The organism is Flavobacterium selenitireducens (assembly GCF_014748335.1).
In the GTDB taxonomy this organism is placed as follows: domain Bacteria; phylum Bacteroidota; class Bacteroidia; order Flavobacteriales; family Flavobacteriaceae; genus Flavobacterium; species Flavobacterium selenitireducens.
In genome coordinates this window covers 57,672-115,342 of sequence record NZ_JAAVIY010000009.1, presented here as the reverse complement: position 1 = coordinate 115,342, position 57,671 = coordinate 57,672, and the positions used below count along the sequence as shown (strand labels likewise).

At 49.0% G+C, this 57,671-nt stretch carries 43 protein-coding genes (2 of these 43 cut by a window edge); 31 read left to right on the top strand and 12 right to left on the bottom strand.

Translation table 11 applies throughout. The features are described from left to right. The 3 genes in view from HC229_RS13350 to HC229_RS13340 are tightly spaced (at most 43 nt apart) and all read left to right on the top strand, a layout consistent with a single transcriptional unit that may run on beyond the window. Positions 1–1,740: the 3' portion of an HsdR family type I site-specific deoxyribonuclease gene (locus HC229_RS13350; RefSeq protein ID WP_191020995.1), read on the top strand. The gene continues 1,314 nt to the left of window position 1, outside the view; 1,740 of the gene's 3,054 nt are visible here — the last part of the coding sequence; the start codon falls outside the window, past its left edge; the stop codon is at positions 1,738–1,740. Between the two features lie 43 nt (positions 1,741–1,783). Continuing rightward, positions 1,784–2,437 (top strand): M48 family metallopeptidase, encoded by a 654-nt coding sequence (locus tag HC229_RS13345; RefSeq protein WP_332871657.1) that lies wholly within the window; start codon positions 1,784–1,786, stop codon positions 2,435–2,437. Further along, positions 2,434–4,026, top strand: coding sequence for a hypothetical protein (locus HC229_RS13340; protein ID WP_191020994.1), 1,593 nt, complete (start codon positions 2,434–2,436; stop codon positions 4,024–4,026). The genes HC229_RS13345 and HC229_RS13340 overlap by 4 nt, the downstream gene beginning before the upstream one ends. A gap of 79 nt (positions 4,027–4,105) precedes the next feature. Here the strand turns inward: HC229_RS13340 and HC229_RS13335 are convergent, their stop codons facing one another. Together HC229_RS13335 and HC229_RS13330 are read right to left on the bottom strand one after the other, a co-directional pair. After that, positions 4,106–4,747, bottom strand: a complete 642-nt coding sequence (locus HC229_RS13335; protein WP_191020993.1) for a hypothetical protein — start codon at positions 4,745–4,747, stop codon at positions 4,106–4,108. Between the two features lie 714 nt (positions 4,748–5,461). After that, entirely contained in the window at positions 5,462–9,043 is a 3,582-nt protein-coding gene (locus HC229_RS13330; RefSeq protein ID WP_191020992.1) for an FG-GAP-like repeat-containing protein, read from the bottom strand. A 338-nt stretch (positions 9,044–9,381) separates the two neighbouring features. Between HC229_RS13330 and carA the strand changes: the two genes are divergently transcribed. Next, on the top strand, positions 9,382–10,488 hold the full coding sequence (carA, locus tag HC229_RS13325; RefSeq protein WP_191020991.1) for a glutamine-hydrolyzing carbamoyl-phosphate synthase small subunit: 1,107 nt from the start codon (positions 9,382–9,384) through the stop codon (positions 10,486–10,488). Here carA and HC229_RS13320 read toward each other — a convergent pair. After that, positions 10,485–11,372 (bottom strand): hypothetical protein, encoded by an 888-nt coding sequence (locus HC229_RS13320; protein ID WP_191020990.1) that lies wholly within the window; start codon positions 11,370–11,372, stop codon positions 10,485–10,487. The genes carA and HC229_RS13320 overlap by 4 nt on opposite strands. Continuing rightward, on the bottom strand, positions 11,372–12,805 hold the full coding sequence (locus HC229_RS13315) for an MBOAT family O-acyltransferase (protein WP_191020989.1): 1,434 nt from the start codon (positions 12,803–12,805) through the stop codon (positions 11,372–11,374). Before HC229_RS13315 ends, HC229_RS13320 begins: the two co-directional genes overlap by 1 nt. A gap of 522 nt (positions 12,806–13,327) precedes the next feature. Between HC229_RS13315 and eno the strand changes: the two genes are divergently transcribed. Then, positions 13,328–14,620 (top strand): phosphopyruvate hydratase, encoded by a 1,293-nt coding sequence (eno, locus tag HC229_RS13310; RefSeq protein ID WP_191020988.1) that lies wholly within the window; start codon positions 13,328–13,330, stop codon positions 14,618–14,620. A 178-nt stretch (positions 14,621–14,798) separates the two neighbouring features. On the opposite strand, the gene HC229_RS13305 is transcribed toward eno, so the two are convergent. Further along, positions 14,799–15,932, bottom strand: coding sequence for a Gfo/Idh/MocA family protein (locus HC229_RS13305; protein WP_191020987.1), 1,134 nt, complete (start codon positions 15,930–15,932; stop codon positions 14,799–14,801). Positions 15,933–16,140: 208 nt separating this feature from the next. On the opposite strand from HC229_RS13305, the gene HC229_RS13300 reads away from it, so the two are divergent. From HC229_RS13300 to HC229_RS13280, 5 genes are all read left to right on the top strand, one after another. Then, complete coding sequence (locus tag HC229_RS13300; protein WP_191020986.1) at positions 16,141–18,099, top strand: tetratricopeptide repeat protein; 1,959 nt, start codon at positions 16,141–16,143, stop codon at positions 18,097–18,099. A 201-nt stretch (positions 18,100–18,300) separates the two neighbouring features. Next, a complete protein-coding gene (locus HC229_RS13295) occupies positions 18,301–19,062 on the top strand; it encodes a LytR/AlgR family response regulator transcription factor (protein WP_191020985.1) in 762 nt (253 codons plus the stop codon). Positions 19,063–19,121: 59 nt separating this feature from the next. Continuing rightward, positions 19,122–22,436 (top strand): DUF7619 domain-containing protein, encoded by a 3,315-nt coding sequence (locus tag HC229_RS13290; RefSeq protein WP_191020984.1) that lies wholly within the window; start codon positions 19,122–19,124, stop codon positions 22,434–22,436. A gap of 138 nt (positions 22,437–22,574) precedes the next feature. Beyond that, positions 22,575–24,893: a DUF7619 domain-containing protein gene (locus HC229_RS13285; RefSeq protein WP_191020983.1), complete on the top strand. Its 2,319-nt coding sequence runs from the start codon at positions 22,575–22,577 to the stop codon at positions 24,891–24,893. Positions 24,894–25,073: 180 nt separating this feature from the next. Further along, positions 25,074–26,357, top strand: coding sequence for a citrate synthase (locus HC229_RS13280; protein ID WP_191020982.1), 1,284 nt, complete (start codon positions 25,074–25,076; stop codon positions 26,355–26,357). Between the two features lie 72 nt (positions 26,358–26,429). On the opposite strand, the gene HC229_RS13275 is transcribed toward HC229_RS13280, so the two are convergent. Next, positions 26,430–26,612, bottom strand: coding sequence for a hypothetical protein (locus HC229_RS13275; RefSeq protein WP_191020981.1), 183 nt, complete (start codon positions 26,610–26,612; stop codon positions 26,430–26,432). Positions 26,613–26,697: 85 nt separating this feature from the next. Here HC229_RS13275 and HC229_RS13270 point away from each other — a divergent pair, with 85 nt between their 5' ends. Further along, entirely contained in the window at positions 26,698–27,615 is a 918-nt protein-coding gene (locus HC229_RS13270) for a dimethylarginine dimethylaminohydrolase family protein (RefSeq protein ID WP_191020980.1), read from the top strand. Positions 27,616–27,809: 194 nt separating this feature from the next. Further along, on the top strand, positions 27,810–28,751 hold the full coding sequence (ctlX, locus tag HC229_RS13265) for a citrulline utilization hydrolase CtlX (RefSeq protein ID WP_191020979.1): 942 nt from the start codon (positions 27,810–27,812) through the stop codon (positions 28,749–28,751). Between the two features lie 373 nt (positions 28,752–29,124). On the opposite strand, the gene HC229_RS13260 is transcribed toward ctlX, so the two are convergent. Then, entirely contained in the window at positions 29,125–30,024 is a 900-nt protein-coding gene (locus HC229_RS13260; RefSeq protein ID WP_191020978.1) for a DUF6607 family protein, read from the bottom strand. A 147-nt stretch (positions 30,025–30,171) separates the two neighbouring features. On the opposite strand from HC229_RS13260, the gene HC229_RS13255 reads away from it, so the two are divergent. From HC229_RS13255 to HC229_RS13245, 3 genes are all read left to right on the top strand, one after another. Continuing rightward, on the top strand, positions 30,172–32,298 hold the full coding sequence (locus tag HC229_RS13255; RefSeq protein ID WP_191020977.1) for a TonB-dependent receptor plug domain-containing protein: 2,127 nt from the start codon (positions 30,172–30,174) through the stop codon (positions 32,296–32,298). Continuing rightward, entirely contained in the window at positions 32,298–33,698 is a 1,401-nt protein-coding gene (locus HC229_RS13250; RefSeq protein WP_191020976.1) for an HmuY family protein, read from the top strand. Before HC229_RS13255 ends, HC229_RS13250 begins: the two co-directional genes overlap by 1 nt. A 130-nt stretch (positions 33,699–33,828) precedes the next feature. Then, positions 33,829–35,064 (top strand): T9SS type A sorting domain-containing protein, encoded by a 1,236-nt coding sequence (locus HC229_RS13245; protein WP_191020975.1) that lies wholly within the window; start codon positions 33,829–33,831, stop codon positions 35,062–35,064. Positions 35,065–35,145: 81 nt separating this feature from the next. Here HC229_RS13245 and HC229_RS13240 read toward each other — a convergent pair whose 3' ends face one another. Further along, positions 35,146–35,769, bottom strand: a complete 624-nt coding sequence (locus HC229_RS13240; RefSeq protein WP_191021053.1) for a MarC family NAAT transporter — start codon at positions 35,767–35,769, stop codon at positions 35,146–35,148. Positions 35,770–35,923: 154 nt separating this feature from the next. Between HC229_RS13240 and HC229_RS13235 the strand changes: the two genes are divergently transcribed. After that, positions 35,924–36,289 carry a CoA-binding protein gene (locus HC229_RS13235; RefSeq protein WP_191020974.1) on the top strand — a complete coding sequence of 122 codons (366 nt, stop codon included), beginning with the start codon at positions 35,924–35,926 and terminating at the stop codon, positions 36,287–36,289. 198 nt (positions 36,290–36,487) lie between these two features. Here the strand turns inward: HC229_RS13235 and HC229_RS13230 are convergent, their stop codons facing one another. From HC229_RS13230 to HC229_RS13220, 3 genes are all read right to left on the bottom strand, one after another. Continuing rightward, positions 36,488–37,513, bottom strand: coding sequence for a redoxin domain-containing protein (locus HC229_RS13230; protein WP_191020973.1), 1,026 nt, complete (start codon positions 37,511–37,513; stop codon positions 36,488–36,490). Then, positions 37,513–39,015, bottom strand: coding sequence for a sodium:solute symporter (locus HC229_RS13225; RefSeq protein ID WP_191020972.1), 1,503 nt, complete (start codon positions 39,013–39,015; stop codon positions 37,513–37,515). The genes HC229_RS13230 and HC229_RS13225 overlap by 1 nt, the downstream gene beginning before the upstream one ends. Before the next feature lie 477 nt (positions 39,016–39,492). Continuing rightward, entirely contained in the window at positions 39,493–39,735 is a 243-nt protein-coding gene (locus HC229_RS13220) for a hypothetical protein (protein WP_191020971.1), read from the bottom strand. 364 nt (positions 39,736–40,099) lie between these two features. On the opposite strand from HC229_RS13220, the gene recR reads away from it, so the two are divergent. The 13 genes from recR to HC229_RS13155 all read left to right on the top strand — a co-directional run bounded on the left by recR (position 40,100) and on the right by HC229_RS13155 (position 55,937). Next, positions 40,100–40,720, top strand: coding sequence for a recombination mediator RecR (gene recR, locus HC229_RS13215; RefSeq protein ID WP_191020970.1), 621 nt, complete (start codon positions 40,100–40,102; stop codon positions 40,718–40,720). Between the two features lie 73 nt (positions 40,721–40,793). Beyond that, positions 40,794–41,579, top strand: coding sequence for a polysaccharide biosynthesis/export family protein (locus HC229_RS13210; RefSeq protein ID WP_191020969.1), 786 nt, complete (start codon positions 40,794–40,796; stop codon positions 41,577–41,579). A 6-nt stretch (positions 41,580–41,585) separates the two neighbouring features. Next, positions 41,586–44,060, top strand: a complete 2,475-nt coding sequence (locus tag HC229_RS13205; protein ID WP_191020968.1) for a polysaccharide biosynthesis tyrosine autokinase — start codon at positions 41,586–41,588, stop codon at positions 44,058–44,060. A 2-nt stretch (positions 44,061–44,062) separates the two neighbouring features. Then, on the top strand, positions 44,063–45,058 hold the full coding sequence (locus tag HC229_RS13200) for an SDR family oxidoreductase (RefSeq protein WP_191020967.1): 996 nt from the start codon (positions 44,063–44,065) through the stop codon (positions 45,056–45,058). 74 nt (positions 45,059–45,132) lie between these two features. After that, positions 45,133–46,518, top strand: a complete 1,386-nt coding sequence (locus HC229_RS13195) for a UDP-glucose 6-dehydrogenase (RefSeq protein ID WP_191020966.1) — start codon at positions 45,133–45,135, stop codon at positions 46,516–46,518. Positions 46,519–46,520: 2 nt separating this feature from the next. Continuing rightward, the gene (locus tag HC229_RS13190) at positions 46,521–47,798 is read left to right on the top strand and encodes a nucleotide sugar dehydrogenase (protein ID WP_191020965.1); all 1,278 of its coding nucleotides are present in this window, start codon (positions 46,521–46,523) and stop codon (positions 47,796–47,798) included. Positions 47,799–48,119: 321 nt separating this feature from the next. Further along, entirely contained in the window at positions 48,120–49,199 is a 1,080-nt protein-coding gene (gene rfbB, locus HC229_RS13185; RefSeq protein ID WP_191020964.1) for a dTDP-glucose 4,6-dehydratase, read from the top strand. Positions 49,200–49,203: 4 nt separating this feature from the next. Continuing rightward, a complete protein-coding gene (locus HC229_RS13180; RefSeq protein WP_191020963.1) occupies positions 49,204–50,712 on the top strand; it encodes a lipopolysaccharide biosynthesis protein in 1,509 nt (502 codons plus the stop codon). Beyond that, positions 50,705–51,988: a hypothetical protein gene (locus tag HC229_RS13175; RefSeq protein ID WP_191020962.1), complete on the top strand. Its 1,284-nt coding sequence runs from the start codon at positions 50,705–50,707 to the stop codon at positions 51,986–51,988. Before HC229_RS13180 ends, HC229_RS13175 begins: the two co-directional genes overlap by 8 nt. Next, positions 51,985–52,959, top strand: coding sequence for a polysaccharide pyruvyl transferase family protein (locus tag HC229_RS13170; protein ID WP_191020961.1), 975 nt, complete (start codon positions 51,985–51,987; stop codon positions 52,957–52,959). The genes HC229_RS13175 and HC229_RS13170 overlap by 4 nt, the downstream gene beginning before the upstream one ends. 1 nt (position 52,960) lies before the next feature. Further along, positions 52,961–54,082: a non-hydrolyzing UDP-N-acetylglucosamine 2-epimerase gene (gene wecB / locus HC229_RS13165; protein WP_191020960.1), complete on the top strand. Its 1,122-nt coding sequence runs from the start codon at positions 52,961–52,963 to the stop codon at positions 54,080–54,082. Then, the gene (locus HC229_RS13160; protein WP_191020959.1) at positions 54,079–54,804 is read left to right on the top strand and encodes a glycosyltransferase family 32 protein; all 726 of its coding nucleotides are present in this window, start codon (positions 54,079–54,081) and stop codon (positions 54,802–54,804) included. The genes wecB and HC229_RS13160 overlap by 4 nt, the downstream gene beginning before the upstream one ends. Next, positions 54,801–55,937: a glycosyltransferase family 4 protein gene (locus tag HC229_RS13155; protein ID WP_191020958.1), complete on the top strand. Its 1,137-nt coding sequence runs from the start codon at positions 54,801–54,803 to the stop codon at positions 55,935–55,937. The genes HC229_RS13160 and HC229_RS13155 overlap by 4 nt, the downstream gene beginning before the upstream one ends. A gap of 6 nt (positions 55,938–55,943) precedes the next feature. On the opposite strand, the gene HC229_RS13150 is transcribed toward HC229_RS13155, so the two are convergent. Then, entirely contained in the window at positions 55,944–56,120 is a 177-nt protein-coding gene (locus tag HC229_RS13150) for a hypothetical protein (protein ID WP_191020957.1), read from the bottom strand. On the opposite strand from HC229_RS13150, the gene HC229_RS13145 reads away from it, so the two are divergent. Beyond that, positions 56,107–57,201: an EpsG family protein gene (locus HC229_RS13145; RefSeq protein ID WP_191020956.1), complete on the top strand. Its 1,095-nt coding sequence runs from the start codon at positions 56,107–56,109 to the stop codon at positions 57,199–57,201. The genes HC229_RS13150 and HC229_RS13145 overlap by 14 nt on opposite strands. 4 nt (positions 57,202–57,205) lie before the next feature. Next, on the top strand, positions 57,206–57,671 hold the 5' portion of the coding sequence (locus HC229_RS13140) for a glycosyltransferase family 2 protein (protein WP_191020955.1). Its footprint extends 425 nt past the window's final position; only the first 466 of its 891 coding nucleotides appear in the window; the start codon lies at positions 57,206–57,208; the stop codon falls past the right edge of the window.

Sequence of the window (57,671 nt, the reverse complement as noted above, 5' to 3'; positions counted from 1 at the left end):
GCGGTTGAGGATGGTGTCGTAAAAGATTTGATGTACGAGGGAAGAAGCATCGAACAAAATTTGACTTCACAAGCTAAGGTCGATCAATGGTTCGATGCTAAGACAAAAGGGCTTAACGATTTTCAGCGAAATGAACTGAAAAAGAAATGGGGCACAATGCAGAATGTGTTGAGTTCTAAAGGCCGGATGGAAAAAATAGTCGCCGATATCATAGTCGATTTTAGTACAAAGCCACGTTTGGCAAGCCAATCGGGAAACGCGATTCTGGTTGCCGGGAGTATTTATGAGGCGGTAAAATATTATTCTCTGTTTCTGAATACGGAACTTAAAGGGAAATGCGCTGTAGTCACATCGTACAATCCGAATGCTGGCGACATCACGCTGGAAGATACAGGAGCGTCCACCGAAACCGATAAAGAGTTTATTTATAAAGTTTACACTGAACTTCTGAACGATGTAAATCCCAAGGGCAACAAATCGAAAACCGAAACGTACGAAAGTGAAGTAAAAGAACTTTTTCGCAAACAACCGGCGAGAATGAAGTTGCTGATTGTTGTCTCGAAGCTCTTAACCGGATTCGATGCGCCGCCATGCAGCTATATTTACATCGATAAAAAAATGCAGGATCATACTTTGTTCCAGGCAATTTGTCGCGTTAATCGTTTAGATACGGATGATAAGGACTACGGATATATAGTCGATTACATGGAGCTATTTGGCAATGTCACCGATGCTATTGACGTCTATACTTCTGAATTGGCTAGTGAGGGATTTACACAGGAACAAGTTTCGATACAATTGAAGGATCGTTTGAAAGTTGCTGCTGACCGTGTGGAGGTAGCTTTAGAAACGGTTGAAGCATTGTGCGAAAATGTTCCAGCGCCAAAGGCAGACCTGAACTTCATTCAATATTTTTGTGGAAACACTGAAAGCGAAGAAGACCTGAAGGCGAACGAATACAAGCGAATGGCTCTTTATAAGGCAATTGTTGAGTATATTAGGGCATTCGCAAATATGACGACCGACTTTGAGTTGTCAGGCTACGATGAAAAAACTATCAAACGTTTTAAGGAGCGTTTGGATTTTTATCTGAACGTGCGCGAAGTTATCCGAATTGCAAGCAACGAAGTCATCGATATGAAAGTTTATGAGGCCGATATGCGTTTTCTGCTTGACACTTATATCCGGGCTGAAGAATCGGTGTTGATTTCCCCGTTTGAAGATATATCATTATTGGATTTGATGGAAACCGATATGACCGGCGCGATCAGCAGCTTGCCTGAGTCCATTAGAGGTAATCAAGAGGCAGTCGCCGAAGTAATCGAGAATAATGTCCGGAGTAAAATCGTCGAGGAACATTTGCTCGATCCGAAATATTTCGACGAAATGTCTAAACTGCTAACGGAACTCATTGAGGCCAGAAAGCGCGCTTCAATCCTATATCAGGAATATCTTAAAAAAATGGCCGCTCTGATAAAAATGGTGAATCGAGGGAAAAAAGACGATGTTCCGAAGTCACTTGACACCAAAGGTAAGGTAGCTTTGTACCATACATTGGATAACAATGAGCAATTGACACTTGACTGCGATAACGCAGTCCGAGAATCCAGACAGGAAGGGTTTAGAGACAATTTGATGAAACAGCGAAAAGTGAAAAACGCTATAAAACGAGTTGTGGAAGATGATACGTTGGCGGAAAGGGTGTATCAAATAGTGGATCAACACAAAGACGAGTACTAAGTTGCAGATAGAAAACATAAAAATAGGCAGCGTTGATGTCGAGGTGAGATTTAAACCTATAAAAAATCTTCACTTAAGCGTGCATCCTCCATTTGGAAAAGTTACGGTCTCTTCGCCTGAGTTTTTCGACCTGGAAAAAGTGCGCGTCTATTTGATTACCAGGTTATCCTGGATTAAAAGAGAGCAGACGAAGATCGCGAATCAGGAACGCGAAGGTGAAAAGGTATTTATAACCCACGAAAGTCACCTTTTCTTAGGGAAGCGATATCTATTGAGATGTATTGTCTCGCCCAAAAGCAAGGTTATTCTGAAGCACAATCACATTGAACTATTCTCAAAAGTTGATTCCTTGACAATCGAGAAACAAAAAACTTTGTACCGCTGGTATCGCAATGAACTAAGAATAAGAGTTGGTGCATTAATAGAGCAATATGCATCCATTATGCATGTTGGGATACCTGAATTCGGAATAAGAGCCATGAAGACAAAGTGGGGGAGTTGTGTCACACAAAATCAAACGCTGTGGTTTAACATTGAATTGGCGAAGAAGCCAATCGAATGCATCGAATATATAGTTGTACACGAAATGGTGCATTTACTGGAACGTAATCACAACAAGAATTTCGTAATTCTTATGGATCGCTATTTGCCGAATTGGCGTCTCCAAAAAAAGGTATTAAACGAACTTCCAATATGAGAAGAAATACAAATAGTTGTAGTCTATCGCCTTCGAATAAATTGTCTTTAGTTAGATTTTTCAAAGACATGTGTCGACTCAATTTTTTTTTCTCTCTAATCATTCTTTCGGCATACCATGCGACCCACGCCCAAATCCCCATCACCACCGACACCATTACCCTAAACATTCGTGGGAAGATTGGCTCAGCAATCAGTCATAACAAAGAATACTATGTAATCTTCAACGCCGACAATTCTTACTTCTCATCACCGTCTAAAAATTTTTATATTATAAATTCAAGCGATTTGCTTGTTCGAAACGTTCACGTCCCCGATGAGTTGAAATCGAGTTACCTTGATATCTTCGTCCGCGAGAAACAGATATTTGCAACAGAACATTCAGAAGGCGTGACTTTCGTGCTCCAAGGAAACGAATGGAAAAAGACGAAGCCAGCAGATGATATCGTATACGAAGACGAACATTATTCAATAATATCGATGAGTTATGGTGAATGGGGAGGCGAGACATGGTTTGTCGATAAAAAAAGCGGTGTACAGTATGAAGTAGGTGTGGAGAATCCAATAATTAATATTATTGACGGTGTTTATGTCTTAACCACAGGTGCAGCGATCTACCAAATATCTGACGTGACGAAACTCAAAAAAGCTCGCAAAAGGTATCAAAGCAAAAAGAAGGGTTTAAGAAAGTCCCCTTATGATCCAAGCAAATCACTTGAAGGTGTGAAAATGATCTTTCAAAATCCAAGGGATGAGTATGATTTCAAACTGAATCTGGCGACTTCTTTCGTTTTCGAGAATCAGTTGTATCATATTTATAGTAAAAACGACACTACATTCATTGGCGTACTGGAAAATAGCGTTCTGAAGCCAATATCCAAATTTGGTTCTGTCATTTCTCCATATCGATGGCACGCACACAACAAGTATCGAACCTCTCCAAATAATTCTCAATCCATGCAGTTTTCTATATCTGAGTCGGACATTTCGGGCATTATTGAATTAAGCGACAAAGGAGTTAGCCTTACCTATTTTAAGAATATGTATAACGATATTGTTTTGGGAACTGACAACGCAAAGGACGCTTTTAAGTCGTCTTTTAATTATTATTACGCAAATGTCGGCTCGTTAAATATTAAAAATGCGGATTCTTTAGAACAGCATTTTCCTGCGATCGACCTGACCCAAAGACATAAAATGGGTACTAGCCATACGAAGAAAAATGTAGAGACGCCCAGGATTTACCGCAAAATAGAGGATTCAACTTTTGTCGTTCACACGCTATTATATTACCTCAAAGAGACCGGTTCAGTCGAAGTCATCAGCTTTGATTGGAAGCCGAATAAAACAAAAAGCCTAATTGGTGATGTCGCTACACAGATGGAATTTGAAGGTGCACAGGAAGAATTGAATAAGCCGATATTCAAGGCCCGGGTCAAAGAGATTAAACACTATCTGACCGGAATTTTAGGGAAACCAAATCGAGACGTTGTCGGCACCAATTACACCCAAACCAATTGGGTCAAAGGAGGCAAAAACGTTGAGCTTCACAGCAATGATCTATCAATTGAATTAAGTATTTACAGATAGGCCACTGTAACGAGGAAAAGATCTCAATTGTGTCAAAAATAACAACGCAGAGACTATCTTTAAAGATCAAATGGGAGACCTAGACCTCTCCCCCAAACTCCCCCCTCACAACATCATCCCTTCCCAACCAATATTCACTAGTCAAAACCGTATAGACATCCCCTTCGTTGCGCATTTCCCAAATGATACTCTCGGCATCGGGAAAATCGACATCAGCGCTGAGCTGTTCGTCGAACATCCGCACGATCAGATTGGCAGGGGATAGCCCATGTTGCAGCAAACGAAGGACATCAGCTTTTGAGAAGTCGCGACCGTCTTCGTTACCGAAAATTGTGAAATGGAGCAGGGTAGCCTTGGTGCTCGGGAACAATCCGTTGAACGCCTTGTGCAGCAGTTGGTTGATGTTGTACAAGTCGTAGTGCAGGGAAATGTTAGGGTATTCTTCCGATATTTTGTCGAGCAGCATATCGTGGGACAATTGATCCATCTGGCCCTCGGCAAGATGGTCGGAAAGCTTGTGCTGCAACACGACGCTTGCGGCATCGGACGGCTCGAAGTCGGTAATGGCCATCTGGAGCATCTCCAACAGGTTGTCATCCTTTATGCCTTGGGCGTCCGGAAAGTCGAAAAGCGCAAGCAGTTGGCGGTAGTCGTCGTTGGTCCAATAGTTCGGAATTTTGTCAAGCGCCTCGAAGGCATTGATTTGTACGGTATACTTCATTTTTAGGTATGTGTTGGGATAATCCGGAAATGCATCCGAAAGCGATAACGCAAAACGCGCAAGATGCCAAAGATAATCCACGCAGAAGCGACACTCTTATACGCTGACGGGAATCGGTTGCATGGTGTGGACATTCTAATCGTTACACGTGATGTGCGACACAAACTTCAATTGCCATCCACTACCAAATTTTCCAGCTGACGACCCTTTTATCCGCAGCGCAGCGGAGAAATCGAGGCCCATGCGAGATGATGTCTTTTCACGTAATTTTCCGGGTCCGAAGATTCAGCGGAGCTAATAAATAAAAACAAATTCCGGTTAGTCGCGGCGTCATAAGATTGGCGTGAAGAACCCGGCTCAGAATTGCCGCATGGCGAAAAGCTGTTTGAGCCCAAAGAAGGCGGCTAAAACGACCAAAAGTTCTGGGCGAGTTCTTTTCGCCACGGCAAATTCGTGCCGGGTTTAGCCAATCTTGTGCGTCGCTCCCGCATTTTTGCTTCTTTTTCTGCGAGGAAAAAGAAGGCCCCGCTGGCAGGCGACCCGCGGTAGCGGCGCCCGACAGCGCAGCTGTCGCAAAAAGCAATTTCAAGGTAGTTGAGAATAAGAGAAGGCTCGCCGGCAGACGACCCGCAGTAGCGGCACCTGATAGCGCAACAGTCACAAAGCAACGCCAGCGCAGGTCGCAAAAGAAACAAAAACCACAACTACATCATATCACTGCTTAATAAATCTCTTCACAAGCTCTCCTTTCTCAGTAGTAATCGTCATCAAATACACGCCCGATTCAAGGCCCGAAACATCGAAAGCGCTTTTTCCCTTCGCCTCGAAAACGCCAACTCCCAAAAGGTTGTGTATGCGTACCTTCAAGATTTCGTCAGCCGAATGGATCGCCAATTGGTCTTTAGCCGGATTCGGATGGATGACGACAGGCCTTGCGCTTACCGGATCAACGCCCAAAGAGGAATAGGTAGTTGAGGCCGTATTGGTCGTTATCGGCGGGTTGAAATCGAAGAAAATATCGGCTGTGGCATGGACGGTGTCGCCATCTATGATCGTATCGGCTGTCGGTTTGATCCTGAACAGGACGTATCCGTTTGAGCCCGGCTCGTCGGCATCGCTGTGCGGCAGGTAAATGTCATTGAAGATGAATTCGACGAGGTTCTCATTGGTGATGGTTGTCCTTGCAGTATGGCTCGTGCCTTCCAATTGGAGCGTCGTCCAATCCAGTTTGGGATCGAGTTCGTGCTGCACGCGCACGTTGATTGCACTTGCCGTTCCTGAATTCTGGAAACGGATTGCGTAATGGAGGTACTTATCGGCATCAGCCAGCGGGAGCGCATCGCCTTCGAGACAGGTGATGTCGTTAGGGTCATAAGATCCCACGAAAATCTGGTTCAGCGTCAAGGTGTTGTCACCCAAAGCCGCATCACCGGCGACCGGACTTATCGATACGACAGAAGTCGCGACATCTCCGTTATTGGTGGTGGGCGGCGCGAAAGCCATGAATTCCAGGTCGATGGTGCGCGTTTCGAACAGACTCAAATCGGCGTAATCGAACACCAGCGTATTTGGCGTTTGTGCCGATACTGCCTGGCTCGCGCTCACAAAGCTCAGTTTATTTCCAGTATAAGTGAACGAGACAGTTCCCGAGGAAGCGGCCGTGCCGTTATTGCGGTAAACGATGCGATAGCGGGAACGGAAACCCGGACGCGGCTCGTCAAGCGGATAGACGCTTACCGTCACGTCATTCACGACGCCTACCGGCGTAACGCAGAAATTCGCTGTATACTGGTTGTTCATCCCGTTGAAATTGAAGGTGTGCGAAGCCGGCGCCGCCGTGAAATACTCCGGCAGGTTCGATGTGATGAACGTCACGTAACTGCCCGGGTTCGCCTCCATTTGGAACCCGCCGTTCGCGTTGGTGAACGTCGCAAAACTGTTTCCTGTATTTTGGGCAATCACCAGCATATTGCTTGCTTTGGGATCGTCCGCGGTACAGCCGTTTGAGTCGGTATCGATCGTAACGGTACCGGAAATCGTATTGCCCAGCTCGCCAAGGTTTTTGAAAACCGATACTTTTCCAAGCGTACTGGAATTCCAACGCCCGAATATAGATACGACATCTCGTCTGCCGTCGTTGTCGATATCAGCTGTGGTTACGGCTTCGGCGATCGAAGTATCGAAACGCTCGTGGATCATCTGCCTGGCGGCGAACGTACCGTCTCCATTGTTCTGATACCAGGCCAGTTGACCCGAAGTATTTTCATGTCCCGCCGCGGTAAGGACGTCGATATCGCCGTCGTTGTCGATATCGGCCGCGGTGATATCCTGTCCGTGGATGGTGAGCGTCGAGACGTCGTGTTCGATCGTGAACGCGCCTTGACCTGTATTTTCGTACCAGACGACGGCCTCAAAAGCGCCGCCGCCGTTTGAGGCGACACCCACCACATCCAGGTCGCCGTCTCCGTCTATGTCCGCCGGATAAACCGACATGAGCCAGTCGAAAACAATCACGTTCTGATCTGCAAACGTGCCTTGCCCATCTGTATTCTTGTAGTAGTTGGTGTACGAGTTGTAGGACGATACGATGAAGTCCATGTCGCCGTCCCCATCCATGTCGGCGATTTGGAGCGAAGTCATCGAGCCATTGTCGTCGTTGGTGTCGAAAATGACCTGTTCAGCGGCGAAATTTCCCGATCCGAGGTTCCTGTACCACGAAAGTTTGTCGGAATTATAAACTCCGGTAAGCAAATCCATGTCGCCGTCTCCGTCGAAATCGCCTGAGCGGATGATAGTGGCCAGATTGGCATTGTGGATAAGCTGATAGGTGAAATTCCCGTCCCCGTCGTTGTTCCACCAAAATAAGTTTGTACCCTGGCGCGATGCGATATCGAGGTCCCCGTCCCCATCTATGTCGACAGGATAGGCGATAGGGGTCTGGTTGCCCACCGTTACGCTTTCGGTGATGATGTGTTCTTTGCCGAAAAAACCGATGCCGTTCACGTTCTCAAGCCAGGTCAGTTTGGCGTCGTGTTGGGAGTTCACCAATAAATCGAGATCCCCGTCTCCGTCAAAATCGCCGGGATACACATTGTTCGGGCTGTCGACGGAGCGACCAATGCCCACCTGCCTGCCGAACGTCCCGTTGCCGTCGATATTTTTGTACCACGCTATTTTATCGTCGTCATACGAGGCTGAAACCAGGTCCTGTTTTCCGTCTCCGTCGATGTCGGCGGTGATGACACTGCGGACGCCGTACGCCTTGGTCGTTATGACCTGGGCCGTACCAAAATTACTTCCGGAGCCGTCCGCGTTGCTCAACCATCCGATTTCGTCTCCGCCGGTGTATACAACGTCGGGATTGTTGTCGTTATTGATGTCGGTCACAAGGACGCAATAGGTGGAGGTTGCACTTGAGGTGACGACGAATTCATCCGCAAAACTCCCCGCTCCGTCCAGATTTTCATACCAAGCCACCTGGTTGTCGTTTTTATGGGCGGCGATGATGTCCTTGTCGCCGTCATTGTCAAGATCGGCCGTCGTGATCGAACTTATGGCGCCGGCAGTGGTTGAAATCGTCACGGGAGATGCGTAAACGTTATTGCCCGTATTCTCGAACCATGCTATTTTATTGATGTTGCCGTAGCCCAGTATAATATCGAGGTCGTTGTCGTTGTCGAGGTCGTCCGCATGCAGCAGCGTGCCGTAAATCAGGTCGGATGCTGTGTTGTTGAGGATTTGCTGCGCACCGAACGCGCCAGCCCCCGTATTTGCAAACCAGGAAATCCATCCTTGGAACGCACCGCCCCCGTTGTTGTAATAACACAAAATATCAAGCAGGCCGTCGTCGTTCATGTCGACAGGCATAGCCGATATAGGCGAAGACGAAGATGTGCCAAGGGTAAAGGACTGCATCAGCGCGAAATTGCCCTGTCCGTCCGTATTTCGGTATACGTTGAGTCTGTTTCCCGCTGATACCAGTATGTCGACGTCGCCGTCGTTGTCGAAATCGACGGTCTCCAACGTGCCTCCGATAGTGGCCGTCAATTGCACTTCTATCGTTTTCTTCTGGCCGAAGTTTCCCTGCCCGTCTTCATTTTCATACCAGTTCAGGCCGCTGCCGTGCGTCACGACATCCGTATCGCCGTCTCCGTCAAAGTCGGCTGCACGCACCAAGTGTGGTCGCTGTGTGGTATAGGCAAACCCTGTTGCGATGTTTTCGTAGAACCCGATTTGTCCGGATACATTCGCTGAAACAACCAATAGAAAAAGAGCGGATAGTAATTTTTTCGGCATAGGTTAAGGTGTTTGGTGATCGATATTTTTTTTTTGATGTGTCCCCAAAAGTATTGAAATTATCCTATTAATCAGTTAGGCATCAACATATTCTGGCGACGGTGACTTTGTACAGCACGACGATGCTAATGGAACCTGGAAAGTGATGGCCATGCACGAACCGGCGTGTCTCTGGTTCCCTGTCTTTTGAAGGTTCCGCACATACGGAATATCTTCTTGGCGAATGATAATCTATCATCCTGAACTCTTGCGCCCTCGCGAAAAAAACCTAAATTTGCACCGCAAAGTTCGAGGAAACACAACTTTAAGCCTTAAACTTTAAACCACTTAACTACAAAATGAAATACAACACACGACAAAAAGCGATTTTGCTGCTCGCCGACGGCACCGTTTTTCACGGTAAATCGATCGGTATCGAAGGCACGACTTTCGGGGAAGTATGCTTCAACACAGGAATGACGGGTTATCAGGAAATCTTTACCGATCCGTCGTATTACGGGCAGATCATGGTCGCCGCCAACGCCCATATCGGCAATTATGGCGTCAACGACGAAGACATCGAAGCCGACAAGATCATGATTTCCGGATTGGTGGTCAAGAATTTCAGCTTCAACCATTCACGCGCGAACTCGACTTCAAGTCTTGAGGAATATTTCCAAAAACACAACCTGGTTTGCATTTCTGACGTCGACACGAGAGCGCTCGTAAGTTACATACGCGACAATGGTGCGATGAACGCCGCGATTTCCACAGACGGCAAATCGATTGAAGAACTCAAGGCGCTGCTTGCCGAAATCCCGCCAATGGAAGGTCTCGAGCTCGCTTCTGTCGTATCTACGAAAGAGCCCTATTTTGTAGGGGAAGAAAATGCTACGTACAAAATCGCCGCGCTTGACCTCGGCATCAAGAAGAACATTTTGCGCAACCTCGCCAAACGCGACTGCTATATCAAGGTGTTCCCTTACGACACGTCTTACGAAGAAATGAAAGCGTGGAACCCTCACGGGTTTTTCCTTTCGAACGGGCCGGGCGATCCGGAACCGCTTTTGGTCGCACAGGAAACGGCAAAGGAAATCCTAAAGGCGAATGATCCGGTATTCGGGATTTGCCTCGGCCACCAGATCCTGGGTCTTGCCAACGGCATCCCGACCTACAAAATGTTCAACGGCCACCGCGGCATCAACCATCCGGTGATGAACGAATTGTCCGGAAGCGGGGAAATCACGTCACAAAACCACGGATTTGCGGTAAACAAGGAAGAATTGCTCAAGAACCCAAATTTTGAGATCACGCATTTACACATCAACGACGGAACCGTAGCCGGAATGCGCATGAAGAACAAAAACGCGTTTTCGGTCCAATACCATCCCGAGGCGAGTCCGGGGCCACACGATTCGACCTATCTGTTCGACCAGTTTATCGAAAATATAAAAAGCGCCAATTAAGGCGCTTTCTTTTTTAGTTCCCTTTCGATGAACTGCTTTGTGAAGTCGCGTGCACCGATATCGTTGAGGTGAAGGTAATTGTTGAATTTGTTCGTGTCCGGTATCGTCTTCGAATAATCTACGAGCGATGGTACTTTTGACTTGAGCATCTGTACATAACCCAGGTTTTTCGTGCGTGGGTCGTAAGGCGAGATGAAATAACCCAATTCCATGTTGTGTTTGCGGGCAAAGATGTCGAGGCTGTCCACAAGCGGGTTGTGATCCCGGATTTTCGTCGGAAGATGGTCAAGCGGGTTGGCCGCCTTTCCGATAAGGGCGTGATAACCGGCGTTTTTGGCGATCGACGTCCTCATGCGCAACGCGTTCATCGTCAGTTCGCGGAAGCCGATCATGTGGTCGTAAGCGGCGTATCGGTAAAACGGGACGTGCGTCAGGGCCCAATGGTCGGATTTGTATTTGAAATTATCCGATATCACCTCGTTGTCGTGTATGAACGGCAACAGTTCGTGTTCCATGACGTTGGAATGCCCGTCGAGGTCGTAACAGTAATCCATCTGTATGAAAACGCCCTGGGTTTTTATGTTGTAGCTCTCGATAAGCTTCAGGATCGTATACATGTCCGACAGTTTCGCGGCCTGGAAACCCAGGTTGATCGACGATTTTCCCGTTTCCTTTTTGATCAGTTCGGGTATGATATGGTTGTCCACGCGAGACGACCCGATGAAGGCGTAGTCGATATTCTGGTTGGCCATGCTCCTGAAATACTGGAATTTCGTGCGAGGCGTCGCATTTGCGTAAATACTGGTGTAGACAGTATCCAAAACCGCCATGAGCACGATCGTGCCGGCGATAAAACCGAATATGTTGAGTAGGAATCTTTTCATCAGAATTGGAAATAAATGAAACTCTCAGGATTGGAAAAGGCACCAAGGACCAGGATGCCGCCTATGATGGCCATGGCCTTTACCCATTTGAATTTGCCGAAGACCGGGTGTTCGTGCGAGCGCGAAAGCCATTCCACGACGACGAACAAGCCGATGAGCGGCAACAGTTCCGGGATATAGCGACCCAATTCCTTGTGTTGCCAGCTGCCTTCGAGCGTAAAGGTGAACATGCGCGCGATATAGTCAAAAGCCGCCCCAATCGATTCCGAACGGAAGATGATCAACGCAAACGAGTGGATCCCGAACGTAAAGCAAATTCCGAGAAAATCGCGCAACGACGGGAACAGTTTGCCCTCGGCGACGATATTGAGGTCGGTGCGGTTCGATTTCCTGATCAGCAGCGGAAGCATGTAAACGGCGTGGAGTCCGCCCCAGATCACGAATGTCCAGTCGGCCCCATGCCAAAATCCGCTTACGAGGAAAATAATGAACGTGTTCCGGATCTTCATCCACATACCGCCTTTGCTTCCGCCGAGCGGGATGTAGAGGTAATCGCGGAACCAGCTCGAAAGCGAAATGTGCCACCTTCTCCAGAATTCCGCTATGTCACGCGAGAAATACGGATAGTTGAAATTGCGCAACAAATCGATCCCGAACAATTTGGACGTTCCCAATGCGATATCGGAATATCCCGAAAAATCCCCGTAGACCTGGAATGCGAAGAAAACGCCACCCAATGCAAGCGTCACCGAATTCATTTCGCCCGGATTGTCGAAAATAAAATTGACATATTGGGCGCAGCTGTCGGCGACCACGACTTTCTTGAACAAGCCCCACAGGATCTGGTAAAATCCGTCCATCGCTTTGGCGTAATCGAACTTGCGCTCTCGTTTTATCTGCGGAAGCAAATGCGTCGCCCGTTCGATAGGACCGGCCACAAGCAGCGGGAAGTAACTTACGAAAAGCGAGTAGGTCACAAAATTGCGCTCGGGCTCGATACGTCCTTTATAAATATCGATCACATAGGAAACGCCGTGAAACGTATAAAACGAAATTCCCACGGGAAGTATGACGTTCAGCGTGGCGAAACTCGCCTTGAAGCCGACGGCCCCGAGCATGTCTGCGAACGATTCCGCAAAGAAATTATAGTATTTGAAAACGCCAAGCAACCCGAGGTTGACGATGATACTGAGCCAGAACCAGAACTTCTTTTTGAATCCGTCCGATCCCGTGACCATCAATCCTGTAAAATAGTCGAGCCCGGTAGAAAAGATCAACAGGAACAAGAACCGCCAGTCCCAACACGAATAGAAGAAATAGCTTGCCGCGAGCAGCAAGATATTCTGTACTTGCAGCCGTTTTCCGGAAATCAACCAATAAAGAGCGAAGACAATAGGTAGAAATAACGCGAACTCCCAGGAGTTGAAAAGCATGTCAGTTTGTTTTGAGAGCCCAAATATAGGATTTTAACAGAACAAAATGGGCAGCTTGGGCGGTTGGCGCCACAAACAACATTTATTTAATGGGCACCCGCGATTTTTTTAACGGATTTGGCTACGCGATCTACCGTTTTTTGAGCTCATTCGCGATGAACTGTTGCGTAAACTTGCGCTCACAATAGAGCGTGAAAACTATAGGCAGAAATAGCGCGTACTGCCAGGAGTTGAAAAGCATGAAGGTAAGGTTGAGGAGGCAAATACAGAATTTTATGTCAAACGGCATCCGGATGGGGCAATGCGCGCTCCCTGCTTTTCGAACGTCTTCGCTTTTACGGAATTACAACGTTTGCGTTGATAACATACTCAATTCTACTGGCTTTTTTAGCGTAGTTCTAATATATTTGCATAAATCGAACGCCGAAATTTGAAATTCCGAAATTCGAAATCCAAACCAAAGATTGAACACCGGGGCGCAGCCTAACGGAGCGAAGCTAAATCAACAAATCAACATACAATATGAGTATTATCGTTAAAATTCACGCAAGACAAATTCTTGATTCAAGAGGAAACCCTACAATTGAAGTCGATGTCGTTACCGAAACAGGCGTTTTGGGCCGTGCCGCGGTTCCATCCGGAGCCTCGACTGGAGAACACGAAGCCGTCGAATTGCGCGATGGCGGAAAAGCCTATATGGGCAAAGGCGTCCTGACTGCCGTGAAAAACGTAAATACTCGCATAGCCGAAGAGCTTCTTGGTGTTTCGGTTTTCGAACAGAACTTCATCGACAAGAAAATGATCGAGCTCGACGGAACCGCAAACAAAGGCGAGCTTGGGGCGAACGCTATCCTTGGTGTTTCCCTGGCCGTTGCCAAAGCTGCCGCTAACGAACTGGGCATGCCGCTCTACCGCTACGTTGGCGGCGTTTCCGGAAATACGCTTCCGGTCCCGATGATGAACATCATCAACGGAGGGTCGCATTCAGATGCTCCTATCGCGTTCCAGGAATTCATGATCATGCCCGTGAAAGCCAAATCGTTCACGCATGCGATGCAAATGGGAACCGAGATTTTCCACAACCTCAAAAAAGTATTGCACGACCGCAACCTTTCTACCGCAGTTGGTGACGAAGGTGGTTTTGCACCGAATTTGGCCGGTGGAACCGAAGATGCTTTGGATTCGATCAAAACGGCGGTTGAAAAAGCGGGCTATACTTTCGGTGACGATGTGATGGTCGCTTTGGATTGCGCCGCTTCGGAATTCTACGTCAACGGTAGTTACGACTATAAAAAATTCGAAGGCGAAAGCGGAAAGATCCGTTCATCTAAAGAACAAGCGGAATACCTGGCGGAACTCGCCTCCAAATATCCGATCATCTCGATCGAGGACGGCATGTACGAAGACGATTGGGACGGATGGAAATACCTCACGGACCTTATCGGCGACAAAGTACAGCTCGTGGGAGACGATTTGTTCGTGACCAACGTCGAGCGTCTTGCTACCGGAATCGACAAAGGCATCGCGAATTCGATTTTGATCAAGGTAAACCAGATCGGGACGTTGTCAGAGACGATCGCAGCGGTGAACATGGCGCACAACGCGGGTTATACTTCCGTGATGTCACACCGTTCCGGGGAAACAGAAGACAACACGATCGCGGACCTCGCCGTCGCATTGAACTGCGGACAAATCAAAACCGGTTCCGCCTCTCGCTCCGACCGTATGGCCAAATACAACCAGTTGCTGCGCATCGAGGAAGAGTTGGGCGATACGGCTTATTTTCCTGGAAAAAAGGCGTTTAAGATAAGATAATTTCCGGATGCGATCCTGCCATTTTAAGGTGTTTCCTTAAGCCGGGCACACAGCTTAAATCCTTAGCTATTCTGTGGTTCAAGAAATAAGATCGCGTAAAACCGTCAATTCCTTTTGTTTAAAAACACCAAACCCGGCTTCCAAGTCGGGTTTGTTGTTATACATATGATTGAAACCGCTAGTCGAATTCACCGGTCGCCAACAGGGCGGTTTGAAGTGCGACGACCGCGTCTTCGATGGTAATGGCCAATTTGTGATCGTCGTTTTCGATTTTTCGGATCAGGTCCGACATGATAGATTGGACGCACTGTCCGTAAACTTCGCCTTTGGTCTTCGGAATTTCGAAAGTGGCCGAAATCATCTCCTCTACATCATACGCCACGCCGCCGAAGCGAACGTCTTTGCCCGAAATTTCAGATCCGCCCCAACCTTCTGGTCTCGAGGCATCGTCCGCGGAAGCGAGCGATTCGGAACGAATGATTTTCCAACCCGGAAGTTGTTTGAGCCGGTCCTTGACGGACGCATTGACCAACGCCTTGACGGTTCCCTTTAGCGGTATCCAGCCTTCGATTTCAACCCTGGCGAGGTCGTAAGCCAGCGCGATCGTGGTTTGCTCGAAAAGGCCAGGGCCGGAAAAAGCGTGGTAGTAATGGGCGATCAATCCGTCGTCATATTTTACCATGGCGGCCACGCGGTCGCGTTGTTTGTCATTCCGGCTATCCGATTGGCCGCAAACTTCCGTGAACGATTGCCCGCTCAACGCGTTGACGATGTCGAAGAAATGCACGCCGTGTTCGACGAGAATCCCGCCTGCGAGTGCTTCGTCCCAAAACCAATGATCGATTGGCAGGGAAGCGTCCTGCGCATAATTGTTGACGACCGCGTGCCTGAGCTTCCCGAGCGTGCCGTCTTTCCCCAATTGTTTGAGAAGCTGTATGATGGGATTGTACCGTATCATGTGGTCGACGGTGATCACCATACCGGTTTGGCGCTGCACCTCCAGTATTTGACGCGCGGTCGCCTCCGTCACGGCAACAGGCTTTTCGAGCAAAACATGTTTGCCGGCTTTCATAGCGGCAATCGCCATTTCGGCGTGTAGGGCGGGCGGCGTGACGATGCTGACGATGTCGACGTCGGGATCTTCGATGAGGTCTTTCCAATTGTCGTAAACCTTGAAATCTGCCGATTCTTTGGTGTGATGGCCGTGATCTGCAATCGCGACGATTTCCACGTTTTCGAGTTTTGACCACCAGTGATGTAAAAATTTGCCAAATCCTCCGTAACCGATAATGCCTATCTTGTACTTTTTCATTTCAATTTGCTATTTTGTTGCGATTTGTATTTTAAGTGTCGTACCTGAACGCCGGAATGGGACAGGCGGTCGTGTTTACTTAAATATACTGATTTTTTAGGGACGCTCGCGCGATAAGGCTCAGATTCTAAGCCATAATCGAAAAATTCTAATCGCTTTGCGTTTGGCTTTGCAGATGTTTTACTTTTGCCTCAGTATCATCGGATAAATGAAACAAAACCTACTAGTCGTATTGCTGTTTTGCTGCCTGCTCGCGTCTGCCCAAACGCCGGATAGCCTGCTCGCGCAATTGCCCCAGGCAAAAAACGACATCGAAAAGACCGATCTGCTCAACGAAATCGCCGACGGTTACAAGTCGTCTGATCCCTCGCGCATGGAACAATATGCCGAAAAGGCGCTCGATCTGTCGCGAAAAATCAAGTATCGTGTTGCCGAGGGTCACGCGCTGCTGCATTTGGGCAATGCCGGGATACTGTCGGGCGATTACGCTGCGGCACTTCAGCACTTTACCGCGGCCCAAAGTGTTTTCGAATCCGAGTACGGCTCAAGCCCGAAAGACGAAAAGATCAAGGCGGGTTTGGCGAAGGCTTACGGAAGCATCGGCATCGTATTTTCTGAACAAAGCAATTACGCCCGCGCACTCCAATACCATTTGAAAGCCGTCCCAATTTATGAAACGCTGGACGAGCCACTGCGACTGGCGCGCGTCTACAACAACATCGGCGTGGTCTACAAGTCCCTGAAGAACGATTTCAAGGCGCTCGAATATTTCGTGAAGGCGCAAAAGATACAGGAAAAATCAGCCGATCCTACGATCGGGATCACGGTGACCAACATCGGCAACATCTACCTGGCCCAAAAAAATTATCCGAAAGCATTCGAATATTACCAAAAAGCGAAAAGCATGTTCAACGGTTTCCCGAACCCTAGGGGAATGGGCGAATTGTTGAACAACCTTGGGTTTTACTATATGAGGACGGGCAATTTCGGCAAAGCGAAACAGAGTTGGGATGGTGCCGTCGCGACGTTTTCCGGCATAGGCGACAAATTCGGGACGGCCGATACGTATGCGCACCTTTCGCGTTATTTTTTATCGGTGAACCGCCCTGACGACGCCCTTGATTATGCAAATCGTTCCTTGTCACTGGGCAAAGAGCTCGGGATTCCGGAACACATCGTCCAGGCTGAAAAAATGCTGAGCGACATCTACGTCAAAAAAGACCAGCCGCATCTCGCTTTGCTGCACTTCCAGAAATACAGTGAGGCCAAAGACAGCTTGAACCTGCACGAAAATATCCGCAAAAGCGTACAGGCCGAAATGAATTTCGAGTTCGACAAACGGGAGGCGTTGCAGAAAAAAGAGCGGGAGAAACGCGAGATGTTGTTCAGCGAACAATCGAAAAGGCATGTGATGCAGACCTTTTTCATCGTGTTGTTCTCGCTGTTGCTGTTCGGGATAATTTTCCTGATCTACAATCGCTTGCAGCTCAAGAAGACCTTAACTTTACAAAAAGAATTGGCGGAATACGAACAGAAGGCGCTGCACTTGCAGATGAACCCTCATTTCGTGTTCAATTGCCTCGGATCGATTTCGAGCTTCATCGTGCAGAACGGGACCGATTCGGCTATAAAGTATTTGTCCAAGTTCTCGAAATTGATGCGGTTGACGCTCGAATATTCCAAAGAATCGCTGATCCCTATCGACAAAGAGATCGAAAGCCTGCAAAACTACCTCGAGCTTGAACAATTGCGCTTCAACCAGGTGTTCGACTTTGGCATAGAAAAAAGCCCTGATATCGAGGACGACACGGCAATTCCGCCGCTTTTGTTGCAACCTTTTGTAGAAAACGCCATCATACATGGGTTGATGCCAAAGAAAGAGCAGGGCAGGATCGACGTGAAATTCGCGATTTCGGGCGACAATCTCGTCTGTACGATTACAGACGACGGCATCGGGATCGACAAATCGCGGCAGATGAAAGAACAATCGGTATCGGTACACAAATCAATGGCGCTCGACATTACCAAGAAACGCCTTGAAATGATAAAGGCGATGACCTCGCGCAAGGCAAACGTGGATATAACCGAACGCGCCGACGACGCAGGGAATGTAATCGGGACACAGGTTGTGATTACGTTGCCGGTTCAATACGTGGGAGGTAATTGACAAGAAATAATTAATAATGAATAATCGATTGGTGGGTTTGTAAAAAAAGCGAACGAACCAACGATCATAACATAAAAAGCGAGTCTGACCACATAAGGGAAGCAGTTAAAAAATGACTGACTGAGCCAATGGAAGGAACAAAAATTTCAATATAACAATCCAAACCAATAACAACCCAACAATCAAACAACTCAATACCACATGATTTCCACTCTCCTGATCGACGACGACGCCAACCTGCGCAACGGGCTGAAAAGCCTGCTCGAGCGCTATGCCCCTGATTTCAATATCCTGGGAGAAGCCGACAGCGTCGAGACCGGGATCAAGTCAATGGATGCACTAAAGCCCCAGGTGGTGTTCCTCGACATCCAGCTCGCCGACGGCACGGGTTTCGACATCCTCGAAAGCCTCGCTAAAAAGCACGGCCAGGCGACGTCCCACATCGTGTTCATCACCGCCCACGAACAATACGCGATCAAGGCGTTCCGTTTCAGCGCGCTCGATTTCCTGCTGAAGCCGGTCGATCCTGAAGATCTTGAAAAAGTCATTGGGAAAATCAGGAGCGTCGTATCGAAAAACGAAGGATTTGCCCACATCGACCTGCTGCTCGAAAACATACGCAGGAAGGTCGACAATTTTAAACGTATCGCGCTTTCGACCTCCGAAGGCATCCATCTGTTTGAGATAAGCGATATCGTGAGATGCGAAAGCGAAGACAATTACACCAAATTTTACATAAAGAACAACAAGCCCATCCTGATTTCGAAAACGCTTAAAGAATACGAGGAAATGTTGGGAGAACATGGATTTGAACGCATCCACCAATCCCATTTGATCAATCTTTCGTACCTGAAATCGTACATCAAGAAGGACGGAGGTTACGTCATTATGAGCGATGGCAGCCATTTGCCGATTTCACAGCGCAAAAAGGAAAGGCTGCAGGAACTCATCCGGACGATTTAAAAGCATCACAGCATGGAAGCGGCCTTCACCACGGGCCTGGCTAACCTAAATTACCGACAATGAAAAAACTATACTTTCTGTTATTGTTTTGTGGCGGATTGGCCTATGCCCAGCCCGACATCAACCAAAATCCAACGCCTCTTTCCGTTTGCGATTCCGATGGGGACGGATTGGGCACCTTCAACCTCGCATCGGCCGTGCCCGAAGTTTTGGGAAGCCTCGACGCATCACAACACACCGTAACGGTCCACTTTTCCGATAGCGATGCCCAGCAAGGACTTTATCCGATAAGCGACCTTTCGACCTTCAATACTACGGTTCCCAATGCCCAGGTGCTTTACTTCAGGGTAGAGGAAAACGCTGATCCCGATTCGTTCGCGATCGCGGCGCTCCAGCTGTTCGTGCACATGGTTCCCACTGCAACGGTGTCGGCTTTGCAACCGAATGTCTGCGTAGGGGAAAGCCTTTCCATCCAGTTTTCGGCTGCAGGCGGGACGGCGCCTTATACGTTTACCTATCAAATCAACGGAGGGCTTTCCCAAACGCTGGTTTCCAATACGGCCAGCGCTTCGTTGAACCTTTCATCTGAAGAACCGGTCACTTACAATATCGAGTTGCTGGGCGTGGCTTCGGCCAACTCGTGTAGCAGCGAGGCAGGAGCGAGTATCACGGCATCTGTCGTCTCGCCCGCATTCGCATTTCCGGTTTCGCCTATCGTGATCGGGGAAGCGCCCAACGACGGCGTGGCTATTTTCAACCTCACGTCTAAAGAAGTGGGAATCCTGAACGGCCAGACCAATGTCACGGTAAGCTATTTTCTTTCCGAGTCCGAAGCGCAAAACAACAACAACCCGCTTGCAGCGCCAACGACTTATGAAAATGTCGCTAACCCGCAAACGATATGGGCCCGGGTAAGCGCAGGTTCATCAAGTTGCTTCGGCATTACGAGTTTCGATTTGGTCGTGACCGATCCCGGAATCGTGTACATTCCCGATCCGAATTTCAAGACAGGCCTTATCGGATTGGGCTACGACCTCAATTCGGACGCAGAGATACAAATATCGGAAGCTGCCGCCGTCACCACAATGACCGTCGACAATCTCAGTATTTCCGACCTCACGGGCATCAAGAGTTTTTCCAACCTCCAGAATCTCTACGTCATGGACAATCTGCTGACGAACGTGGATTTATCCGGAATGGCTAACCTGAGAATGGCCTATCTTGGCGGAAACGACATCACAGCGATAAACCTGCTGGGCGTCGACGACCTTCGCGACCTGGTGCTCGACCAGAACCAGCTCGAGATACTGGTGATACAGGACAAGCCGAACCTCGATCGGTTTTCGGCCGTTTTCAACAATATTTCAGGCTTGTTCCTCGACAACCTCCCGATGCTGCGCGAAGTAAAAGTCATCGGCAATGACCTCGTCCATCTCGATTTCAACGCATTTCCGATGTTGCAGATCGTCGAATGTTCGGTCAACCAGCTTTCGAGCCTTGAGGTGTCCGGCGTAGCCACGCTGAAAACGCTCGACTGTTCGAGCAACAACCTTTCGACTATAGACGTGGCGGGTTTGTCCAACCTCGAAAACCTCAATTTTAACGACAATCCGATCCAATCCCATTATTGGACAGGGCTTCTATCGTTGAAGAACCTGCAATTTCGCAACACCGGTATTTCCGAAATGGATCTTCCGGCTTCGCCTTCGCTTCAAACACTCAACTGCCAGAGCAATGGCATGACGGTGCTCGATGTCTCGATATACCCTTCGCTTACTAGCCTGAATTGCCGCCAGAATCAATTGCAAACGCTCGATGTGAACGCCAATTTCAGCCTTCAGTTGCTGGCTATTTCAGGGAACGGAATGCAGACGCTTTTCGCTAAAAACGGTGTGAACGAACAATTCCAGGCCGTCGACTTTACGACCAACAACTTCAGCTACATTTGCGTTGACGAGACTCAGGTCGCTTCCGTACAAGCGCTTGCGGGAAGCGGCGTCGAGGTAAATTCGCTGTGCACGATCGTTCCCGGGGGCGTCTACAACACCATCCAGGGCAATGTGACGTTCGATATGGAGGGCGACGGTTGCGATGCCTCGGATGCGGCGCGCCCGTTCCTTAAGATGCGAATGGTTTCCGGGGCGGAAGATGTGGATGTCTTCACGAACGACCAGGCATTTTATGACTTCTACGTGACCAATGGCGATTACAGCTTGTATCCGGTACTCGAAAACAATTACTTCAACATCGTGCCTTCATCGGCAGTGGTGAGTTTCGGAACGGTCGACGGATCGGTTTCCACACACGATTTTTGCGTGTCCGCGGCAAGTCCAAGCGCCGACGCCGAAGTTGCGATCATCCCCGTGATTCCGGCCCGTCCCGGCGAAAACGCGACATATACGATCGTCCTCAGGAACAAAGGCAACCAGCCGTTGAGCCAGAGTGCAGGCCTCCAGTTCCAGTACGACGGGACGCTTATGGAACTTGTTTCGGCGTCCATGGCCCCGGCCTATACCGGTGCGGGCCTTATCGTTTGGGATTATGCCGATCTGCGCCCGTTTGAGAGCAGAAGCATAACGGTCACGTTCAACATCAATTCCCAATTCGAGTCTCCGGCAGTAAACCCGGATGACGAGCTTGTGTTTTCGGCTGCCGTCGAAGCCTTGGGCGACGTTGTTCCGTCCGACAATATGTTTTCATTCTCCCAAAACGTGGTGTCGGCCTTCGACCCGAATTACAAAACGTGTCTTCAGGGCGAGAGCGCTCCGGTGAGCATGATAGGCGAATATTTGTACTACGCGATCAATTTCGAAAATACGGGATCGGCTACTGCCCAGGACATCATCATTCGCGACGTGCTCGACCCTGCGATGTTCGACCGTTCGACGTTGCAGATTTTGTCGAGCTCCCATCCGGTAACGGCGAGAAGTTCTAGTCAAGGGATCGTGCTCGTATTCGAAACCATCAACATGGATTCCGGCGGCCACGGCAACATCCTACTCAAAGTGCGTACGCGAGGCAATCTACAGGAAGGTTCCACTGTAGCCAACAAAGCCAATATTTACCTCAATTACACCTCGTCAATAGAGACCGGAACCGCCTATACGACATTTGAAGCTCTGTCGGTAGGGCAACCGTCGGAGGGCGTTTCGGTCAATCTATACCCGAACCCGGTAAGCGATGCTTTTGTCGTGCGAGCCGATGCGGATATCATTTCGCTACAGCTTCTCGACGTACAGGGCAGGTTGCTCCAGGTGAAAATGGTCGATGCGAAAGAAAGTTTGTTCGACGTCTCCAACCGCCAGACCGGTGTTTATTTCGTGAAAGTCACCACCACAAAAGGCGTCCGGGTCGAAAAAATAATCAAAAGGTAGTTAGGGAAAACTGCGACATCCTTGTTTTAGGATTTGTGGTATTTGAAAGAGAATAGTTAAGTTAATTTTTGCTGAGCCTGTACAATCTGTGCAGGCTTTTTTAATCTGTAACAGTTATATTTACAGTAAATTGGGACTATGAAACAGAATTACTGGTTGTTGTTTATATGCTTGACGGTTATGGGAACCAAGGCGCAGGTCGTTACATTCGCCGATCCGGTTTTCAAGCAAAACATTCTGTTCGCTTTCGATGCGAACCACGATGGAGAAATCCAAGATCCCGAGGAATTGGGTTGCGATTGTCAGATGTTCGTAGACGATCCCAACATTACGGATCTCACCGGAATTGAGCGTCTTCATGTCTCAAGCTGGGAAATAAGAAACACCGCGATTACATCCGTTGCTATTTCCAACAACGGCTTTTTGGCTTATTTGCAACTTTGGGATAATCCGTTGCTGCAATCGGTAAACGTGTCGGGCAATGACAGCTTTACTTCTTTGACCGTTGATGATTCGCCTCTGCTTAACGCATTGGATCTCACGGGAACCGATATTTATGTCGCACAATTGTTCAATACCGGTTTGGTAAACCTGGATTTTTCGGCTTTTTCAGGGTTTGGGTATTTCCGATGCCAAAACAATCAACAGTTGCAATCGGTAACGGTCAACTCAGGCCCGTTCGTGGCGTTCGAATGTGAAAACAATCCGAACTTGACGACGCTAAACACCATGAACAGCGCCTTCCTTAGCGTTGAAGTCAGCCATAACGCGCTGCAAAGCCTGACACTGAATGAGTTTGACGATGTGGATGCAAGTTTCAACGCGTTGACTGAAATTGATTTTCAAACGACGGATCCATCGGCTTGGATAAGTTTGGCAAGCAACAATCTGACGGATGTCGATTTGTCGCGATGTGTCGGATTGTCGACGGTATATTTAAGCAATAACCAACTGCAGACTGTCAACATCAAGAATGGTAATTCCGATTCGTCGCTTGTGCTTCACGGGAATCCCGATATAGAATTTATTTGCGCAGATGCAGGCGAGGAATCGATGTTGCACGAATCCATTCAGAGCGCAGGGCTTTCAAATGTCGTTGTCAACGGATATTGCTCGTTCACGCCGGGCGGAAATTTCAACACCATCGAAGGCAGTTTTTCGCATGACGCCGATGCCAATGGTTGCGACGCTTCCGATCTTAAATTCGCTCACAGCAAGATTGTGGTCACTCAGGGTTCGACGACAGAATCGGTTTTTACAGATTCAAACGGTCACTACAACTTCTACACAAACACCGGAGATTTCACGTTGACGCCGTTTGTGGAAAATCCGTCGTATTTTAATGTAAATCCGGCTTCGGCAACCGTTAATTTTGCGGGCGAGGACGGTTCGGTGGAGGTTCGCGACTTCTGCGTGACGGCAAACGGCATCCATCCCGACGCCGAAATCATTCTCAACGGAAGCATGCCCGAGCCCGGCTTCGACACGAATTACGCCGTAACACTGCGCAACAAAGGCAACCAGGTATTGTCGGGAACGGCAACGGTCAACTTCGACGATTCGCGTTTGGATTACGTTTCGTCGAATCCTGACGCCAATGCAGATGCTGGTTCAGTAAGCTGGAATTACACAAATCTGCAACCTTTCGAAACGCGTCAATATTTGTTTGTTCTCAACGTAAATTCGCCTATGGAAACGCCTGCGGTCAACATTGGCGATATTTTGCCTTTCACGGCTTCCGCAATCGTGGCCTCCGACGAAACGCAATCGGATAACACATTTGCGTTTTCCCAAGAGGTTTTCGGGTCGTATGATCCGAACGACATTACGTGTTTGGAAGGTGGGATCGTGTCTCCGACAAAAATCGGGGAATACTTGCATTACCTGATCCGATTTGAAAACACCGGAAACGCCAATGCGCACAACATCGTAGTCAAAAACGCAATCGATGCGACGAAATTCGACGTTTCCTCCCTGCAAATCCAGCAAAGTTCCGGCGAGATGGTTACGCGCATCACAGGGAATGAAGCAGAATTCCTCTTTGAAGGTATCGAACTCGGAGCTGGCCAACATGGTTATTTGCTGTACAAGATCAAAACGCTTTCCACGCTGGTCGAAAACTCGTCTGTGATGGCGTTCGCCGATATATTCTTCGACTACAACTTCCCGGTAACCACGAACGAAGCCGAAACTGTTTTCCAGCAATTGTCGGTAGGAGAAGTTTCGGATGTTTCGATTTCGGTTTTCCCGAATCCGACGACAGATATCGTTACGGTAAGAGCAGCGTCGGAGTTGAAATCGGTTGAAGTGTTCGACGCCCGGGGCCGACTTCTCCTCGCGAGGAAAGTTAATTCCGGCGAAGTCGCGATCGATTTGTCCGATAAAAACAGCGGAATGTATTTTATCAGGACGACTTCCGAAAAAGGATCATCGGTAGTTAAATTGGCAAGGAAGTAACGGGACGAAGCAAGTCCGGAGTGCCAGTCCGGTTTTTTGGCGCTTTAGTACGTCACGACTTCCGCAGATGGGCACTTCGGTACATTTTAGCAATTATTAACGAAATCGTTACCGTATCTGTTTTTTTGTTGTTTTCAAATTGCCTATTTTTGGAACTCTTATTAAACTTCCAAACATATCATGTCTAAAACTGCAATATTAGAACTCGACGGCAAAAAGTATGAGTTCCCTGTAATAGTGGGGAGCGAGAACGAAATTGCCATCGATATCAACAAACTGCGCGATGTTTCCGGGGCGATCACGCTCGATCCGGGTTATAAGAATTCAGGTGTCTGCAAAAGCGAGATCACATTCCTTGATGGAGAAGAAGGAATTTTGCGCTACCGCGGATACGCCATCGAGGATCTTGCCGAGAAAGCGAGTTTTCTTGAAACATCTTACCTGTTGATTTTCGGGGAATTGCCGAGCGCCAAAACGTTGGAGCAATTCGAGAACGACATCCGCAAATACACCCTCATCAACGAGGAGATGAAAAATATCATCGACGGTTTCCCGAAAACGGCTCACCCGATGGGCGTGCTTTCGGCACTGACGAGCGCCCTTACGGCATTCAACCCTAAGTCGCTCAACGTAGACAACGACAAAGACATTTACGAAGGCGTTTGCAAAACTATCGGTAAGTTCCTCGTCATCGCAACCTGGACGTACCGCAAGTCGATGGGTTATCCGCTCAACTATTACGACAACACGAAAGGTTACGTAGAAAACTTCATGAATTTGATGTTCTCTTTGCCTACGGGGCCGTACACCGCCAATCCGAAAGTAGTGGATGCGCTCGACAAATTGTTCATCCTGCATGCCGATCACGAGCAAAACTGTTCGACCTCTACGGTTCGAATGGTCGGTTCGTCCCACGCCGGACTTTTCGCTTCCATCTCAGCCGGAGTCTCCGCGCTTTGGGGCCCGCTGCACGGTGGTGCCAACCAGGCGGTTCTCGAAATGCTCGAGGAAATCCACAAAAACGGTGGCGACACCGACAAATATCTGGCGAAAGCCAAAGACAAGGAAGATCCGTTCCGTTTGATGGGCTTCGGGCACCGCGTCTACAAAAACTTTGATCCGCGCGCGCGCATCATCAAGAAAGCCGCCGATGAGGTTTTGAGTTCGTTAGGCGTAGAAGATCCATTGCTCGACATCGCGATGAAACTCGAACAAGCCGCGTTGAATGACGAATATTTCAAAGCACGCAGTTTGTATCCGAACGTCGATTTCTATTCCGGAATCATTTATCGCGCGCTCGGTATCCCAACCGATATGTTTACGGTAATGTTCGCCATCGGGCGTTTGCCGGGTTGGATCGCACAATGGAAGGAAATGCGCGTCAACAAGGAACCGATCGGGCGACCGAGACAGGTTTACACGGGAGCGCCGCTACGCGATTTCGTCCCAATGGAAAAACGATAAAAAAAGGCCTCTTAATTGAGGCTTTTTTTTGTAACACGTTCTTTTGTGGCGGCGTAATGTGGTACACGTCGCTCAATACAGTGTGTCGGACCGCACGCTGGCGTCGGTAGAAATCCAATCGGTAGAGGGAAAAGTGATGCAAGCTGCCAACGAGGCGGTAAAACAAGCGGGAGCATTGATGTAGGAACGTCCGGGAGGCGTATAGGTCGCAAACGTCACGTCAGGATTTTGCGAAATCGCATGGCAAAAATTCATCAAAAATTAACCAAACTTCCCCAAAGCCCTCTCCACCCGAGAGGGCTTTTTTTGTTATCTTTGCCCCGCAACGAAAACGTTTTCTATGCTATCCCTAAATGTTAAAAATGAATCGTCACGACTTCGCGCGGTCGTGCTTGGAACCGCGGTTTCAAACGGCCCGACACCAAAAGCGGAAGACGCTTACGACCCAAAATCACTCGAACACATCCTGGCCGGAACGTATCCGGTAGAAAAAGACATGACGGCCGAAATGGATGCCTTCAATGCTGTGTTTGAGAAGTACGGCGTCAAGGTGTACCGTCCGGAAATCGTCGAGAATGAAAACCAGATTTTTACACGCGACATCGGCTTTGTGATCGATGATATTTTCTTTAAAGCCAATATTTTGCCCGATCGCGAACGGGAATTCCCAGCCATTCGATACATTATCGATGAGATCGATCCCGCCAAGTTCGTCGAGATCGAAGACCAAAGCATCCACATAGAAGGAGGCGACGTCATTTTGTGGAACGACTATATTTTTATCGGCACGTATTGCAGGCCCGATTATTCGGATATCAAAACAGCGCGTACGAACCAGAAAGGAGTGGAGTTCATCCGCAATTATTTCCCAAACAAGAAAGTGGTCGATTTTGACCTTGTCAAGTCCACGACCGAGGCCCGCGATAACGCGCTTCACCTCGATTGCTGTTTCCAACCCGTCGGGGACGATAAGGCGATCATTTACAAAGACGGATTTTGCGATGTCGAAGACTACGAATATTTGCGCGACCTTTTCGGACAGGAAAACCTGTTCCACATCACGCGACAGGAAATGTACGACATGAACTCGAACGTGTTTTCGATCGCGCCCGATGTCGTCGTGTCCGAAAGGAATTTCACAAGGCTCAACGCCTGGCTGCGCGGCCACGGGTTCACCGTAGAGGAAATCCCGTATGCCGAGATTTCAAAGCAGGAAGGGCTTTTGCGTTGCTCGACATTGCCGTTGGTTCGGGATTAGTTAGTTTTGTTTAAAGTTTAAAGTTTAAAGTTTAAAGTTGGGCGTTGCCTGCGGCCCGGGCTTTCCGTTTCAATCTTTTTAGGGCCTCGCTGCGCTCGGCCCCAAAAAGGATTTTCACTGCAATCCCTAACGCGACCGTTCACATTTAAAATCTCATTTAACAACCAACTCAGCTACTCAGTCACTCCAAAAAAATGAAACAAACCACCAACTCCATTTTGATGATTCGCCCGGTCGCGTTCCGGATGAACGAGCAAACGGCCGTCAACAATTATTACCAGAAAGTACTTGACGGGCTTTCTCCTGAAAACGTGAACGCCAAAGCACAGGAGGAATTCGACGATTTCGCGCGCAAGCTGAAAATGGCCGGCGTGGACGTTACCGTGGTTGACGACACGAAAGATCCGGACACTCCGGATTCGATCTTCCCGAACAACTGGATTTCGTTCCATGAAAACGGAGACGTCGTGCTATACCCGATGTTCGCTGAAAACCGACGTGCCGAAAGGCGTGAGGACGTGCTCGAAATCCTTGAGGAAAAAGGATTCCGCATCGACAGCATCGTCGATTATACCGAAGCCGAGTCGGATAATTTTTTTCTCGAAGGCACGGGCAGTTTGCTGCTTGACCGCGCCAACGGAAAAGCCTACTGCGCCCTTTCGCCAAGAGCAGACGAGGAACTTCTGATTGAGTTTTGCGAAGACATGGATTTCGGGCCCGTCATTTTCAAGGCTTACCAAACCGTCGACGGCAAGCGCGAGCTTATTTACCACACCAACGTCATGATGTGTCTTGGAGAAACATTTGCCGTGATCTGCGCCGACTGCATCGATGACAAGCAAGAGCGAAAAGCGGTACTTGACAGCCTCAAGCAAGACGGGAAGGAGATCATCCTGATCAACGAAGAACAGGTGAATCAATTCGCCGGGAATATGCTCGAAGTCCGCGGAGCCGAGGGAAAACGCTTTCTCGTGATGAGTACTGCGGCCCACCAAAGCCTTACAAAAGACCAGGTTGCCAAATTAGAAAAACACGCGACAATCCTGAGTTCGAGCCTCGACACGATCGAAGCCTGCGGCGGCGGAAGCGCCCGTTGCATGATGGCGGAGGTTTTTTTGCCGAAGGAGGGAGTTTGAAGTTTAAGGTTTAAAGTTTAAGGTTTAAAGTTTAAGGTTTAAAGTTTAAAGTTGGCTGTCAGTCCGGTAGTTTATGGATTGATGGGCATAAATATGACGCGACGGATTAGGCTACGCCATCTTCTGTCGCGTTGTCGTTTACAGGTTCGTCTTTCCCGGCGTGGCGTTTCGAAACGGCTGGCCTCGATGCCATTTCCAATTATGATTCGCTACCGAATTCACGCGCTTGAGCGGAATCGGTTGTGGTCATCGCTTCCAGAGTTGTCCATCTGGCCAAAAGGCGAAGCTGTCTTCAAGAACGCAGCAGCCTTCTCGTCCAAATAAAAAAAAGCGCCCCGGAGAGCGCTTCATAACTAACTTTTGTATTCAGTTTTTAAGATTTTTTCCAGTATTTTTCGATGATGGCATCGGTTTCAGACTTGGAAGCCGTCGGTTTCAAATCGAACAAAGCCATAAAAAGCGACTGACCTTCAACCTTTGGCAATAGCGACAAGTCTTTGTTTTGCGCAAAAATCGTAGCCCATTTTTCGCGCACGTTTTTCCACATCTTTTGGTTGGCCGCCCAATACTTTTTGGCTCCGGCGCATTTCGAATCATCTACCTTTTTGTAGAAATCGAATCCTTTCTCTTTTGCGACCAATTGGTCTTTTCCTTCGGTTCGCTTGATTTTTACGTTATCCTGGTTGTGGATCCAACCGTCTTTCACGATTTCGTGTGTGTTGGTGCGCTCCAGAACGTTGTAGTCGTTGCGAATCGTGTGTTCGCGTCTCGGAAGCGGAGCATCGGTGACGTTCGTCCAGTAGTGGCGGCCATCGACGTGAACCCAGGTAGCCGATCCTTCGTAGCGCGGGCTGTCATCGACCTGGAAGACACGCTGCGTCCATTGTCCTTTAACCTTGTCTTTAGGTAGCGTGACGAATTTCCAGACGTTCTCGCCTTCGTAATCGTAAAGTTTGGTATTCTCGAATTCCCAATCCTGGCGCCAGTGTTTGATTACCATCGTATCCGATACCTGAAGCAGGTGCTGCATCACGATCTTGTTTGGCGTTTCCTCTACCAATTCGACCAATTCGAGGCCCTTTTCATATTTGGTAGGAGAGGGCTTGTAGTCGTCATTTTTAGCGTATTTGAACGTTTCGGCAAAGTTGAATTCGACTTCATAGCAACCGCACATGGCTTTGATGGCTTTGATGTCTTCCTTCTTTTTGGCATCCTGGGCATTGATTCCCAACGTGAACAGAACCGATAGGGAAAGTAGAATTCGAGATTTCATATTGTGTTTGATTTTTTAACAATGCAAAAATAGTATTTTTATTTAGAACAATTAAAAATAGGGTATATATTTGCATCGCAAAATTATTAAGACTTAATCTAAATAAACAGAATAGTCGGTCATTTTGCCTTACCAAATTAAACACACATGCTTGCCAAAACGTTACTGCCTGCCGCTTTCCTGCTTTTCGGATTATCCGCTTTCGCCCAAAACGACACCATCGTTTCAGGAGAAAAACTCAAAGAAGTGGTGGTCACCGGCCAATACAATCCGCAGTCAGTAAAAAAGTCGGTTTATCAGGTAGAAGTGATTTCGCGTGAGGTCATCGATCGGCAGGCGGGCAACAACCTCGCGGATTTGCTCAACCAAACCTTGAACATTACCGTGATGCCGAGTTCGTCCACCGGAAAATCGACCGTTGAGATGTTCGGTCTCGATTCCAAATACATCAAAATCCTCGTTGACAACGTCCCGGTGATCAACGACGAAGGCCTCGGAAACTTTACCGACCTGACTCAAATCAACCTCGACGATATCCAGCAAATCGAGATCGTTCGCGGCTCGATGGGTGTCGAATACGGAGCCAATGCCGTCGCCGGCATCATCAATATCATCACCAAGAAAAGTTCGAAATACAAATGGGAAGTTACGCCTTTCCTGCAGGAAGAAACCATCGGCAACGAATACGACGGGATCACGAAAGGGCGCCATATCCGGTCGATCAGGATCGGACACAATATAAGCCCGAACTGGTATGCCTACGGAATGTTCACGGCCAACGATTTCGACGGTTTTCTCAACCACAAAAAAGGGCGCGATTACATACAGAACGACAGCTTGCGCGGATATGAGTGGCTTCCGAAATCTCAACTGCACGCAAAAGCGCATCTGGGCTTTACGCCAAATCACAGCCATCGCTTTTTTTACCGCTTTGAATTCTTCAACGAAAAGACCAAGTTTTTCAACGACGTCGTCGACCTGAATTATGATCCGGCGACCGAAACCAACGATCCGATTGCGAACGACAAGATGTATAAATCAAGGCGCTTCGTGCATTTGCTAAACGGTTCGGGCCGGTTCGAAAGCGGCCTTACCTATGACGTATATGCCTCTTACCAGCAGCAGGAGCGCGACCTTGTCGATTTCCAGTATCGCATCAGGTCTGGCGAAAAATTCAATCTTACCGATCAGACGTACGAATCGCGAAAAGCTTGGTTCACGAAAGGAACTCTTAGCAATTTTCTGGACAGCGAAACCGTCGATTTTCAGGTTGGTTACGAAGTGAACGAAATTCATGGCTACGCTTCGACGTTCACCGGAATGCTGCCTCATCCTATCGAACGCACGCTGGGTTCCTATGACGTTTTCGGATCTACCGAAATCAACGTCACATCAAAATTCTCTCTGCGTCCCGGCGCGAGGGCGTTGTTTTCCTCAAAATTCGACCCGATGGCGGCTTTGTCTCTTAGCGCGAAATACAGTCTGGGCGGCGGATACGACCTCCGAGGCGTCTTCGGAACGTGCCCGAGGCTTCCGACGTACGAAGAGCTTTATACGTTTTTCGTCGACGCAAACCACAACGTGACGGGAAATCCCAATCTGACTCCCGAGAACGGCGTATCGGCCTTCCTGCATCTGGGCAAGGTTTACAGGTCCGGCTCCAAACTTGCGTTCGACACGAAATTTTCGGCCTGGTATCTCAACGTTCGCGACAGGATCGAGTTGATTTCTTTTGTGGACGACGGCCTGTCGTGGCAATATGGCAACATTGACTTGTACCGCACGTATGGGTCGTCCCTTACTTCCCAGATCCACTACGGTAACTTCGGATTCAATGCAGGATTCACGTTCTCGGGCGTTTCGAAGGTCATCAATTCGAGTACAGGGCCGTCGAATGACGATTATCTGCACAGCGTCCAGGCCAACGGAAATGCGTTTTACCGAATCCCGAAATGGTCCACGACACTATCGACTTTCCTCAAATACAACGGACCCGAATACCAGTTTATCACAACCGGCGATTTGACTGAGGAAGGCGGTACCATTTTTCGCGGCAAACGGGACGGGTTCACGTCGCTCGACGCCACCGTTACGAAAAGTTTCGACAAGGAAAGGTTACAGGTCACACTTGGGGCGCGAAACCTTACCGATGTGACGCGCGTCAATACGACCGCCGTCCAGGGCGGAACTCACGATGGCGCTGCAAGTTCCCAATTGCTGGGCTACGGCCGGTCTTATTTCCTAAAAATATTGTACAAATTCAATTTCGGATAATGATGAAAAAACTACTGTTGTTCTTCGTTTTATTTACCGCGGTCTTCGCCGGATGTGAGTCTGAAGACCAAGTCGCCTCCCAACCGTTCGTGGTCGCGTTCGAGAAGCGTTCTTACGACCACAGGCAGATTTCGCAAAACCAGACCATCCAGGTGGTTTTCTCCGAGCGCGCGATCGCTCCGGGATTCGTCAAGATCAGGATTACGCCCACCGCTGCCGTCTACGGCCTCGACTTCGAGCTTTTCCCGTCTCCTGAAGGAAGCGAACTCGTCATTCCTTTCGCATCTGGAGATGAAGGCGTGAGCTTTGAGTTCCGCAACCTGATTTTTCCTTTCGATGCTTTCGACAAATCGATACGGCTTGAAATCGTCGAAATCGATTATCCGCATTGGAACAACATACAAGGTTACACCGCAGCCGTAGTGTCGTTTTCGGCCTCTCTGGGTGCCACTGCCGAGCCGAATGTAGGCGGTCCCAACCAAGGCAACCAGATCTATTTCGACCTTAGTACGGAAACTGCGACCGAAGTATGGCGCGACAGCTGGGATCTCGGGTTTTACGCAGGTGACGAGTTCCGCGTCGGCTTGAACGCTTCGATCTACATGGCGGCCAAACGCCTTGACGCTACAAACATCGACGCGGTAACTGAGGCAAGCGTACAGCCATTTCTCAGCTCGGTTTCGATCGGGACTTTCGATCCGGTCAACGCGGCCTACATCGACCATCCGAACGGACTCATTGCCGGAAATGCGATGGGCGAAGTGTCGACAATCGAAGCAGACAACCATGTTTACCTCGTCAATCTCGGGTACACGGTCGGGAACACCACACCGCCAACCGGTAGCGTAGCAGTGGCGGGAAGTCCGCGTGGATGGCGAAAAATCAAGGTGACGCGCGAAGGAAACGGCTACAAATTGCAATACGCACCGTTGAACAGCGCGACGCATCAGGAAGCCATAATCGCCAAAAACCAGGGCCACAATTTTACTTTCTTCAGTTTCAACACGAACAATGTAGTGAACGTGGAACCTGAAAAAGACAAATGGGATCTTGGGTTTACGGTGTTTACCAACATCATCGACGGAGCCGGTTCTTATGGTTATTCGGATTTTGTGCTCAACAACATCAAAGCCGGTATCAAGGCCTATCGCGTGAATGTTTCCCCAGGTGTGTCTTACGAAAATTTTGCGCTGGCCAATGTGTCCGATGCAAATTTCCAGGACGACCAACGCGTCATCGGAGCCGACTGGCGCGACGTCTTTACCGGTTCGGCTTATACCGACAGGTTTTACGTGCTTCGCGATGCGGACGGCAACCTGTACAAAATCAGGATGCTCAGCTTCCTGAACCAAAACGGCGTTCGCGGTTACCCGAAATTCGAGTACAAACTATTACAGTAGCCAAGTCGAATGTCGAACGACAGACCGGGAACACGAAATCCCAGGTAAACAATGGAACACCCGAGGCGCGACCGAGTCCCTTGGAGCGCGGCGGATAAAAATAAACAATCAACAATTAAACAATTCCACAATGAAAAAAAGAATACTTTTAGCGGCTTTGGCAATGTTCGGTCTATCGAATGCGCAAACTCCGGGAACGGCGACGATGGGCGCCGGTTATGCCAACCAGGTGTTTTACAAATTCTCTACGAATTCCGGGACACCGGTTGCCGCTGCGTCATGGGACATCGCGTTCAACAGGACGAGCAATTTCGGTTTCGCGACACGTGTCAACGATGGAAAAGGCATCCAGACTTACGAAGTCGGTCCCAGCAGCGTTTGGTCTACGGTAGACGTAGCTCAGGTAGACACATGGTCAAGACTTTACAACAGCGATACGATTTGGAATGAAGGCTCGTTCGACAACGGATCGGCCACTTACGGATGGGGCGAATACAACATTGCGACGCACCACGTAGAAGGAGCAAGGGTTTTCGTTTTGAAATATGCCGACGGTTCGTTCAAAAAAATCAAGATCGACGATTTCTTCGCAGGCTACACCTTTACCTACTCAAGCTGGAACGGCACGGCTTGGTCTGCAGACACGACCCAAACCATCCTGAATGCGACAGGCGCCAACCGTTTCTTCAACTATTATAACCTGAATACGAATGCCGTCGTTGAGGTCGAACCTGAAATGACCCAATGGGATTTGGTGTTCACGCAATACGTGACGGATTATCCCGGAGGCGTCGACGACAAGTACAAAGTGACGGGCGTTTTGAGCCATCCGGACGTTTTGGTCGCCCAACACGATCAACCTACAGGATTGCCTGCCAACTTCAGCCCGGCTTATGAAGGAGACGTGATCAATGTCATCGGCTTTGACTGGAAGGCGTTGAACAGTTCGTTCCAATACACGGTGAACCCGAACACGGCTTACTTCGTCAAAGTGGCGGACGGTACCGTTTACCGAGTCGTTTTTACTTCTTTCGTCGGAAGTTCGACAGGTGTTTCGACGTTCAACTTCGAGGACGTCACCAATCAATTGGACACCGAAAAGTTTGAGAACAATGTGTCGTTCGGCGTTTATCCGAACCCATCTTCTGACAAACGGATCAACATCATATACGATGGCGCCACCGCCAATGCCAACAATAACGTGAGCATTTATAGCCTTACCGGAGCGAAAGTCTTCGACAGGAAATTGGACAACAACGGTTTCGCCAATGCAGAACTTAACCTTTCCAACCTGAACTCCGGAGTGTATATCCTGAAATTCCAATCGGGCGACTATTCGACCACAAAAAAAATCGTCTTGCAATAAGCGATAATTTGGGTGTTTTTTTTTGAAAGGCTTCGGGAAACCGGGGCCTTTTTTTTTAAAATAGACTCAACCGAAAGAATGTCATATTTGTTTGAAAATCACCACGATCGAACTCACGATATATTGTATCCCGATCGCCACGACGATAAACCCGACGATGCGCGAAATGGCGACGATTCCGGACGGGCCCAAAATCCTGGACAGGTAATGCCCGCTTCTCAGGATCAGGAAAATGGTAAGCGAAACTGCCGCCATGGCTAAAACCGCAATGACCATATCCCACATTTCATGGTGTTCCTGATAGAACGCGATGAGCAGTGAAATAGCACCCGGGCCGGCGAGCATCGGCATGGCAAGAGGCGTGAGGGCGATGTCGTTGCGTTGCTGGACTTCGTTTTCGACACGCCTGTTGATGCCACGTTTTTTGGAAAGATTGCCAGACAGCAAATTAAAACCGGAATTTACGATGATCAAGCCGCCTGCGATGCGCAGCGCTTCGATGCTGATCCCGAAAAACGACAACACGTATTTCCCTATAAAGTATGAAATCAGCAAAATGATAAAGACGTTGATGGCCGTCCAGACCGAGATACGCGAACGCTCGGCTTTGCTGTCGTCCTGGGTAAGCCCGACAAAGATCGGCACGGTCCCGATCGGGTTCAAAACAGAAAACAAAGCGGCGAACAGGTAAATGAAAAGCTCCATCATTTTTGAGGCGAAAGTAGCGCTTGACGCGGGTCGAAATGTAAATGAAGCGTCAAGCTAAGGTTATGGTTCAGGTAAAAATTTAAGTCGGTCTTAAGACTGCCTTTCTGTTAAAGATAGTACTTTTAGTACAACAACAAACCACTTCGACACCATGCAAAATAAAAAAACACTCGTACTCGGCGCCTCAGACAATCCCATGCGCTATTCCTACCTCGCCATAAACAGCCTCGTCAGGCGCGGCCATCCCGTAGTAGCCGTAGGTTTGAAGCAAGCCGAGGTGGCCGGCGTGCCGATTCTCACGACACCTCAGCCTTTTGCCGATGTCGACACCGTGACGCTTTACCTGAATCCGCAGCGACAGGAACAATATTACGATTATATCGTCGGGCTGAAACCGGATCGCGTTATCTTCAATCCCGGAACCGAGAACCCGGAACTGTATCGCATCCTTACCGCAAACGACATTGAGATTGAAGTGGCGTGCACGTTGGTGATGTTGTCGACGAATCAGTATTGAAGTTTAAAGTTTAAAGTTTAAAGTTTAAAGTTTAAGGTTTAAGGTCTGAAGCTTTTCCCGCTCTTCGCTCATAGCTTTTTCGGCAAAACCCGGTTTTGCGGCTTCGGTCGCGTGGCTTCCGTTGGTCGCCCGCGCCTCGCGCAAAACCACGCTTTTTCCTTTAAAAGGCTATCAGCTGCGATCGGGGCTAAATCGAAATCACGACTTGATCCAGGCTTCGAGTTCCGCTTTCGACGGGTTTTTCGCCACGACAATCCCGTCCGGATCCACAAGGAACGTGACCGGAACGCCTCGCGAAATCCCGTAAACCGAACTCACTTCGTCCCCATTTTTGAGATCACATCTCACACTTGGCCACGGCAGCTTGTATTTGGCGCAAGCGTTTAGCCAGTCGCTTTTGTCCGCGTCGACCGAAACGGAAACGATTTTGAGATTGGGTCTTCCGTAAAGGCTTTTGAAGTAGTGAAACTGTTCGATGCAGGGCGCGCACCAACTGGCCCAAAAGTCGATCAGGATCCAGTTTCCGCTTAGCGATTCCGTATGTAACGTCACGCCTTTTTCGTCCGCCAGCGAAAAATGCCGCATCGGGCCTTTTACCTGAACGACTTTTTCGGGAAACAGACGGTCGTAGATTTTTGCATACGACTTGAAAAATTCGGGATGAGGCGTTACTTTGGCATACAATCCGTTGAGCAAGCCCATTTCGGTAGCGTAGAAATTTTGTGAAAGCTGTTCGAGAATGAAAATGCTGGCGGGATTTTCGGGATAACTTTCAATAAGCGATTGTCCTTTCGCGATGACTTCAAAGCGTGTGACGCGTTCCATCTTGTAGTCGGTCATCGATTTCAAAAAATCATTGACGCGATCCTGCGTCCCGGATCCTTCGACCGATTCGATACGAAAAAATCGCGCGGTGTCGCCTTTGCTAAGTTCCCTTGTGCCCGTGAGAAGTTGCAGTTTCAAATTTCCGGGTTCAAGGTAGAATTCGTCCGCCACGGCGCTATTTTCCAGTTGCAGCGTCGCCAATGCCGATTGCTGTTTCAGGCTTCCGCTGAATTCAAAAGTATGATCGACCACCGCGACGCTGTCGGTACGGCCTTCGTAACTCAAAATCGCCTTTCCCGTAAAATTCCCATTGACGATTCCTTTTACCTCGAAATCCCTGTTCTGGGACGAAACTTCGGCATACGTCCAAATCAGCAAAAAAGCGATGATGCCGCGCATCAGAACCTGGTTTGCGTTTCCGCGGGCTTGCTTATCGCCATTAAGCCGAGAAATGTCAAACCACCGTTTACGATGATCAATTCTTCCGCAAACTGGTAATTCCCGAACAATTCCGCCGAATACGAACTGATGATGAACGTCACCAGCGGCGCCATCAGGCACACAAACGGAACGAACGCTCCTTTGACGGTCTTGGTCTTGACGAACAATCCGAACGCGTACAATCCGAGAAGCGGGCCATACGTATAAGCGGCCACTTTGAAGATCAGGCTCACGACGGCATCGCTGTTCAACGCATAAATCACCATGATCACCACGAACATCAACAACGAAAACCCAATGTGGACGCGGTGTCTCGTGCGCACCATTTTGCGGTTGTCCGGATCCTGGTTTTTGTCCATATTCAAAAAGTCGACGCAAAACGAGGTGGTAAGTGCCGTCAACGCGGAGTCGGTCGTAGCAAACGTCGCAGCGGTCAATCCGAGAAGGAAAACAATGGCCGGGATCAACGCCAGATGGTGGAAGGCGATTTCAGGGAAGAGCAGATCGGTTCGCGGCTTTCCGGTAAAGGCGTCAAGCGGAATCGAAATGCCGTTTTTTTCTGCATATATGTATAAAAGCGCCCCAACGCTCAAAAAGAACAAATTGATCATCACGAAAATCCCGGTAAACGTGAACATGTTTTTCTGGGCTTCGCCTATGTTGGCGCAACTGAGGTTTTTCTGCATGAGGTCCTGGTCAAGCCCGACCATTGCGATCGTGACAAAGATCCCGCCTACGATCTGCTTGACCCAATAATTGCTTTTGAGCCAATCCTCATAAAAGAAAATCTTGGAATAATTGCTGTTCTTGACCGATTCGAATGCTTGGGGAATGTCGTAATCGAGGCTGTCGCAAATGAAGTAAATCGTCAGGAAAACAGATGAAACCAGGAAAAGCGTCTGCAACGTATCGGTTATGATGATGGTTTTGAGCCCGCCTTTGTAGGTGTAGGCGAAAATCAGTCCGAGGGAAATCAATACCGTGATCCAGAACGGGATGCCGAAAGCGTCGAAAACGTAACGCTGCAAGACGATCACCACGAGATACAAACGTGCGGCCGATCCTATCGTGCGGCTGACCAGGAAGATAAACGCGGCGGTTTTATACGACACATGCCCGAGCCGTTGTTCGATATAACCGTAGATCGAGGTCAGGTTCATGCGGTAATAAAGCGGTAGCAGCACTTTGGCGATGATGATGAATCCGATGGCATTCCCGATCACGAACTGGAAATACTTGAACTGTACATCGGGCGAGCCGACCTGACCCGGAACCGAAATGAACGTCACGCCTGAAAGCGCCGTTCCGATCATACCAAACGCCACGAGATACCATTTGGAATTCTTGTTGGCTTTGAAAAAAGCGTCGTTGCTGCTGTCCTTGCTGCTTACGACGTGGGAAATCAAAAACAATAGCCCGAAATAGACGAGCATCAGGATCAAAATGGCGGTTGGCGTCATGGTGTTGAATTGTGGGCGGAATTTACGAAAAGTTAATTAGCGAATTGGTTAATTAGCGAATTGGTCAATTAGCGAATTAGCGAATTAGACAATTAGACAATTAGATAATTAGATAATGTCAGCTGAGCCGAAACGAGCCCGTGGCAACTGGTTAATTAGAAAATTAGATGATTAGAAAATTAGATGATTAGATAATTGGATAATTAGATTATGTCAGATGAGCCAAAACGGACCGGAGGTAATTAACGAATCTCGTTGGTGTCGCCAACCTGGCGGCATGTTTTGTTTTTCCAGATGTGATCGTATCTCACAATAAGTAATTTCCAAATCTCCAAATCTCCAAATCTCGACATTCGCTAATTCCCAAATTCTCCAAATTTCCAAATCTCCAAATTTCCAAATCTCCAAATCTCCAAATCTCGACATTCGCTAATCTCCACATTCGCTAATTCGCTAATTCGCTAATTCGCTAATTCGCTAATTTCCAAATCTCCAAATTTCCAAATTTCCAAATTTCCAAGTCTCCACATTCGCTAATTCGCTAATTCCCAAATCTCCAAATCTCCAAATTTCCAAGTCTCCACATTCGCTAATTTCCACATTCGCTAATTCCCTAATTTCCAAATTTCTAAATTCCCAAATTCCCAAATTCCCAAATTCCCAAATTCCCAAATGTCCAAATTTCCAAATTCCCAAATCTCCAAATCTCCAAATTTCCAAATTTCCAAATTTCCAAACTCCTATTCGCTAATTCCCAAATTTCCAAATTCGCTAATTTCCAAATTCCAAATTTCCAAATCTCCACATTCGCTAATCTCCACATTCGCTAATTCGCTAATTCCCAAATCTCGACATTCGCTAATTCTCAAATTTTTAAATTCCTAAATTCCCAAATTCCCAAATTCCCAAATCTCCAAATTTCCAAACTCCTATTCGCTAATTTCCACATTCGCTAATTCGCTAATTCCCAAATTTCCAAATTCGCTAATTTCCACATTCGCTAATTCGCTAATTTCCACATTCGCTAATTCGCTAATTTGCTAATTCCCAAATTCGCTAATTCCCTAATTAGTACCTTTGCGCCATGGAATTCTCCTCAAAACTCCTTGAAAGAGCCGTCAACGAAATCGCCCAGCTTCCCGGGATCGGCAAGCGAACGGCGTTGCGGCTGGCGTTGCACTTGTTGCGGCAGCCAAAAGAACAGACCGCGTTTTTGTCCGAGGCACTGCTTTCGATGCGAAACGACATCAAGTTCTGTCGCCAATGCCATAATATTTCGGACCATGATATTTGCGAGATCTGTGCAGATGAAAGGCGCAACCGCTCGATCATTTGCGTAGTGGAAGACGTGCGCGACGTTATGGCTATCGAAAACACGGGCCAGTTCCGGGGATTGTACCATATCTTGGGCGGCAAAATTTCCCCGGTGGACGGCATCGGCCCGAGCCAACTCAACATCGCGACGCTTGTCGGCAAAGTCAAGGCGGGAGACGTGAAGGAACTTATCTTCGCTTTAAGCCCGACGATGGAAGGCGATACGACCAATTTCTACATTTACAGGCAAATCAAGGATTCCGATATCATCACTTCGACGATCGCACGCGGCATAGCCGTTGGGGACGAACTCGAATATGCCGATGAGGTTACTTTGGGGCGCAGCATCGTCCAACGTGTTCCTTTCGAAAATTCCCTTAAGAACAATTAGCGCCTAATTCACGCGTTTCTATGGGAGTTTGAAAATGAAAAACTATATTTGTCTGCTAAATTTCGCGAATCGAATGAAGAAGCTTTCGGCTTACCTGTTGTTGCTCGTCGGATTGTTGTTCACATCATGCATCCCTACCAAAGACCTTATTTATCTGCAAGGGGAACCGAGCCAATCCACCCAGGCGGTAAATTCCGTGGTGGCCAAGCCGTACAGGTTGCAAACCAACGACATCCTCAACATCACTATAAAAACCATCGATCCCCAGTTCGCGGCCCTTTTTCAGCCTGCCGCTACGGGTCAGGCCGCGAGGTCGGAACAATCACTTTATTTTGACGGATTCGCAGTAGACGATCACGGGAACATCCGCATGCCGGTGCTCAACGAAGTGAACGTCCTGGGTTATACGCTTGAGGAAACGAGACAGTTGATTGAGAAGCGTCTGCTCGAAGAATATTTTACAAAAGAGGCCAACCTTTTCGTAAACGTCAGGCTTTCCGGCTTCCGATATACCATAAACGGAGAAGTGGGAACGCCAGGCACGAAAACCTTGTTCCAAGACAGGGTAAACCTGATGGAAGCCATAGCCAATGCGGGCGATATCACGATAACGGGCGACAGAAAGTCGGTGACGGTGATCAGGCAACTGCCAAGCGGCACTGAAATGCACACGATCGACCTGACGCGTCGCGAAGCCATCAACTCGCCCTATTACTATCTTCAGCCGAACGACTACGTTTATGTGAAACCGCTGCCCCAAAAAACGTTGGGAACAGGGACCACGTTGGTGCAGTCGATGACCACGATCATATCGGCCCTTTCGCTGATTACAACCGTAACCATCTTACTTACGAGATAATTGACGATGCTGGACACAAAAGATTTTTCAATCCTGGAGAGTGCAAAGGAAAGTTTTGATTTCAAAGGTTTCCTCATAAAGACACTGAGCTATTGGAAATGGTTCCTGTTGAGTTTCGCGACCTGCTTCTTTATTGCCTATCAGGTGAATATCCGCAAGGAGAAAGTATACGGCATGGAAACCACCATTGCCATCAAAGAGGAAAACAACCAGCTCTTTACTTCAAATACCAGTCTCGTTTTCAATTGGGGCGGAATTTCAGACGAAGTGCAAGGTGTCGCCTATACGTTGAAATCGCGATCGCACAACGAAAAGGTGGTCGATTCTCTCGAGTTTTTCATCGATTACCTCAAGCAGAGCAAATACTACATGCAGGATGTTTACGGGGAAGTTCCGTTCAAGTTGATCATCGATCGCAAAAATGCCCAGATTTACAGATCGCTGATAAGCCTTAAGTTCGTGTCTCCTTCCGTTTACGAGATTTCCTATAATTTCGAAGGGAGTTCGGTTCCGGTCGTATATTATGAGGAGAACCGCTTCGACCACGTCAACGTGACGCCGGGATCGATAAAAAAGAGGTACAAGGTCGGTCAGCAGGTCGACTTGCCGTTTTTGCACTTCCGCGTCGAAGTGATCGAAAATCCGACGCCTTTCCTGAACCAGGAATTCTTTTTCCGATTCAATGCCTTCGACGATGTCGTCGGACGCTATCGCGGCATTCGCGCCGACATTGACGAAAAAGCGGGATCTGTGTTGAAGCTGTCGCTGCAAGGAAGCAACAAGGCCCGGATGGTCAATTACCTCAACGCGACCGTTACCAAGTTGCGCAAGGACCAACTCGACAATAAAAACAAATTCGCGACCAATACGATCGAATTTATAGACAGTACGCTCACGGCGCTCGACAGCAGCATGAAGCGGAGTGAAGGAGCCATCAAGCGTTTTTCGCGTGGCAAGAACCTCAATGAGATCGAGGCCGGAGGCACCCAGTTCAGCGGACAAATGCTCACGCTCGATACCGAACGCGATGCCGTGCTCCGCAAGATTGCCTACCTGAATTCGCTCAGGGGCTACCTTTTGCGCAGCGTGGATTTCTCCAAACTTCCCGCGCCGACCGCCGCCGGTATCGAAGATGCCAATATCAATGCCAACGTTTCCAAGCTTATCGAGCTCTCGATCCGGCGCTCGAATATGGCCTATGGCATCAAGAGCGACAAATGGTTCCAGGATTTTGACCGCGAAATCGAATCCGTCAAGCGGGTTTTGCTAGAGAATATCGTCGCGGCGAGGTCGTCCGTAGATTACGATTTGAACCTGATACAATCCAAGATCGGGCAACTCGAAGGCGAAATCAGCCAATTGCCGGAAGACAAACAGGAATATTTAAGGCTAAAGCGCGATTTCGACCTTAGCGCCAACGTCATTGACCTGTTTATGAACAAACGGCTTGAGGCAAGTATCATCAAGGCCTCGAACGTGTCGGACATCCACTTTGTCGATCCGGCAAAAGACGTCGGCGGCAGTCTCGTCGGCCCTAATACAAGCGTGAATTACGTCCTGGCGTTCTTCCTCGGATTGCTGATCCCGTTGATTTTCATCTTCGCGATCTTCTTTATGGAAAACGCGATCCTGAATACAGACGACATTACCAAAGCCACGAAGATCCCGTTGATCGGAGTCGTCGGCGTCAAGCGGACCAAATCAAACCTGGCGGTATTCGAAAAGCCGAAATCTGCGTTGGCAGAATCGTTCCGCGCCATACGTTCGTCCCTTCAATTCCTTTACAAAAAACGGGGCGACGCACCGGAAATGGGCAAAACCCTTATGTTGACCTCTTCGATAAGCGGCGAAGGCAAGACGTTCTGTTCGATCAACATCGCGACCGTGTTCGCCCTCAGCGAGAAAAAAACGGTAATTGTCGGACTCGATCTGCGCAAGCCCAAGATTTTCGATGATTTCAGGGTGCGCAACGAAATTGGCGTGGTGAATTATCTCATCGGTCAGAAAACCCTCGACGAGGTCGTCCAAAATACCCATATCCCATATCTCGACGTGATCACGTCCGGGCCCATCCCGCCGAATCCGTCCGAACTCATCATCAGTGAGGCGATGACGGAATTTGTCAATGAACTCAAATCGCGATATGATTACGTGATTTTCGACACACCTCCGATCGGCCTCGTCGCCGATGCGCTCGAACTCGCCCATTTTGCGGATGTCACGCTTTACGTCATGCGACAGAATTACACCAAAAAAGAAATGGTGATGTTGCTCAACAACCGCTTCAAGCGAGGCGAGATCCACAACGTAAGCATCGTGCTCAACGGTTACCAGGACAAGGCCAAATATGGTTCCGGTTACGGCTATGGCTACGGTTACGGCTACGGCTACAGTTACGTGAATTATTCAGAAGGATACCACGAAGAAGAAAAACCGCCGGGAGTGCTGCGCAGGATACGCAACCTGTTTGGCGGCAAATAACAATGACAAACCCAACGCCCCATAAAGTGCCCAACAAAATCTTGATTACGGGAGGTGCCGGATTCATAGGATCCAATCTCTGCGACTATTTCCTGGAAAAAAAGTATGAGGTCGTCTGCCTCGACAACCTCGCCACCGGGCATTTGCGAAACATCGAAGCGCTGCAGGACAATCCGTCGTTCCGTTTCATCGAAGGCGATATCCGCAATTTGCAGGATTGCCATGATGCCGTTTCCGGATGTGATTTCGTGTTACACCAGGCCGCTTTGGGATCGGTGCCGCGTTCGATCAACGACCCTATCACGAGCAACGACGTCAACGTTTCGGGATTCCTCAACATGCTCGTGGCGTCGCGAGATGCCGGTGTCAAACGATTCGTCTACGCGGCGAGTTCGTCTACTTACGGGGATTCCGAGAGCTTGCCGAAAGTAGAGGACAAGATCGGAAAACCGCTTTCGCCTTATGCGATCACCAAATATGTCAACGAGCTTTACGCCGATATTTTTTCGAAAACCTATGGCATGCAAACGATCGGATTGCGCTATTTCAACGTATTTGGGCGCAAACAGGATCCGAATGGCGCTTATGCCGCCGTCATCCCGAAATTCGTCATGCAGCTTATGAAACACGAAAGTCCCGTGATCAATGGAGACGGCAGTTTTTCGCGCGATTTTACCTACATCGACAACGTGATCCAGATGAACGAGCTCGCGATGCTTTCGGATAATCCCGACGCCCTCAACACCGTTTACAACACCGCTTTTGGCGAACGCACGTCGCTTGTGGAACTCATCGCAAAACTCAAGGAGTATCTCGCCGCGTTTGATCCCGGGATTGCCAACGTCGAGGTCGTCTATGGTCCGAACAGGGCAGGAGACGTGCCGCATTCACTGGCGAGCATCGAAAAAGCGAAGGAAAAACTGGGCTACCGACCGCAATTCTCATTTGACGAAGGTTTAAAACAAGCAGTGGATTGGTATTGGAAAAACCTCAAATAATTAACCGATCGGTAAATTGCCAATAACCATTTGTCAATTGACCATTGTATATTTGCAAACCGAAATAAAAAAGAATGAACATCACTAAAATTTGCTGCATAGGAGCTGGATATGTCGGTGGACCCACCATGGCGATCATTGCGCAAAAATGTCCCGACATAAAAGTTACCGTCGTGGATCTCAACGAAGAGCGCATCGCCCAGTGGAACAACCCGGACGTCACCAAGATTCCTATCTATGAGCCGGGCCTCAGCGAAGTTGTTTCGGAAGCCCGCGGGCGCAACCTCTTCTTTTCAACCGATGTCGACGGCGCGATAGACGAAGCCCAGATGATTTTCATTTCGGTGAACACGCCTACCAAAACATACGGATCGGGTAAAGGCATGGCCGCCGACCTCAAGTATATCGAGCTTTGCGCTCGCCAGATCGCCCGCGTGGCCAAGGACGACAAGATCGTCGTAGAAAAATCGACATTGCCCGTGCGCACGGCCGAAGCCATCAAAAGTATTCTCGACAACACCGGGAACGGCGTTCAGTTCCAAATCTTGTCCAATCCGGAATTTCTGGCAGAAGGAACGGCTGTCGAGGATTTGCTGAAGCCGGACCGCGTGCTTATCGGAGGCGATACTACACCGGCGGGAGAAGCCGCGATCGACGCATTGGTGAACATCTACTCGAAGTGGGTAGACCGAAACAATATCCTTACGACAAATGTCTGGTCGTCCGAACTCTCCAAACTCACCGCAAACGCATTCCTTGCCCAGCGCGTCTCCTCGATCAACGCGATTTCCGAACTTTGCGAAAAGACCGGGGCCGACGTCAACGAGGTCGCACGCGCCATCGGAATGGACAGCCGCATCGGATCGAAATTCCTCAAATCGTCGGTAGGATTCGGAGGCTCGTGTTTCCAGAAAGACATCCTTAATCTGGTTTACATCGCCAAGACGTTCGGGCTCAGGGAAGTAGCCGATTATTGGGAGCAGGTCATCATTATGAACGACCACCAGAAAAGGCGCTTTGCGAACAAGATCGTCTCAACGCTTTACAATACCGTGGCGGACAAGAAAATCTGTTTCCTCGGATGGGCGTTCAAAAAAGACACGAACGACACACGCGAATCGGCTGCGATTTACGTAGCGAGCGACCTGGTAAGCGAACAGGCCAATATTGCCGTTTACGATCCGAAGGTAGAAAGCGAACAGGTTATCAGCGATCTGGAATACATTGGCGTTTCCGAAAAAGGCCGCGACAGGGTAAAATCGTATGGAAGCGCTTACGAAGCCTGCGATTCGGCCCACGCGATCGCCGTGCTTACCGAATGGGACGAATTCAAGGAGTACGATTGGACGCTCATCTACAAAAACATGCAAAAACCAGCTTTCGTTTTCGACGGGCGCAACCTGCTCGACGGAAAAAAGCTTACTGAAATAGGATTCATATACAAATCCATAGGATCATAAAAATGGAAAACAAGATAGGCGTCATAGGCTTGGGTTACGTCGGATTACCGCTGGCCAGGCTATTTGCCACAAAATATCCCGTTGTCGGATTCGACATCAACAAGGGCCGCATTTCCGAACTCAACCAGGGAAAGGACAGCACGCTCGAGGTCGAGGACGATTTGCTGCGATCGGTGCTGGTCGAGGCTCCATTGCAAGGCAACGGATTGTTTTGCTCGGCCGATATTTCGGACATCGCGAATTGCAACATTTACGTCATTACCGTTCCGACGCCCGTCGACAAAAACAACCGGCCGGATCTGACGCCTTTGTACAAATCGAGTGAGACCGTGGGCAACGTCCTGAAGAAAGGCGATATCGTGATTTACGAATCGACGGTTTATCCCGGTGTTACCGAAGACGAGTGCATTCCGGTGCTCGAACGCATAAGCGGACTGAAATTCAACGAGGATTTTTTCGCCGGATATTCCCCTGAGCGCATCAATCCGGGCGATAAGGAACACACGGTCGAGAAAATCCTCAAAGTGACTTCCGGTTCTACGCCCGAATCTGCAAAGGTTGTCGACGATCTATACAAATCGGTGATCAAAGCCGGAACGCATCTCGCCCCATCGATAAGAGTTGCCGAAGCCGCGAAAGTCATCGAGAATTCGCAGCGCGACATCAACATCGCCTTCGTCAATGAATTGGCCAAGATCTTCAATATGATGAATATCAATACCAAAGACGTGCTCGAAGCCGCCGGGACAAAATGGAATTTCCTTCCGTTCAAGCCAGGGCTCGTAGGCGGTCATTGCATCGGTGTCGATCCTTATTACCTTGCCCAGAAAGCCCAGGAAATGGGCTATCATCCGGAAATCATCCTGGCCGGGCGTCGCCTCAATGACTCCATGGGCGAATATGTCGCATCGTGCGTGGTCAAGCTCATGATCAAGAAAAACATCAAAGTCAACAGTGCCAAGGTGTTGTTGCTCGGTTTTACGTTCAAGGAAAATTGCCCGGACGTGCGCAATACCAAGATCGTCGACGTCGTCCACGCGCTCAACGATTACAAGCTCGACGTTACCGTTTACGACCCTTGGGCGAATCCGGCAGAGGTGGAACATGAATACGGATTGACCACGACACAGGAATTGCCGTCGGACAAGTTCGATACGATCATTTTGGGTGTGGCCCACAACGAGTTCCTTTCGCTCGACCTCGACCAATTCCGCAAGGAAACTTCTGTAGTGTACGATGTAAAAGGCGTTCTCGGAATTGAAGTAGACGGTTGCCTGTAGGCGAATAGTAAGTTTCATTCGCGAATTCGCGGCTAAAAAAACAGATAAGTCGCTTCCGGTGAATTGTAAGTTTCATTCGCGAATTCGCGGCTAAAAAAATAATAAGTCGCTTCTGGTGAATAGTAAGTTTCATTCGCGAATTCGCGGCTAGAAAAATAAATAAGTCGCTTCCGGTGAATTGTAAGTTTCATTCGCGAATTCGCGGCTAAAAAAATAGATAAGTCGCTTAACGCGATCCGGAAAAAGTAAGCCGCGAATTCGCGAATTGCAATCCGTGGCTTAAAGAAATAAGGTTTCGTCGCTTAATTCCGACAAGAAAACATGAAAAAGATACTGATTACAGGGGGCGCAGGTTTTATCGGCTCCCACGTCGTAAGGCGTTTCGTTAAAAATTATCCTGGTTATCAGATTTTTAATCTCGATGCTCTTACGTATGCGGGCAATCTCGAGAATATTTCGGATATAGAAAACGAACCCAACTATGTATTCATCAAAGGCGACATTACCGATGCGGCCTTTATCGACGCGCTCTTTGCCGAACATCGGTTCGACGGTGTAATCCATTTGGCAGCCGAATCCCATGTCGATCGCTCGATTACGGACCCGCTTGCGTTCGTGAAAACGAATATTTTCGGGACGGTTACGTTATTGAACGCTGCGAAATCCATCTGGACCCGAGGCGGAGCCGAATTGGGTGAAGCTAAAGATAATTCCGATGGAAAGCGCTTTTACCATATTTCTACCGATGAGGTTTACGGATCTTTGGGTGCCGAAGGTTTCTTTACCGAAGAGACCGCCTACGACCCGAATTCGCCTTATTCCGCATCGAAAGCCGGCTCTGATCATTTCGTCCGCGCTTATGGGGAAACGTACGGGTTGCCTTACGTTTTGACGAACTGCTCGAACAATTACGGCCCGAACCACTTTCCGGAGAAACTGATCCCGTTGTTCATCAACAACATCATCAACAACAAACCGCTTCCTGTTTACGGGGACGGGAAATACACACGCGATTGGCTTTTCGTCGAGGATCACGCCCGCGCCATCGATTTGGTCTTCCACGAAGGGAAAAACCACGAAACGTATAACATCGGCGGGTTCAACGAATGGCAGAACATCGATCTGGTCAAACTGCTTTGCCAGCTTATGGACGCAAAACTAGGACGGGAAAAAGGCGAATCCGAAAAGCTCATCACGTATGTGAAAGACCGCCCGGGCCACGATTTGCGCTATGCTATCGATGCCACTAAGATCAACAAGGAACTCGGCTGGAAACCGTCGGTAACGTTCGAAGAAGGTCTTGCGTTGACGATCGATTGGTATTTCGACAATCCGGAATGGCTCTCGCACGTCACTTCGGGCGAATATTCCAATTATTACGACAAGCAGTACAACCAATAATTAGATGAGCCAACTCAAAAAAGGGGCAGCGCTTTCCTATGTCACCATTATCCTTACCAATGGCATAGGCTTGTTGTTGACGCCTTTTATGATCCGGCATTTGGGCGATAGCGAGTACGGCCTTTACACGCTAATCGGTTCGTTGATCGGGTCGATCAGCGTGCTTGATTTCGGGCTCAACAATACCATCGTTCGCTTCGTGGCCAAGTACCGCGCCCTGAAAGACAAGGCCGCCGAAGAGAATTTCCTTGGAACCGTCATGCTGATTTACGGCGTGATCTCGACGCTGATCATCGCCTTGGGAATCGGTCTTTACTTCAACCTGGATGCCCTCGAAAGCCTCAAGCCGGAAGAACTCGGCAAGGCCAAAACGATGTTCGCGATCCTGATTTTCAACCTTTCGATCACGTTGCCCGGCGGCGCTTTTACGGCAATCTGCTCGGCTTATGAACATTTCGTTTACCCACGCGCGCTCAACATCATCAAATATTGCGTGCGATCGCTAATGGTGGTGGGTTTGCTGATTTACGGAGGCGACGCGGTCTCTATCGTGATCCTCGATACAGTCGTCAACGTGATCGTGATCAGCATGAACGCGTATTATGTGTTTCGGATACTCAGGGCGCGGTTCCGTCTGGAGACGTTCGAGATGACGCTCGTCAAACAGATTTTTACATATTCCGTCTGGATTTTCATCTTTGCGATGGTCGGACAGTTTCAATGGCGCATGGGTCAAATCATCCTCGGGAAGACAGCCGGCCTTACTGAAGTGGCCATTTACGGCGTCGGGATCCTGCTCGGAACGTACTACGGGGCTTTTTCGACGGCGATATCGGGCGTTTTTCTTCCGAGAGCTACCAAAATGACGGTTCACGAGGCCAAGCCTGCCGAACTTACTGATATGATGACGCGCATCGGTCGGTTTTCCCTGATCGTTTTGCTGCTTATTTTTGGCGGCTTTCTGCTTTACGGACAACAATTCGTGTTGCTTTGGGTAGGCGCGACCTACGAAGATTCCTGGATCATCGCGATCATCATCATGTTTTCTTATACGTTGCCGCTCGTGCAGTCGTTCGCCAACTCCATTCTCGAGGCGCGCAGCATGTTCGCTTTCAAGGCCATTACTTATATTTCGCTGATCGCCATCGGAACCGCCATAGGAGCCTGGCTTTCGCTCGATCACGGGCCCGTCGGCATCATTTACGGGTCGGCCGGCGGCTGGTTGTTGAGCCAGGTCGTCATGAATGTCTTTTACAGCCGCACGATCGGTTTGGAAATACTGCGGTTTTTTAAAGAATTGCTTTCGCGAATCTCGGTGGTTTTTGCCATCGTGTTGCTCATCGGAAAAGCCATCGATTATATACCCGGAAGCGGCTGGCTGAACCTTTGCGTCAAAATCGCACTTTTCGGGGCGCTCTATTGCGGGCTGATTTACAAATTCGGGATGAACGCCTCGGAACGATCGGTCGTTCACGGCTCCATTCCATTCCTAAAAAAGAAAACGAATGCTTAAGTTGGATAAATTGCGGTTCGAGAACGGCGGCAAACGCATCGCCTACGATTATTCGTATGATGGCGCGCTCTCGAAATACTTCAGCAAAAAAGACACGTTTTTCGTAGAGTATGATCGCGATGTAAGCGGTGTGCCCGAATGCATTTGCGTTGTCCCTTTCCTGGCGAATTTTGCGCCGATCGCGTGGTTCGTCGGGTTTGACATAGAAGTGGCTTGCGCCGATGCGACATTCCTGGCGTCGCTTGAAGAACTCAAAGCGGAATTCGCCATCCATTTCAAGCAGATGAAGCCGGGCTCGAAAGTGGTCTGCACCTCAGTCGAACACAATGTGATCGACGGCGACCAGACTGCTTTGTTGTTCAGCGGCGGACTCGATGCGTTCGAAGCCCTGACGCGCAACATCGACCAAAATCCGTTTTTGGTTTCGGTTTGGGGAGCCGATATCGAACTTTCTGACACCAAGCGATGGGACGATTTCAAACGCTTCAATTCCGAAGAAAAGATAATTGCCGACGATCGCGTGCTGTACGTCAAATCGAACCTGCGCACGTTTTATACGCACCACGTCGACTTGCTCGTCGATATCAGTTGGTGGGGAAAAGTCCAGCACGGCATGGCCCTCATCAGCATCATTGCGCCGTTGAGCTACCTGAACGGCATCAATACGGTCATGATCGCTTCGTCGAACACGGGCGAAGTTTCGTTTGGTTGGGGATCGACATCCGAAACCGATGAAAAGGTAAAATGGGCGTCGATGAACGTCATACACGATGGCTTCCATCTAAGGCGTACCGAAAAAGTGGGAAACATCGTCTCGTTTGCCAAAAAAACCGGTCATCACGTCCAGTTGCGCGTCTGTTATTCCGAATTGAGGACTGGCAAGAACTGTAGCAAATGCGCCAAATGCCAGCGCACGATGCTGTGTTTTTTGCTCGACGGTGCCAATCCGGATGAGTTTGGGTTTAACATTCCGTCAAATTTCTATGAACTGCTGTTTAAGAACTTCAATGAAAATGCGGTAATGACCACGGGTGTCGCTTACGAATGGCGGTGTTTGCAGGAAAAAGCCGCCCAAGGCAAGCTGTTCGTCTTGTCCGAGGCACAAACCGAACGGAATAATATCGCTACCTTTGCCGCGCTGCCGCTGGACGAGATCGTGAACCGCAAGGCCGACGCCCAATTGAAGTCGAAGCGGCTCAAGTTTACCATCATCAGCAAATTCCCCAAGTTATTCCAATGGTATCTTAAAATACGTCGCGCAACGAAAAGAAAATGAAATACGGATTACTAACATACGAAGAGAACAAGCTTTTCTACAACGTAGGCGACAATGTCCAGAGTCTCGCCGCAAAGCAATATTTGCCCCAGGTAGATGAATTCATCAACCGGGAGCGCATGGCCGATTACCGCAGAGGCAAGACGAAGATCATCCTCAACGGATGGTTTACGCACAACCACTCCAATTGGGTGCCGAGCGACGACATCGAGCCGTTGTTCGTTTCGTTCCACGTCAACAATACAGCCGCTCCGTTCATGCTCAACGACAAAGGCGTGGCGTATCTCAAAAAGCACCAGCCCATTGGTTGCCGCGACCAGTTCACGGCCGACACGCTCAAGGCCAGGGGAATCGATGCGTATTTCAGCGGATGCCTTACCTTGACGCTCGACAGTTACAAAGTGGACGATTCCGAAAGAGGGGACGACATTTACATCGTTGATCCGCTCTACAGTTATCCGACCTGGGAAAAGATCAGCCGCAACTGGAAAACGTTGGTGCGCGGCATACAGAACGGAAAAGTGTTCAAGACAGGCGACAAGCAGAAGCACTTGCGCAATTTTATCGATGCGGACTTGCTCAAAACTGCAAAATTCATCAACCAGGAACCCGCTGCCGGACGCCATAACGACGAGGAAAAATTCGCGATGGCCGAAGATATCCTGCGCCAATACGCGAAAGCGAAGCTGGTCATCACTTCCCGGATCCACTGCGCTTTGCCGTGTTTGGCGATGGGAACGCCCGTGATTTTCGTAAACGGTTTCGACAGTTTCGTCGACTCGTGCCGCTTCGACGGGATTCTCGACTTGTTCAACCGCGTCGACGTCGATGCCAAAACGGGCAAGTTTACCACGAATTTTGGTCTGGAAGGTAAGATCGACAGCAACACCATGGTCAAGAATCTTGAGAAACACCACGCATTGGCCGAACCGTTGAAAGCCAAATGCAGGGAATTCATAGCCTCGAACTGATATGTCAAAAAAAATACTGGTTTGTTTCGGAACACGTCCGGAAGCCATCAAAATGAGCTCCCTCGTTCACGAATTGCGCAAATCTGAGTTCGAAATCAAGGTTTGCGTGACGGCCCAACACCGGGAAATGTTGGATCAGGTGCTTGATTTTTTCGAGATCACGCCCGATTTTGACCTCAATTTGATGACGGCCAACCAAACGCTCAACAAGCTCAGCGGCCGCATTTTTACCGAGATGGACGGCGTCCTGGAAAACTATGCTCCAGACCTCGTACTCGTCCACGGCGATACGACAACTTCGAGCATTTGTGCCTGGGCGGCGTTCCACAGGGGAATCGCCACTGGCCATGTAGAAGCCGGATTGCGAACCTATAACAAATACGCTCCGTTCCCGGAGGAAATCAACCGACAGATAACAGGTCGCATAGCCGATTTCCATTTCGCGCCTACCGAGACTTCGAAGAACAATCTTTTGAGCGAACACACCGCCGCCGAAAGCATCACCGTTACCGGAAATACCGTAATCGATTCGTTGCTCTGGACCGTCGGAAAACTTGACAGCGGTTTCTCGAACGACCGTATTTCGGAGCTTGAATCCAAAGTAGATTTTACCAAAAAAGTCATTCTGGTCACGGGCCACAGACGCGAGAATTTCGGAGACGGATTCCTCAACATCTGTAAAGCGCTGGCCGAAATCGCCTCGAGACCTGATGTAGAGATTGTGTTCCCGGTGCATTTGAACCCGAATGTACAAAAGCCGGTGAACGATTTGCTTTCGGGCTACGACAACATCCATTTGACCGAGCCGCTCGATTATCCGTCGTTTGTCTGGATTATGAAACAGGCCACGCTCATCATTACCGATTCCGGAGGCGTCCAGGAAGAAGCTCCGTCTTTAGGAAAGCCCGTGCTCGTGATGCGCGAGACGACCGAAAGGCCGGAAGCCGTCGAGGCCGGAACCGTCAAATTGGTTGGAACCGACTCCGACGTGATCGCTCGAAATGCATTTGAACTGCTCGACCAACCATCGGTTTACGAGAAAATGTCGAAGGCCTACAACCCATACGGAGACGGAAAAGCCAACGCCCGTATCGTCGAATTCCTAAAATCGAAACTCACATGATCCCGAAAATCATACATTATTGCTGGTTCGGACGCAATCCGTTGCCGCCATTGGCCGAGAAATGCCTTGCGTCGTGGCGGAAATACCTTCCGGAATACGAAATCATCGAATGGAACGAAGACAATTTTCCGATTGACGATTTCATCTTCGCCAAAGAAGCACTCGAGAACCGCAAATTCGCTTTTGTTTCGGACGTCGCCCGATTGTACGCTATGGAAAAAATGGGAGGCATTTACATGGATACCGATGTCGAGGCACTTAAATCGCTCGACGGATTCCTGCATCACGCGGCGTTTTCAGGTTTCGAGAACGACGATTTCGTCCCGACGGGCATCATGGCCAGCGAAAAAGGCGGCGCCTGGGTAACGGAATTGCTCGCTTATTACGACAACAAACCGTTCGTGAACGCCGACGGTTCGATGGAAACCACCTCGAATACGTTCATCATTACCCAAATGATGAAGCAAAAAGGGTTCAAAATGACCAATACGTTCCAGGAAATCGACGGTTATGTGGCGTTTTATCCGAACGATTATTTCTGCCCGAAAAGTTATAAGACGGGTCGCATCGAACTCACGAAAAACTCGGCTTGCATCCATCATTTCGCCAAGTCGTGGATTCCCGCGGGCAAGCGCTTCCGCAACATCGCCAAAATGAAAGTGATGAATATCGTAGGGCCGAAGCCGGTGCAGTTCGTGATCAACCTGATCAAGCGTCGATGAGATTGCTTTACCTGGCAGACCAGGTCTACCTGCACGGAGGAGCCGAGAAAATCCTGATTCAGAAGCTGAATTACTGGGCCGATGTTTATGGGTACGAGGTGACGCTGCTGACGTCCGTACAGAAAGGGAAAGCGCCGTTCTTGCCGCTAAGCCCGAAAGTTCGGGTTGCCGATCTCGACATCGGTTATCCGGAAGGAAGTTTGTACCATCCGAAAAATTTCAATCTTTTTCGCGAACATTACCAAAAGCTGAAGTCGTTTGTCAACGAATATCGTCCCGACGCCATTTTTGTGGTATCACAGACGCTTTTCCATATCATTGCGCCGTTTGCCGCCAAAGGCATCCCGACGTACTTCGAATACCACACGTCCTGGTACGGATTCAAGATGGGATACGACCGATTGCCGTTCGTCCACAAGATCAAGAATCGGTTCATCAAGGCCATCACGCGTTTCGCCGAATCGAAATACACCAAAATCGTGTTGCTGAACCAGTCGGAATTCGATAAGTTCAGGAAACCGAATGCCGTCGTGATCCCGAATTTCTACGACGATGCCGCGCCAAAATCACCGCCTGACAGGAAAAACACGGTAATAACGCTGGGGCGCCTGAGCCGCGAGAAGCGATACGATCTGCTCATCGACGCCTGGAAAATCGTCGATACGCAAATTGAAGGCTGGGAATTGATAGTGTATGGAGAAGGCGTGGAGCGCCAAAAGCTCGAACGACAGTTATCACAGGAATCGTTTGGGAACCCGATATCATTTCCCGGTGCCACCGACCAAATCAACGCCAAACTTGCCCAAGCCTCAGTTTATGTGATGAGTTCCGAAACCGAGACATTTCCGATGTCGTTGCTCGAAGCCTTGTCCAACGGTTTGCCGATCGTTTCTTTCGATTGTCCGACGGGCCCGGCCCATATCATAACCGACGAGTCCGACGGATTTCTCGTTGCGGCAAAAGACACGCACGCACTCGCTGAAAAGTTGCTGCTGCTGATGAAAAATCCGGATCTCAGAAACGAAATGAGCCGCAATGCCTTGCGCAATGTGGAACGCTTTGGCTCCGCTCACGTAATGGGACAATGGGACAAGCTCATCAGGGAAAATCGCGTCACGATAGCAAACCGATGATGGATTTTACTGCGGAATTTCCAACGCACGACGACAGTCGCATCGAATATGCAAAACCGCACCGACGCATTTCTGCTTATCTTTACGCGGCCGTCTGGCAATGGCATTTCCAATTGCTTTGCTTAATTTCGGTTCCGATGCAAAAAGTGCCAAAAACAGCGCCGCTCCCATGATCGACTTCATTCCGATAGCGCTTTACGAAAATCTCTATTACTACGCATTGGCGTTGGTGATCATGTTTTCGTATCTGCAATCGCTCCAGGAAGCGCTCGACGAAGAACGCAACATCAGGAGCAAATCGGTGGCGGGCCATTTGATTTTAGGATTGGTTTTGCTCTACATCGGGCTGAGGCCGGTCAACGGATTGTATTTCGGGGACATGCGCACCTACGCCCTGACATTCGAGGGTTACGCACAGGGAATGCCTGCGATCCAGACCAAGGATTTCGTGTTCAACAACTTCATGAAATTCTGCTCGGGCATCATGACCGTGGAGATGTTCTTTTTGCTTTGCGCGATCTTCTACATCGTCCCGTTGTATGTCGCCACGCGCAAAATGTTCCCGAACTACTGGTTTTACGCCTTTATGATGCTCATCGTCTCGATGTCGTTCTGGGCGTTCGGAACCAACGGAATCCGGAACGGCATCGCCACTTCGTTTTTCATCCTGGCCATGACGCGCACTAAGACCGCCAATATGGTGATTTGGCTGTTGCTCGGCGTTTCGTTCCACAAATCACTGCTGATCCCGATCGCCGCATTCGTCGCCTCCCGCTATTACACCAAATCTGAGACTTACCTCAAAATATGGTTCCTGGCCATTCCGCTTTCGTTGGTGGCCGGAAAAACCTGGGAAAGCTTTATCATGGGGCTTGGCCTTGTCGAAAACGACCGTTTGGAAGGCTATTTCGAAGAGGAAAGCGAATTTGCCCAACAGTTCAGCAGCACAGGCTTCCGGTGGGACTTCCTGATTTACAGCTTTACGGGCGTTTTCACCGGATGGTATTTCATCGTCAAGAAAAAATTCCAGGATCCGCTTTACATACGGTTTTACAATATTTACCTGATCGCCAATGCGTTTTGGATCCTGTTGATCCGGGCGACATTCTCCAACCGTTTCGCCTACCTTTCGTGGTTCGTTCTCGGCATCGTGGTCATCTATCCGTTCCTGGTCAACAAATTTTTTGAAGGACAACACAGGATCGTAGGTAAAATTCTGTTGGCGTATTTCATGCTCTCGTTTATTTTGAATGTCATCCTTTGATCTTATGCAAAAACTACTCACCGTTTTCACGCCCACGTTCAACCGTGCGTATTGCCTCGGCCAGGTTTACGAAAGCCTCGTAAGGCAAACCCGACAGGATTTCGTCTGGATGGTCATTGACGATGGCTCTACCGATGAAACGAAGGCGCTTGTCGAGGGTTGGATATCCGAAAACAAGATCGAGATACGTTACATCCATCAGGAAAACCAAGGTATGCACGGCGGCCACAACACCGCTTACGCGAATATTACGACCGAGTTGAACACTTGCATCGATTCGGACGATTTCATGCTGGACGACGCCGTCGAGAAAATCCTCGCACATTGGGAAAAGCACGGTCTCGATGCGCCCAACCTCGCCGGAATCGTCGCATTGGACGCCTATCGCGACGGGAAGGTCATCGGCAAGAAAATCCCCGATCACCTCAAAACCTGCAAGCTAAGTGAACTCTACCAAAAACACAACGTGA

Coding starts and splice junctions, on each gene's coding strand:
- HC229_RS13300 (WP_191020986.1), top strand. CDS start 16,141: ATGAAACAAAACCTACTAGTCGTATTGCTGTTTTGCTGCCTGCTCGCG.
- HC229_RS13175 (WP_191020962.1), top strand. CDS start 50,705: ATGCTTAAGTTGGATAAATTGCGGTTCGAGAACGGCGGCAAACGCATC.
- ctlX (WP_191020979.1), top strand. CDS start 27,810: ATGAAACAAACCACCAACTCCATTTTGATGATTCGCCCGGTCGCGTTC.
- HC229_RS13180 (WP_191020963.1), top strand. CDS start 49,204: ATGAGCCAACTCAAAAAAGGGGCAGCGCTTTCCTATGTCACCATTATC.
- HC229_RS13195 (WP_191020966.1), top strand. CDS start 45,133: ATGAACATCACTAAAATTTGCTGCATAGGAGCTGGATATGTCGGTGGA.
- HC229_RS13335 (WP_191020993.1), bottom strand. CDS start 4,747: ATGAAGTATACCGTACAAATCAATGCCTTCGAGGCGCTTGACAAAATT.
- HC229_RS13315 (WP_191020989.1), bottom strand. CDS start 12,805: ATGCTTTTCAACTCCTGGGAGTTCGCGTTATTTCTACCTATTGTCTTC.
- HC229_RS13245 (WP_191020975.1), top strand. CDS start 33,829: ATGAAAAAAAGAATACTTTTAGCGGCTTTGGCAATGTTCGGTCTATCG.
- recR (WP_191020970.1), top strand. CDS start 40,100: ATGGAATTCTCCTCAAAACTCCTTGAAAGAGCCGTCAACGAAATCGCC.
- HC229_RS13235 (WP_191020974.1), top strand. CDS start 35,924: ATGCAAAATAAAAAAACACTCGTACTCGGCGCCTCAGACAATCCCATG.
- HC229_RS13200 (WP_191020967.1), top strand. CDS start 44,063: ATGACAAACCCAACGCCCCATAAAGTGCCCAACAAAATCTTGATTACG.
- HC229_RS13205 (WP_191020968.1), top strand. CDS start 41,586: ATGCTGGACACAAAAGATTTTTCAATCCTGGAGAGTGCAAAGGAAAGT.
- HC229_RS13290 (WP_191020984.1), top strand. CDS start 19,122: ATGAAAAAACTATACTTTCTGTTATTGTTTTGTGGCGGATTGGCCTAT.
- wecB (WP_191020960.1), top strand. CDS start 52,961: ATGTCAAAAAAAATACTGGTTTGTTTCGGAACACGTCCGGAAGCCATC.
- HC229_RS13190 (WP_191020965.1), top strand. CDS start 46,521: ATGGAAAACAAGATAGGCGTCATAGGCTTGGGTTACGTCGGATTACCG.
- HC229_RS13340 (WP_191020994.1), top strand. CDS start 2,434: ATGAGAAGAAATACAAATAGTTGTAGTCTATCGCCTTCGAATAAATTG.
- HC229_RS13255 (WP_191020977.1), top strand. CDS start 30,172: ATGCTTGCCAAAACGTTACTGCCTGCCGCTTTCCTGCTTTTCGGATTA.
- HC229_RS13305 (WP_191020987.1), bottom strand. CDS start 15,932: ATGAAAAAGTACAAGATAGGCATTATCGGTTACGGAGGATTTGGCAAA.
- HC229_RS13150 (WP_191020957.1), bottom strand. CDS start 56,120: ATGAAGTCGATCATGGGAGCGGCGCTGTTTTTGGCACTTTTTGCATCG.
- HC229_RS13320 (WP_191020990.1), bottom strand. CDS start 11,372: ATGAAAAGATTCCTACTCAACATATTCGGTTTTATCGCCGGCACGATC.
- HC229_RS13160 (WP_191020959.1), top strand. CDS start 54,079: ATGATCCCGAAAATCATACATTATTGCTGGTTCGGACGCAATCCGTTG.
- HC229_RS13155 (WP_191020958.1), top strand. CDS start 54,801: ATGAGATTGCTTTACCTGGCAGACCAGGTCTACCTGCACGGAGGAGCC.
- HC229_RS13145 (WP_191020956.1), top strand. CDS start 56,107: ATGATCGACTTCATTCCGATAGCGCTTTACGAAAATCTCTATTACTAC.
- carA (WP_191020991.1), top strand. CDS start 9,382: ATGAAATACAACACACGACAAAAAGCGATTTTGCTGCTCGCCGACGGC.
- eno (WP_191020988.1), top strand. CDS start 13,328: ATGAGTATTATCGTTAAAATTCACGCAAGACAAATTCTTGATTCAAGA.
- HC229_RS13230 (WP_191020973.1), bottom strand. CDS start 37,513: ATGCGCGGCATCATCGCTTTTTTGCTGATTTGGACGTATGCCGAAGTT.
- HC229_RS13225 (WP_191020972.1), bottom strand. CDS start 39,015: ATGACGCCAACCGCCATTTTGATCCTGATGCTCGTCTATTTCGGGCTA.
- HC229_RS13240 (WP_191021053.1), bottom strand. CDS start 35,769: ATGGAGCTTTTCATTTACCTGTTCGCCGCTTTGTTTTCTGTTTTGAAC.
- HC229_RS13250 (WP_191020976.1), top strand. CDS start 32,298: ATGATGAAAAAACTACTGTTGTTCTTCGTTTTATTTACCGCGGTCTTC.
- HC229_RS13170 (WP_191020961.1), top strand. CDS start 51,985: ATGAAATACGGATTACTAACATACGAAGAGAACAAGCTTTTCTACAAC.
- HC229_RS13280 (WP_191020982.1), top strand. CDS start 25,074: ATGTCTAAAACTGCAATATTAGAACTCGACGGCAAAAAGTATGAGTTC.
- HC229_RS13285 (WP_191020983.1), top strand. CDS start 22,575: ATGAAACAGAATTACTGGTTGTTGTTTATATGCTTGACGGTTATGGGA.
- HC229_RS13330 (WP_191020992.1), bottom strand. CDS start 9,043: ATGCCGAAAAAATTACTATCCGCTCTTTTTCTATTGGTTGTTTCAGCG.
- HC229_RS13275 (WP_191020981.1), bottom strand. CDS start 26,612: ATGAATTTTTGCCATGCGATTTCGCAAAATCCTGACGTGACGTTTGCG.
- HC229_RS13295 (WP_191020985.1), top strand. CDS start 18,301: ATGATTTCCACTCTCCTGATCGACGACGACGCCAACCTGCGCAACGGG.
- HC229_RS13270 (WP_191020980.1), top strand. CDS start 26,698: ATGCTATCCCTAAATGTTAAAAATGAATCGTCACGACTTCGCGCGGTC.
- rfbB (WP_191020964.1), top strand. CDS start 48,120: ATGAAAAAGATACTGATTACAGGGGGCGCAGGTTTTATCGGCTCCCAC.
- HC229_RS13260 (WP_191020978.1), bottom strand. CDS start 30,024: ATGAAATCTCGAATTCTACTTTCCCTATCGGTTCTGTTCACGTTGGGA.
- HC229_RS13210 (WP_191020969.1), top strand. CDS start 40,794: ATGAAGAAGCTTTCGGCTTACCTGTTGTTGCTCGTCGGATTGTTGTTC.